This is a genomic window from Aureimonas phyllosphaerae (assembly GCF_900113065.1).
GTDB classification, from domain to species: domain Bacteria; phylum Pseudomonadota; class Alphaproteobacteria; order Rhizobiales; family Rhizobiaceae; genus Aureimonas; species Aureimonas phyllosphaerae.
In genome coordinates this window covers 1-53,381 of the sequence record NZ_FOOA01000001.1, presented here as the reverse complement: position 1 = coordinate 53,381, position 53,381 = coordinate 1, and the positions used below count along the sequence as shown (strand labels likewise).

Genomic DNA, 53,381 nt, shown 5'->3' with positions numbered 1-53,381 from the left:
GTCGGCCGTGATGTCGTCATGCGTCGGTCCGATGCCGCCGGAAGTGAAGACGAAGTCGTAGCGCGTGCGCAGCGCGTCGAGCGCGGCCACGATCTCCTCCTCGACGTCCGGAACGATGCGCACTTCGCGAAGGTCGAGCCCGGCCAGCGTCAGGACGCTGGCGAGATGGGCGATGTTGCGGTCCTTGGTGCGGCCGGACAGGAGCTCGTCCCCGATCGCCAGCATCGCCGCCGTGTGAACCTTCTGCGCGTCCGTCATTCGCTCTCTCCGCCAAAGCCGATGGTTTGGGGCGGAACACGGCGGAAGGAAAGGGGGCGCCCGACGCGGCCGATCGGTAAACGGTGCGTCACGTCGCCGAGGCCTCGTATTCTTGTAACGCGAACGCTCTAAGTGCGACACACGGCGAGGCCCGGACGCCGCACGGAGTTTCCGGCAATGGACGAGGATGCGATGGCGAAGGTACTGGTTCTCTATTATTCGAGCTACGGCCACATCGAGACCATGGCGAAAGCCGTGGCCGAGGGCGCACGCGACGGCGGCGCCGAGGTGGACATCAAGCGTGTGCCCGAAACCGCGCCGGCCGAGGTGGTCGCCGCCGCGCATTTCAAAACGAACCACGACTTCCCCGAAGCCCAGCCGGACGAGCTTGCCCAGTATGATGCGATCATCGTCGGCGTTCCCACGCGCTACGGCAACATGGCCTCGCAGATGGCCTCGTTCTGGGACCGCACCGGCGGCCTTTGGGCGCAAGGCAAGCTGATCGGCAAGGTCGGTGGCGTGTTTTCGTCCTCGGCCACCCAGCACGGCGGCAACGAGGCGACGATCCTTTCGGTGCATAAGACGCTGCTGCACCATGGCCTGGTGATCGTCGGCCTGCCGTATTCCTTCCAGGGCCAGATGGCCTCCGACCAGATCGTCGGTGGCTCGCCCTACGGCGCGACCACGATCGCCAACGGCGACGGTTCGCGCCAGCCGAGCGCGATCGAGCTCGACGGCGCCCGCTTCCAGGGCCGTCACATCGCTCAGATCGCCGCCAAGCTCACGGCCTGACGCCAAGGTCTCCGGCTTCTCTCACACGAGAGGGGCCGGACTGTCGGCCAATGACGGCAGGTCAAGAAAAGGCGTTCGCCGATCCGACCTGTTCGCCGTCGGCGACCAGAGCGTCGCGCAGCCGAGAGAGCGCCAGATTGTCGCTCTGGAGGTGCTGAAGAAGGTCGGACGCGGTTTCGTCCTCCGAATCCAGCCAGGGATCGGACGGTATCGAGGCGGACAATGGAATGCGCTTGATGTCGGGCATAGATCGATCCCTTCTCGAGCTGCTGCCGTTCCTCCGTTAACCGCCCGAGAAGAACACGTCCCCGCGGGGAAGACAAACAAATCTTCGATCAGTCGCTGCGACACTTCAGCAGGCGTAAGTCGGCTTATCATCTGTCCGACAATCGTTCGACAGCCCGTGTTCCGCCGACGTTTATTTAGTCTGATGATTACGTCGAAGACACGATGCAAGCTGAACATTTGATCCGGCCGACATCGTGATGACCCATCGTGTTACGGGGTGCAGGCGGCGGGACTCGAACCCGCATGCCACTCGGACAACGGATTTTAAGTCCGTCGCGTATACCATTTCGCCACGCCTGCCATGGGCCCCGGTCGCTTCTAATGCGGCCAACGCGTCAGCGGAAGGGGCTTCCGACTTTACAAGTCGGCGATGTTGGCCCATGGAACGCGCACAGGAAACGCAAGGAAAAAGGGAGCGCGCGATGCCATTTGTTGCTTCGATCGGCGGAGCCTTTCTCCTCATTATCGGCGCCGGCGTCCTTTCGCTGACCGCCGCCCGATAAGCACGGTCAACGGGGGCACGTCCGGCGGAGACGATCCGGCGCCGATCCGGCGCATCGTCCCGATCCGACCGCCGGGGACATCGCCCCGAACCCTTTCGGCGCACCGGTCCCGTGTCGCGCTTTTTCTGAAGTATCCTGGATCATCCATGACCAACGTCGATTTTCGTACCGGCGTCGAGGCCGCCCTCGGCGCGCTGCGCGACCTGTTTCCCGAGACGCCGCTCCAGCTCAACGAGCACTTGTCGAACCGCTACGGCGCGCGCGTCTTCCTCAAGCGGGAAGATCTGACGCCCGTTCGCTCCTACAAGATTCGCGGCGCCTTCAACTTCATGCGCAAGCGCATCGAGGCGGGCGAGACCGCCGCGAGCTTCACCTGCGCGTCCGCCGGCAATCATGCGCAAGGCTTCGCCTTCGCCTGCAAGCACTTCGGGCTGAAGGGCCGGGTCTTCATGCCCGTCACCACGCCTCAGCAGAAGATCGCCAAGACGCGCATGTTCGGCGGTGACGCGATCGAGATCGAACTCGTCGGCGACATTTTCGACGAAAGCTATGCCGCCGCCCGCCGCTACGCCGAGGAGACGGGGGCCGCCATGGTGCCGCCCTTCGACCACCCGGATATCGTCGAGGGACAGGCGACGGTCGGGCTCGAGGTGATGCAGCAACTGGGCCATGAACATCCCGAGATGCTGATCCTGCCGGTCGGCGGCGGCGGTCTCGCGTCGGGCATGACGCGCGTCTTCGAGGGGTTGTCGAGCCCTGACATCCGCCTCGTCGAGCCGCTCGGCGCGCCGAGCCTTCGCACTAGCCTGATCGAGCGTCGGAGGGTTCGGCTTGAGCAGGTCGACGGATTCGTCGACGGCGCGGCGGTCGCCGAGATCGGCGCGTTGCCGTTCGAGATCCTCAGCCGCTTCACGCCCGAGCACGTGCTGCTGTGCCCGGAAGGGCGGCTCTGTCAGACGATGATCGAGATGCTGAACGTCGAGGGCATCGTGCTGGAGCCGGCCGGCGCGCTTGCCATCGATGCCTTGCGCGCGCTCGGAAGCGAAGTGCGCGGGAAGACTGTCGTCCTCGTCGTCTCCGGCGGCAACTTCGACTTCGAGCGCCTGCCTGACGTGAAGGAGCGGGCGCTGCGCTTCGAGGGGCTGAAGAAGTACTTCATCCTGCGCCTCGCTCAGCGCCCCGGCGCCCTGCGCGACTTTCTCGACCTCCTCGGGCCCGAGGACGACGTGGCGCGCTTCGAGTACCTCAAGAAGTCGGCCCGCGACTTCGGCTCGATCCTCCTCGGCATCGAGACCCGGCATGCCGGCAACTTCGACACGCTGCTGCAGCGCTTTGCCGAAGCCGGCATCCGCTATCAGGACATCACCGACAACCAGATCATGTCGGATCTCCTGATCTGATTGTCAGCTGCCGAGCGTCCGGCGGATCCAGTCGCTGATCTGCCGGGCGAGCGGTGCGGTGGTGGCGGGCGAGCGAATGTCGCCGGCGATCATGTGCTGCGTCGGATCGGTGCTGTCGGTCACCTCGATCACCTCGTGCGGCCCACCCCAGCGCGCGGCGACCTCGCGGGTTCCCTGCGGGTCAACCGTGGCGTCGTTCGGCGAGAACAGGAACAGCGCTGGTGTCTTGATCGTCGCCGGATCGATCCGACGCGCCACCTCCACGAGCCGAGCCATCGGCAAGAGAGCCGCCGAGGGATAGTTCGTGGTCCAGACGCCGTTCGCTCCGTTGCCCGAGCCGTAGGTCGCCGGGCCGAGATAGGGAAGGAGGTCGCGAGCGAACGGCAGCGTCAGGATGAAGGAGCGCCATTCGCGAAGCGCGAAGTTCGGCGAGATTTCGACGAGCGCGGCAAGCCCTTGCGAAAGATCGGGCCGGCTGGCGCCGATCGTCGCCAGCGTTCCGCCGTTGGACGTGCCGATCACCACCACCCGCTCGCCGATCGCCCGGCCGATCGCCATCGCTTCGGCGAAGTCGTCGATCCAGTCGCCGACCTCGGCCTGCTCCATCGCGGCGGCATCGCGTCCGTGTCCGGCAAGGCGCGTGTAGAAGAGATTGGCGCCAAGTTCCTTGGCGACAGCGTCGGCCAGCGGGCGCGTCTCGCCCTTCGAAGCCGAGAAGCCGTGAATGTAGACGATCGCGAGCGGTGTCTTGGCGCGAGAGGCCGGGTAGGCCCAGACGATCTCCTTCTCCGCCTGTGGGCGAAGGTTCGGCACGTTGGCCTCTTCGCCCGCAAGGTAGCGGGCGGAATCGCTGCCGATCACGGCCGGATCGAACGACGTCGTCAGTCGGACGGGTTCGCGCGGTCCGAAGACGAAGGCGAGCGCGAGGCCGACGAGAACGAGACCGACGAGCACCAGCACGACGCGTCCGAGAAGGCCGCGGCCGCGAGCCGCAGGGGCCGGTTGCGATGAAGGGGGAGCCGTGTCAGTCGTCGTCATGAGCGGCCGTCGTGACTTCGCGCGTGGAGACAGGGCGGAAGCCGAGCTTCCGGTAGAGCGGCAGGGCGGCGGGGTGATCGAGCGTGTTGGTCTCGACGGTCAGTGCGCTCGGCATTTCCTCGAAGCCCGCGACGATCGCCTGGCCGAGAAGGTGACGCGCGAGGCCCTGGCCGCGAAACTCTGGCATGATGCCGAAATGCACGAGGCGCGTCTCGCGGGGCGCGCGGCCTGCGTCGAGCTCGAACCAGCCCGCCGGCGCGCCGTCGCAGTAGAGGATGCGCATACGCACGTTCGGTGCATGGATCTCGCGCGCCAAGGCCTCGTCGCCGAGATTGCGCGACGTCCAATGATGCCCGCGACCGACCGCCGCATAGAGGAAGCGGTAGTAGGCCAGCGGGATCTGGCGAACCTTCAGGACCTCGTAGGCCCGGCCGTTGCGCGGCGCAGGCGTCGGGTGCTCGGGAGGCTGGTGCATCACGAGCTGAGTGACAGTGGTCCTCAGAATGCGCATGTAGGTCGGTTCAAGTCCTTGGGCTGGCTGGTCCGCCTTCCACAGGCGTGTCGGGGCGCGAGCCCCATTCGGTCCAGGAGCCGTCATAGAGCTTCACGTCGCTCTTGTGGAGCGAGGCGAGCGCGAAATTGATCGTCGCGGCCGTTACGCCCGATCCGCACGAGGTCACGATCGGCGCATCGACGTCGACGCCAGCCTCGGCAAACAGGCGCGAGAGTTCCTCCGGCGACTTCAGGCGGCCGTCAACGGACAGGTCAGAGGCGGGCAGGGAACGCGCGCCGGGCATGTGTCCGCCCCGCACGCCGGGCCTCGGCTCCGGCGCTTCGGCCGTGAAGCGGGCGGCGGGCCGGGCATCCGCGATCTGCCTGGAGCCATGCTCGACGACCGCGCGCATCTCGTCGAACGTCGCCACCGCCGATGCGTCGAACGTCGCTTCGAAGGTGGCCGGCTCGATCACTGGCTCCCCGGTCTCGACCGGGCGGCTCTCCGCGATCCATGCGGGAAAGCCGCCGTCGAGGATGCGCACGTCCTTTGCGCCGAATGTGCGGAACATCCACCAGACGCGCGGCGCACTGAAGAGGCCGAGGCCGTCATAGACGACGATCGTATCGGTGTGACGGATGCCGAGCGCCTCGGCAGCCTTCGCGAAACTCTCCGCCGAGGGAAGGGTGTGAGGAAGGTCGGACGACGGCGCGACCACCGCGTCCTGATCGAAGAAGACCGCGCCGGGAACGTGCTCGGCGAGAAACTCCGGATGCGCGAAGCGCTTCTGTGCCGGCAGGTACCAGGAGGCGTCGACGATCGACAGGCCGGGGTGGCCGATCTCGCGGGCGAGGTGTTCGGTGGAGATCAGGAACGGATTGCTGGTCATGACAGGACCTCGGCGATCGTAGGGGGTCAGACGGCCGGATGACCGAAGCGCAGGCGGAAGCGGCGATTCGTGCGCCCCTTCTTCTCGATTTTGGCGACGTAGATCTCGCCAATCTCCTGCGTTTCGCCGACATGGGTGCCGCCGCAGGGCTGGGAGTCGATCGAGCCGTCCTCGCCGATGACCACGACACGGACGCGCCCCGTTCCGCGCGGCGGCCGGACGTTGGCCGACTTCACGAGCCCCGGATTGGCGTCGAGCTCCTCGTCGGTGATCCAGCGCGTGAACACCTTGTGGTTCTCGTCCACGAGCTTGGCGAGCGCCTTCGTCACCTCGTCCTTGTCGGTGTCGGCCTCCGGCATGTCGAAGTCGAGCCGGCCCTCGTCCTCGCCGACGGCGGCGCCCGTGACGGGGAAAGGGCAGACGACGGTCAGGAGATGGAGCGCGGTGTGCATGCGCATCATCTTGTAGCGCCGGGCCCAGTCGACATGCAGGACCATCCTGTCCCCGACAGCCGGCCTGTCGCTGTCGCCGAGATGCAGGACGATCTGCGAGCGATCCTCGCCGTATCGCGTGTCGACGACCGGGACCTGTCGCCCGTCGGCCAGCTCGATCGAACCGGTATCGCCGGGCTGGCCGCCGCCCGCCGGATAGAAGTTGCAGCGGTCGACGACGATGCCGCGATCGCCTTCGTGCGCGACGACTGTAGCTTCCAGCGTCGAGAGGTAGGCGTCGTCGAGGTAGGCGGCCTCGGTGCGCGCCATGATCAGACCGCCTCGTAGGGAACGGAGATGGTAGGCTTGCGCTCCAGCCATGCCGGCACGGGGAGGCTCTTCTCGCGCAGGAAGTCCGGGTTGAAGAGCTTGGACTGGTAGCGATTGCCGTAGTCGCAGAGGATGGTCACGATCGTATGGCCAGGTCCCATCTCCCGCGCCATGCGAATGGCGCCGGCGATGTTCACGCCGGACGATCCCCCGAGGCAGAGACCTTCGTCGCCGATCAGGTCGAAGACGATTGGCAGGGCTTCCTCGTCGGGAATCTGGTAGGCGAAGTCCGGCGTGAAGCCCTCGAGGTTCGCGGTGATGCGGCCCTGGCCGATGCCCTCGGTGATGGAGCTTCCCTCGGAAGCGAAGGTGCCGGACGTGTAGAAGCTGTGCAGCGCCGCGCCCATCGGGTCCGCGATACCGATCTTGATGTGGCCGGATCGGCGCTTCAGGCCCATCGCCGTACCGGCTAGCGTTCCGCCCGTACCGACTGCGCAGATGAAGCCGTCGACTTGGCCGTCGGTCTGGTGCCAGATCTCTTCGGCGGTGGTGACGACGTGCCCGTCGCGGTTGGCCGTGTTGTCGAACTGGTTGGCCCAAATCGCGCCGCCGGGAACGCTCGATGCCAGCTGTTCGGCAAGTCGCCCGGACAGCTTCACGTAGTTGTTCGGGTTCTTGTAGGGGACCGCCGGAACCTCGATCAGCTCGGCGCACCAGAGACGCAGCGCGTCCTTCTTTTCCTGGCTCTGGGTTTCCGGAATCACGATCACTGTCTTGTAGCCGAGCGCATCGGCCACCATCGCCAGCCCGATGCCGGTGTTGCCTGCGGTGCCCTCGACGATCGTTCCGCCTGGCTGCAGCAGGCCCTTGGCCTCCGCGTCGCGGATGATGAAGAGCGCCGCGCGGTCCTTCACCGACTGGCCCGGGTTCATGAACTCGGCCTTGCCGTAGATCTCGCAGCCCGTCAGCTCCGAAGCCTTGGCGAGGCGGATCAGCGGCGTGTTGCCGATGGCGTCGATGACGGAGTTATATCGGGGCATGATGTCCTGGCGACCGGATTCGTTTCGCAGGACGGTAAGGTGCGGCGCGGAGCGAGACAAGGAAGGGCTTGCTGCCGGAAAGCCATCCCGCGGAACGCGGTTTCCGATCAGAACCGGTGGATCGTCACGCGCGGCCCGCTGGCGTCATGGCGCGAAGGTCTCTCCCCACCGCTGCCGTGCGGTGCGAGCCCGAGCGAAGCGCTTCCGCAAGTCGGACGAGATCGTCTCCCGCAGGCACCCATCCGCATGGGCAGGCGGCGGGGCCGCGATGCGCCGAGGCGACGTCCTGGTAGAGGGCGCCGAGCGCCCGCGCGATGTGTTCCAGCGCCTTTAGCGGCGGCGTCCGGCCGTCGCGCATCGCGAGTTCGAACAGCCGCGCCAGACTTTGCGCCGTTTCGACGGACCGGCCCGCAGGATCGCTGCTCATGCACGAGGCTCCCCGGCTTCGACGCTGCTCAGGAGATCGACGACGCGGCGCGTGCGGCCATCGAGCTCCGCATAGGCCTCGAACTCATCCATTTCGCCATGCCGCAGGCGACGGAGCGCCTCGCGGAGTTCGGCCGCCGACACACGGCTGCGAACCATTTCATGGACCACCACGGCGCTGACCGGACCGAGAACGGCCAGCACTTCGACCGGTGTGACGACACTCATCCTCGACTCCCGCAATCTCGAACCGCAACGGTCGTATCACGTGAGAAAAGCTGCGCAAGTCACTGACGAAAGATGATAATTAGTCCAATTCCAGACTGCGTTCGCGAAGTGCCTCAGACGAGAGCCGCGCGTGCCGCCTCGACGATGCGGTCCTGCGTCGCCTCATCGAGATAGGCGTGCATCGGCAGGCTGACGACCTCGGTGCAGAGCTGATCCGTCACCGGCAGGCCGTTTCCGCCGACCGGCCAATGCCTGTAGGCGGTCTGCCGATGGAGCGGCTTTCCGTAATAGATTACGCTGGGAACGCCGGCTTCCTTCAACGACGACATGAAGGCGTCGCGGCGTCCGCCCGGCACACGGACCGTATACTGCGCCCAGGTCGAGACGATGTTCGGGGCAATGGTCTGCGGCGCGACGATGCCGTCCAGCATCTCCGAGTAGCGCGCGGCGATGCGCATGCGCGCTTCGATCTCTTCCGGGAAGAGCGCGAGTTTCTCGATCAGCACCGCGGCCTGGAACGTGTCGAGCCGGCCGGTCAGGCCGAGGCGCACGTTGTCGTACTTGTCGCTGCCGCTGCCGTGGACGCGGATGGATCGCAGGACGTCGGCGAGACCCACATCGTCCGTCTGGATCGCGCCGCCGTCGCCGTAGCAGCCGAGCGGCTTGGCCGGGTAGAAGCTCGTCGCGACGACGTCGGCCCAGGCGCCCGCCATCCGTCCGTCCAGCGTCGAGCCGAAGCCCTGGGCGGCGTCCGAGATGAGCTTGAGGCCGAACTCGTCGGCCACGGCGCGAATGGCCGGGTAGTCGGCGATCTGGCCGAAGAGATCGACGGCGATGATGGCGCGCGGCGTGAGGTCGCCCTTGGCTAGGGTCTCTTCGATCGTGCGGCGCAGGTGCGCCGGGTCCAAGTTGAACGTGTCCGGCAGCACCTCGACGAAGACGGGGGCGGCGCCGGCGAGGCCGACCACCTCGGCGGTCGCCGCGAAGGTAAAGCTCGGTACGAAGACCGCGTCGCCCGGGCCGATGTTCCAGGCCATCAGCGGCATCAGAAGCGCGTCGGTGCCGGAGGCGCAGGAAATGGTGTGCGCCATGCCGCCGAAGTCGGAAAGCTGCGCCTCCAACTCCATGACGTCCGGGCCCATGATGAAGGAGCCCTGGTCCATGATGCGCGAGAAGCGGGCCTCGATCCGGTCGCGAATACGGTCACGCTGGGTGGCGAGGTCGATGAAGGAGATGGCCTGGTTCATGGGGGATCCTGCGGTTCGCGCTCCCGGCGTCGCATCGCTAGATTGGCGAGCGGCCCGTCGCGGTGGGGAAAGACGTGAATTGCAGGGCTACCCGTTCGCGCGGGCAAATCAAGCGCCTTGCAGGGGTGAGGCATCACGTTTGGTGCGTCCGGTGGGCGCAGCGTGATGGAAACGGCGTATCCTCAGCGGAGGAGACCTCGGTAGAGGGCCTGCATTTCCTCACGCACGTCCGCCTCGGTGAACCCGTTGCGCACGCGCACCGCGGCCGAAGCGCCCATCCGCTCGACGAGGGTTCGATCCGCCGCGAGCTTGCCGATGGCGGTCGCCAGCGCGCCGGCGTCATCGACCGGCACGACGAAGCCGTCGATGCCGTCGCGCACGAAGCTGCGGCAGCCGGGAACGTCGGTGGTCAGCGCCGCCCGCCCACGGGCGGCGGATTCCAGAAGCGTGCGCGGCAGGCCCTCGCCACCGCGCGACGGCAGGCAGGCGGCATGATGCTCGCGCCAGACCGCGGCAGGCGACGTCGTCGGCCCATGCCAGATGATGCCCGGACGGTTCGACCACTCCTGCAGCGTTGCCAGCGGGATGGCCTTCGGGTTCGAGGCATCCGGTGCGCCGTAGAGCGAGAGCGTGACATCCGCCCCCGCTCTGCGGGCGCGCTCGACGGCCTCCACCGCAATGTCGACGCCCTTCGACCACAGCATGCGCGACACCACGGCGAGGCGGAGCGTGTCGCCCGATGGCAGCGCGGTCGCGGGATAGGCTTCAGGGTCGATACCCGCGCCTCCGAGAATCGTCACGTCGTCGGCCGCCGGATCGAGCCCGAGGAGGCGTGGGTCGTCCTCGTTCTCGAACACGAACCGGGTGCGGTCCGAGGCGAGGCCGCCGCGGATGATCCGGCGGAGTGCCCAGCGCGCGCTACGGCCCGTGCGGTCGGTCTTGGCGCCGAGAAAGCCGAGACCGGTCAGTGCGAACACGCGGCGGCGAATGCCGGCGAGACGACAGGCGGCACCGCCGACGAGAATGGGCTTCAGCGAAATGCAGTGCGCGATGTCCGGCTTCTCCTCGCGCAGGATGCGGGCGAGACGCAGCACCGTCGCGCCTGCCGCCAGCGGGTTGAGGCTGCGTCGCTCGGCCTCGAGCGATCGCACCCGCGCGCCCGTCGCCTCGATCGCGGCGGCATGGGCACGGACTCGTGCGATCACCACGACATCGAGCCCCATCGCGACCGCCGCCCGGGCCATCGGCAGGAAGTGCGATGCGAAGAACCAGTCCTCGGTGACAATGAATGCGAGCTTGGCCAAGGGGCGTCCGGTGCGGTGGTCGACGTCGCTGACCGGTTAGCCGCGGTTGCGGCGAATGGAAAGACCTGGGGAACGGCGCTACCTTCCGCCGAACGGCAAAGGGCATGATCCGCATGACGCTCGAAGACGGTCTCGTTCTCCTCGGTTTCGTGGCGCTGTCCGGACTGGTCGCCACGAGCGGCATCCTGTTCAAGCCGGGTCCATGGTACGTCGGCCTGCGCAAACCCGGTTGGACGCCGCCGAACCTCGCGTTCCCGATTGTCTGGTCGATCCTCTATCTGCTCATCGCCGTCTCCGGCTGGCTGGTCTGGCGGGCTGCCGGATGGCCGGCGGGCGCCTTCACGCTGTTCGGCATCCAGATGGTCCTGAACTTCCTGTGGTCGTGGCTCTTCTTCGGATTGCGCAAGCCGCTCTGGGCCCTCGCCGATATCGGGCTTCTTGTTTTGGCGGTCGCGGCCACCGCGTTCGCCTTCGCGCCCTACAGCCGAACGGCCGCAGGGCTTCTCCTGCCGTATCTCGCCTGGGTCTGCGTCGCCTTCGGTTTGAACTTCTCGGTCTGGCGCCTCAACCGCGATCGCGGCGTGTTCGCCTGAACGCAAACTTGTCTGCGTATTTCCATCGAGCGGCTTGACCCCGATCCTGCGCCCGGCGCAAAGCCGCGGCGACACGAGCGTTTCGCCGGGAGAGAGACCATGACCTTCGCCATCTATCCGAGCCTCAAGGGGCGCACGGCCTTCATCACCGGCGGCGCGTCCGGCATCGGTGCCGACATGGTGCGCGCCTTTGCCGAGCAGGGCACGCGGATCGGTTTCGTCGACATCGACGCGGAGCGGGGTTCGGCGCTGGCGGCCGAACTCGGATCCGACGTCGCTTTCGAGCCGTGCGACCTGCGCGACATTGAGGCGCTGAAGGCGGCCTTCGGGCGGCTGAAGGAGCGGGTCGGCGCCGCCAACATCCTCGTCAACAACGCCGCGCGCGACGACCGGCACGGCTGGGAGACGGTGACGCCGGACTACTATGATGAGCGGATCGCGGCCAACCTGCGCCATGCCTTCTTCGCGACGCAGACCGTCGCGCCGGACATGATCGCGGCCAAGAGCGGCTCGATCATCAATTTCGGCTCGAACTCCTGGATGCAGGCGAGCGGCGGCATGCCGGTCTATACGACGGCCAAGTCGGGCGTTCACGGCATGACGCGCTCCTTCGCACGCGACCTCGGCCCGCACGGGATTCGCGTCAACACGGTCGTGCCGGGCTGGATCATGACCGAGCGGCAGAAGCAGCTCTGGGTCACCGAGGAAAGCCTCAACGCCCAGCTCGAGCGCCAGTGCCTGCCGGTGCCGGTGGAGCCGGTCTATGTGGCGCGCATGGTGCTGTTCCTCGCCTCAGACGACGCCGCAATGTGCACGGCCAACAACTTCATGGTGGAGGGTGGCGCGCTCTGATCGCACCTCCCTTGTAGCCTGCCGCGACGGCCGCCCTTGGGGCGGCCGTTTTCGTTTCAGCGCCGACGCAAGGCTGGCGCGTGCTGCAGGAGTTAACCCTCGGTTAAGCCTGAGGCGCTTAGATCGGCTGGCAACGAAACGTTAATGAAGATGACCGAAGCCTTACCCACACGCAAAGCGGTCCGCCTTCGCGGCCGGTCCTTCCTGGCCCTGGTGCTGTCGCCCGAGCTTCCCTTCGGCGAATGGCTGACCCAGCTGGACGACCTCGCGCGCCGCTCGACCGGCTTCTTCCTCGGCCGGCCGATCGTGCTGGACGTGGCGGGTCTGCCGATCACGCGCGAGCAGCTCACCGACCTTCTGGCCGAGCTCACCAAGCGCAACGTGCGGGTGATGGGCATCGAGGGCGCGCTGCCCTCCATTCTTTCGCCCGGCATGCCGCCGGAGATGAAGGGCGGCCGCAACGCCGCCGATATCGAGGCGCCGGAGACGCCGGAAGGCGGCGCGGCGGCCAAGGAAGCGAAGCCGACCCCTGCGGGCGCCGACGCGCCGAAGACGCCCGAACCGGTGCGCGCGACGCATGTCGCGACGACGCCCTCGCTCTTGATCGATGAGCCGGTCCGTTCCGGCCAGTCGATCATCTTCCCCGAAGGCGACGTGACCGTGCTCGGCTCCGTCTCCTCGGGCGCCGAAGTGATCGCCGGCGGCTCGATCCACGTCTACGGCGCGCTGCGCGGCCGGGCGCTGGCGGGTTCGGCCGGAAACGCCAATGCGCGCATCTTCTGCCGCAAGCTGGAAGCGGAACTCATCGCGATCGACGGTCTCTACAAGACCGCCGAGGACATCGACCCCAAGATGCGTGGTCAGGCGGTTCACGTCTGGCTCGACGATACCGTGCTGAGGACGGTCGCCCTCGCGAACTGATCGCCATGACGGCGACGGCAGGACGACCGGATAGACAACCATGAAGAGGACGGGCCCCAATGGCTGAAGTGATGGTGGTGACATCGGGCAAGGGAGGCGTCGGAAAGACGACCTCGACAGCCGCGCTCGGCGCCGCGCTGGCACAGAACGGCCAGAAGGTGGTGGTCGTCGATTTCGACGTCGGCCTGCGCAACCTCGACCTCGTGATGGGCGCCGAGCGCCGCGTTGTCTACGATCTGATCAACGTCGTCCAGGGCGACGCCAATCTCAACCAGGCGCTGATCCGCGACAAGCGCGTCGATTCGCTCTGCCTGCTGCCGGCCTCGCAGACCCGCGACAAGGACAACCTGACCCAGGACGGCGTCGATCGTGTGATGGATCAGCTCCGGTCGATGTTCGACTGGGTGATCTGCGACAGCCCGGCCGGCATCGAGCGCGGCGCGACGCTGGCGATGCGCCACGCGAACGTCGCCGTGGTCGTCACCAACCCGGAAGTCTCGTCGGTGCGCGATTCCGATCGCATCATCGGCCTCCTCGACTCCAAGACGCTGCGCGCCGAGAGCGGCGGCCGCATCGACAAGCATCTGCTTCTCACCCGCTACGACACGGCCCGCGCCGAGCGCGGCGACATGCTGAAGGTCGACGACGTCCTCGAGATCCTGTCGATCCCGCTTCTCGGCATCGTGCCGGAGAGCCCGGAAGTCCTGCGCGCCTCGAACCTCGGCACACCGGTCACGCTCTCGGATGCCGCGAGCGCCCCGGCCCGCGCCTACATGGACGCCGCCAAGCGTCTGATGGGTCAGACCATTCCGATGAACGTGCCCTCCGACAAGAAGGGTCTCTTCGGCAAGTTCTTCAACCGGAGGGCCGCATGAGCCTGTTCGGTTTCTTCCAGAAGCGATCGACCACGACGGCGCCCGCCGCGCGTGAGCGGTTGCAGGTCCTTCTGGCGCACGAGCGCGCCGAGATCGGCCAGAACGACCTCGTCGCCGTGCTGCGCGAGGAGATCCTTGCTGTGATCGCCAAGCATATGCCGGTCAACCGCGACAAGGTGAAGGTGAAGATGGACCGGGGCGAGCAAATCTCGACCCTCGAAGTCGACATCGAGCTGCCGCAGCTCGCGACAGCCGCCACGCACTGATCGACCGGCGGCATCACGCCGCCGGCCGACCTCCGCCATCGCGAAAAAGGAGATAGCGATGAACCGAGCCGAACTCCTCGTCCGCCTGCAGCGCGTGCAGCAGCTGCCGCAGATGCAGGGACGCAACATCCGCAGCATTGCGGCCGTGCTCTCGACCGAGGCACTGCTCAAGCATGTCGAGGTCTGCGAAGCGCAGGCCGAGAAGGCGGCGATCCGCCAGTGACGAAAAGGGCCCGGCAGCGACGCTGTCGGGCCCTTTCTTTTACGAGGCAACGCCTTGGCGGCGTTACTTCATCAGGTTCTTCGAGCGGAGATAGGCTTCGGCCACCGCCTTCGCCGGTTCGCCGCCGACCTGGACGCGTCCGTTGAGTTCCTGCAGCGTCACGAGGTCGAGACCCTCGAACACGGGCTTCAGGAGGTCGGCGATCTGCGGATTGGCCTTCAGCACGTCCTCGCGCACGATCGGCGCCGGCTGGTAGACCGGCTGGACGCTCTTGTCGTCTTCCAGAACGACGAGGCCGGACGGGGCGATGCCGCCATCGGTGCCGTAGACCATCGCGACGTTGACGCCGTTGGTCCCTTGCGCCGCCGCGGCGATTGTGGCCGCCGTGTCGCCGCCGGACAGCGTCAGCAGCTGGTCCGGCTTTAGCTGGAAGCCGTAGGCGGTCTGAAACGAGGGCAGCGCCGACGCCGAATTGACGAACTCGGCCGAGGCCGCGAGCTTGGCCGCACCGCCGCCCGCAATCCATTTGCCGAAGTCCGACAGAGTGACGAGCTTGTTCTCGTCCGCCACGTCCTTTCGCGCCGCCATGCCCCAGGTGTTGTTCGCGGGCGAGGGCGTCAGCCAGACGATCTTGTTGGCGTCGTAGTCGAGCTTCTTGGCTTCTTCGTAAGCCTTCGCCGCGTCCTTCCAGAGCGCGTCGTCGGCCTTGTTGAAGAAGAAGGCCGCGTTCCCGGTGTATTCCGGATAGATGTCGATCTCGCCGGCTGTGATCGCGTTGCGCACGACCGGCGTTCCGCCGAGCTGGATACGGTCCGTCGTCTCAATGCCGGCGTTCTGGAGCACCAGAAGGATCATGTTGCCGAGGACGCCGCCTTCGGTGTCGATCTTCGAGGACACGACGACCGGCGCGGCAAGTGCCGTCTGCGACAGCAACACTGCCGCCGTCAGGGCGAGCGCAAAAGACTTCAGACGCATGACCGTTACATTCCCCTCGCGCTTCGCGCCGGGGATCGGCTGCGCGCCCTTCGGATTCTGTCGCCGAAGCGGGCGTTCTCAAGGGGCGAGGCGCAAGGAAGTTCCCATGCGACGACAGGGTGCGCCGCTTTGCCGCCTCAAAATCTTAACAGACTCGGAACCGAACCCTGATCCGCGGATTCCGCGAACTGGACAAAGGAAGGGTGGGACACATGAGCACGACCGATATCATCGAGGCCTACGAGGCCGGTCTGATCACGCGTAACGAGGCGATCGAGCAGGGGCTCGTCGACGATCTGAACCAGCTCTACAAGCGCGACGCCCAGCCCGCCGGATGGTCGCCCCGCGACCGTCAGGCGACGGCGCGGATCCACGCGGGTCGCTGACCCCGGCCGCTGTCCAAGCCGACCGGCACGCCGTATGAAGCTCTCGCAGAACCGAACGATTCGGAGAGTTTCATGAGCATTCGTCGCATCGAGCCCGGCCGTCGCATGAGCGCCGCCGTGGTCCACGGCAACACGGTCTACCTCGCCGGTCAGGTCGGCAATCCCGGCGAGGACGTCTCCAAGCAGACCGAGACCGTGCTCGCCGAGATCGACCGCCTGCTGGCCGAGGCTGGTTCGGACAAGTCGAAGATCCTGCAGGCGACCATCTGGCTCGCCGACATGAAGGACTTCGCCGCCATGAACGCCGTGTGGGACGCGTGGGTCGATCCTGCCAATCCCCCGGCGCGCGCGACGGGCGAGTCGGCTCTGGCCGCACCGGAATACCGCGTCGAGATCATTGTCGTCGCGGCGATCTGATCCTGCAGGGCGGAGGCTTCGGGCCTCCGCCTTGCTTCGTCCTTACGAGATCAGGCCGTACTGGTGCGCCTTGTTGCGCAGAAACGGAAGGCCTTCGCCCAGCACGATCTCGCGCGCGGGCGCCACGGGCCGCCACACCGACAGCGCGGCGGCGAGCGCCGGCGGAACGGTGATGAAGCTTTCCATCGCCATGCCGCCCTTGAAGCCGATGGCCGCGAGGGCGCCGAAGACCTCGTCCCAGGCTACGGTGTCGGCACCCGGCGTGCCGCGGTCGCTGGCCGACAGGTGGATGTATTTCAGGTGCTCGCGCGCGGTCAGGATGCCGTTCGCGATGCCCTTCTCCTCGATGTTCATGTGATACGTGTCGAGGTGGACGAAGAGGTTGGGCGCGCCCACCCGCTCCACCATGTCCACCGCCTGCCGCGCGGTGTTGAGGATGTGGTTCTCGTAGCGGTTCACGGCCTCGAGGCCGTAGAGCATGCCGAGATCGTTGGCGTAGTTCGCCGCCTTCTCGACGATGCGTGCGGTCGCGTCGATTTCGTCCTGCGTCGGCGGGAAGCCCGTGCGCTGTCCGATGCCGCCATAGACGACGCCGCTCAGCGCCTTGGCGCCGATCGCCTTCGACTGGTCGAGCGCGATCTTCAGGTACTCCCAGGCGCCCTCGGGATTGTTGGTCGGCAGGCGGTCGAGCGGCATGCCCAGCGAGCAGACGCAGTCGACCTCGTGCCGCTCGAGAAGCGCGCGCGTGTGCGCGGCATCGATGACGCGCGGGTCGGGAATGGTGATCTCGAGGAAGTCGATCCCGTACTTCACCGCTTCCGGGATCGCGAACTCCGCCGCCGCGTGGTCCCACTCCATCGACCACATGGCCGTGTGGACGCCAAATCCCTGTACGCTCATCGCTGAAATCCTCCTCGTCGACGATCGCTTCGTATCGCACGGACGAGGAGGCGGAAGAACGCGTGATTTGGCAGGAGCCTGCGCTTTTTTGGCCGCCGTCAGTACGCGCCCTTGGGGTTGAGAAGGCTGTAGGGCGTGGCGAACAAGATGTAGAGGTCGAGGAGCAGCGACCAGTTCTCGATGTAGAAGAGATCGTGTTCGAAGCGCTTCTGCAGCTTCACGTCGTCGTCGATCTCGCCCCGCCATCCCTTCAGCTGCGCGTAGCCGGTAATGCCGGGCTTCACCTTGTGGCGACCAAAGTAGCCGTCGACGATCTCGGTGAAGGTGACCTGCGTGCTGGATTGGGCATGCACGGCATGCGGGCGCGGGCCGACCAGCGACAGATTGCCGATCAGGACGTTGAAGAGCTGCGGCAGTTCGTCGATCGACGAGCGGCGGATGAAGCGGCCGACGCGGGTGACACGCGGGTCTCCCTTGGTCACCAGCTTGCGCGCGGTCGGATCGGCCATGTCGTGCCGCAGCGAGCGGAACTTCCAGACGAGGATTTCCTCGTTGTTGAAGCCGTGCCGCTTCTGCCGGAAGAAGACGGGGCCGGGCGTGTCGAGCTTGATGGCGATGGCTGTGACGACCATGATCGGCGCGACCGCGATCAGAGCGGCAATGCCGAAGACGAGATCGAAGCCGCGCTTGGCGACCTGGTTCCAGTCGGCGATCGGACGATCCATCACGTCCAGCATCGGCACGTCGCCCATGTAGGAATAGGAGCGCGAGCGGAAGCGCAGGTTCTGCGACAGCGCCGAGATCCGGATGTCGAGAGGCAGGACCCAGAGCGACTTGAGGATCGTCAGGATGCGCTTCTCGGCCGACAGCGGCAGGGTGACGACCAGCATGTCGATCTTGGCGATGCGCGCGAACTCGGTGAGCTCGGCGATCGTGCCGAGCTTCGGATAGCCCGCGACGAGCGGTGGCGAACGGTCGCCGTCGCGGTCGTCGAAGATGCCGCAGATGCGGATATCGCTGTCAGGGACGGCGTCGAGCTGCCGGATGAACTGCTCGGCCGCGCCGCCGCCGCCGACGAGTACCACGCGGCGCTCCAGCCGACCCGTGCGGCTCCAGTGCCGGATGCGGCGGGCCAGAATGCGCCGTCCGAGCGTCAGCGCGCCGATCGAAACTGCGGCGTAGGTCAGGAGGCAGGCGCCGAGCGGCGCGTCGAGGCTGCCGGTCCAGGCTGCGCAGGGAACCGTCGCGGCGATCCCGGCCACCATCGCGAGCGCGACGCGCACCGGCTGGCGTCGCTGCGATCGAAGCTGCGAGGGTTCGTAGCCGTGGAGAAGCGCGAGCGTCGCGATCGCCAGCCCGGAGAGAGGCAGTGCGAGGGGGGCGTCTGCAAGACGGCCGTAGGCGGAAAATATTGTGATCGCGATGATCAGCAGCACCGCGAACTCGCCAAGGCCGAACAGGCCGGAGAGGAGTCGCGGCGACAGGACGTTCTTGTTGAACTGCTCGGCGATGCGTCGAGCATGCGGATTAAGAACGCTTACCTCGACGAGGCGCGGCGGGTGATCGGGTTGAAACGTTCGAATCGCTTCACGCGCGAAAAGAGCCTGTTCGCTCCGCTTCAAAGCCATGATCGAGAGTCCCCGTCGTATGGCGCGATCCTGGATCGTGCTCGACTGGCACACTCTCATCGATAGGCTAATGAAGGCTCACAACAATAGACATCATTCGAAGGAGTTGGCGAATTCTTGGCCGGCTGACTAGAACAGACGCTCTCGGATCGTCACCGTATCGCCTGGCAGCACGGGGTCGGACAGGACGACGCGACCCGTGATCACCTGGCCGTTGACCTGACGCGTGATGTCGACGGTGCGCTTTTCGGCCCGCGGCGAGAAGCCGCCGGCGATCGCCACCGCGTTCTGAACCGTCATGCCTGGAACGTAGGAATACTGCCCACCCGTCGCGACCTCGCCCATGACGAAGAACGGACGATACTGCTCGACCTGCACCGAGACGTCGGGATCGCGCAGGAAGCCGTTGCGCAGGGCCGCCGTGATGGCGCTGCGCACCTCGTCGGGTGTCTTTCCGCGCGCCGGCACGGAGCCGATCAGCGGAAGCGACAGGTAGCCGGCCTTGTCGACGGCATAGATCGCGCTGAGGCTGTCCTGCTCGAAAACGGTGACGCGCAGGCGATCGCCCGCGTCCAGGCGATATTCCTGATTCAACGCGGCATGAAAGGCTTCCGGCGGTGGAGGGGTCGTCACGCAGCCGCCCAGAAGGCTGGCCGATAGCGCCACGAGGGCTGCGCGTGCGACTCGCATGGTGGTCTCCGGGAGCGTGGCGGGCGGGGAGGCCGACGCCTCGTTTCAGGCTCAAACCTATGAGCAACGTGGTTAATTAACCGTAAAAACGATGCTGCATTGCTTGGAGAAGCGGTGACCTTATCCTGTGGACGTAGCGGAAGGCCGACCAAGAGGAGTCGTTCTGGACCGAAGGGGAAGCCGAATGGCCAGTGCGGACGAGCGGATCGATGAGGAGCGAGGCATCGCCCACGCCCTTTGGTCGAACCGCAACCGTATCCTGGCTTCGACCGCTGCGCTGGGCTTTGCGGCGTTCGCGGCTGGATCGCTCGTGCCGCCGGTCCAGCAGGCCACGGTGCGCCTGTCCGCCCCCCCGGAAGTGTCGGCGCGCTGGGATGATGCCACGTTGCAGCGCGTTGTCTCCGAAGCGCCGCGTCGACCGGAGCCGTCTCGATCGGCGGTCCTGTCGGCGTGGCTTGAACTGCTGAATCAGACCGAGGGCGACCGTGCTGAAACGGGTGCTGAACGTCGGCCGGACGGGTCGGTCGAGGTCTGGGCGCGGGACCGGCAGGCGGAGATCGCGCGAGCGCACGCCGAGGCGCTGGCGGAGCAGTTGATCGCCGACCTCGACCCGGTCGTTGCCGATGTCTCGACGCCTGCGGGAAAGCCGGTTCCGCTGCCGGCCCCGCCGCCGGAGACGTCGCAGCGGAATGGTGCGATCGAAGCCTTGGACGCGTCCATCGCGTCGGCGCGCGCGACCCTGGCCAGTGCCGAAGACCGCCAGGCTGCGCTGCCGCCTCCGCGGCCGTCCGATCAGGCGAAGACGTCGAGCCGTTCGTCGCAGGATGCGGCCAACCGCAACGCGCTGAGTCTTCGCCGGGACCTCGAAGGACTGGTGCGCTTCGCACGCTCGTTGCCCTCGGCGGCCCCGAGCGACGCGCCTGCCAGCCTTCGTGAAAGCGAGGAGTGGCGGACCTGGCGCAACGCGCGCGTGCAGCGCGACACGGTCGCCACCCAGATCACGGAGCTCTCGCGCACGCTTCTCGACGGGCATCCGCGCATGGCGACGTTGCGCCTTCGCCTCGACGATCTGAATTCCGAACTCGACGAGGCGCGTGATCGACTGGCGACGGCGATCCAGCGGAGAATCGGCGGGCTTCGCCGAAATCTGGTGAACACCGAGCAGGCGATTGCGCAAGACGCGGCTGCCTCGAAGGCAGACCAACAGGCGACTGCCGCGCGTGCCGAGGTCGAAGCCGAGGTCGCGGCCGCCCGGCAGACGCTCGACGCCTTATTGTCGGCGCGCGCCGCCGCGGTCGCCGCCACTCCCGTCGCGCCGACACCGGAGCCTGTCGTCCCGCCCGTGGTGAACCAGCCTGCGGTACCTCAGCAAAAGCCGGCTGTTTCGATGGACGTGACAGTCCGGGAGCTTCGACCGAACATCTGGCCCATCGTCGCCGGGTCGGCAGCATTCGGCTTCATCGCCGCCTCGCTTCTTGCCATCTTCGCGTCCCCTCGCGGCGTCTTCGCTCCGGCGGCTTTCCCGCAGAACGCGCCGGCCCGCACACGGCGGGGTGCTACGGCCTCCGCCGGGAGCGCTGCGATCCCGCACCCGCAAGCGCTGGGGATCGACATCACGCCGGCCGACGAATTGATCGCCGGGATTCTCGCCAGCGAAGTCAGCCGCGTGGTGATCGTTCCGGTCGCGGAAGACGAGCGGCCGGTTGCCGTCGAGATCGTGCGCCGGCTCTCGCTCCGCGGATCGCAGGCAGCGCTTCTCGACCTCAGCGAACGACAGCTCGCGGCCCGGGCGATGGGTGTAGAGGACGGCTCGCTCGGCGTTTCCGACATGATCGCCGGGGAGGCGACGTTCGCCGAGATTGCCCGCCGGGACGTCCCCACGCAGGCCGAGGTCTTCGGTCGCGGTCAGGCGGTGATCGGGGAGGCGGCATTCCTCGCGATGGAACGACGCAACGTTCTCGACTTCATCGAGCGAAACTTCGAGGTGCTGCTCGTCGTCTGCGGCGGCGTCGCGCCGGAGACTGTGAAGTCCCTGCTGACGCCGGATGCGGCCTTGGTGGTCACGGTCGACGGTGAGGACGAAGCGATCGTCACGGCCGGGATCAGGCGCCTGCGCGAAGCCGGATTGTCCGACATGATCCTTGCCAACGGGCGGCAGTTCGCCCTCTGAGCGACGATGAGCTTAAGCCTTCGGCTCCCGCTGCATCCAACTGATGACGAACATCGCGGGGACGATCCAGAACAGGCCGGTGATCAGGAAGTACAGGAGATGCACCCAGCCCGGTGCATCGGCGAGGCGCAGCGAGGCAAACGCGGTGGCGACGACGGCGTAGATCACGACGAGCGCCAGTAGAATAACGACGCCGATGAGCTTCTTCAGACGGACGGGCATGCGGGTCTCGCTCGGGATGGTTCGCCGGTGTCCTCGCAAGTTCCGGCGGCAGCGGCAAGCGGGTAGGACAATATGATCCTTGCCATTGCGCTCGCTTCGTAACACATCACGTCGCAAGAAGCTCGGCGCCGACGCTCGGATCGGTGCGCGTCGCCGAGCCGTCATTCCAGAAGGGACGGTTCCGCGCCGTGGCGCCGGAGGCCGTCAGCGAGTTCCATGACGACCCTGACCGACGCAACCTTCGTTCCGCCCCGCATCGCCGACAATCGGCGCCTGATCCGCATCTGGCTCTATGTCATCGCCGCCATGGTCATGGCGCTGGTCGTGGTCGGCGGGGCGACGCGGCTGACGGAATCGGGGCTTTCCATCACCGAATGGAAGCCGATCCACGGTGTGGTGCCGCCGCTGTCGGACACGGAATGGCAGGAGGAGTTCGACCTCTACCGTCAGATCCCGCAGTACCAGCAGATCAACCGCGGCATGGCGCTGTCGGAGTTCAAGGTGATCTACTGGTGGGAATGGTCTCACCGGTTTCTGGCGCGGTCCGTCGGCATCGCCTTCGCACTGCCGCTCCTGTTCTTCTGGGTTACCGGGCGGATCGAGCCCTGGCTGAAGCCGCGCCTCGTCGGCCTTCTGGCGCTCGGCGGCCTCCAGGGCGGCATCGGCTGGTGGATGGTGGCCTCTGGCCTTGTCGAGCGCACCGACGTCAGCCAGTACCGGCTGGCCGTCCACCTGACCATGGCCTGCATCATCCTGACGGCGACGCTCTGGATCGCGCGCGGCCTCGTCAACCGACCGACGGAACGGGCGCCGACGGACCACTCCTATCTCGTCGGCTTCCTCCTGGTCGCGATGGTGCTGTTCCAGATCTATCTCGGCGGCCTCGTCGCAGGGCTCAACGCCGGCCTCAGCTACAACACGTGGCCGCTGATGGATGGGCAGGTGATCCCGTCCAATCTCCTTGCGATGACGCCCACTTGGCGCAACTTCTTCGAGAACCCGATGACGGTCCAGTTCGTCCATCGCCTTGGAGCCTACGCGCTGCTGACGGTCGCGATCCTCCATGCGATCGCGGCGCGCCGGATGGCGCCGGGGTCGCACCACGCGCGGGGCGCGACATGGCTGGCGGTGGCGGTTCTGGCCCAGGCGATGATCGGCATCACCACGCTTCTGATGCACGTGCCGATCGATGCGGCCTTGATGCATCAGGCCGGTGCCCTCGTGGTGCTCGCGGGCGCGGTCTTCCACGCCCGCGGTCTCTTCGGCCGCTATCCGGTGCCGGCTGCGGCCTGATCGTCGTCAGGCCGACAGCATCAGGTCCATGTTCTGGACCGCGGCGCCCGAAGCGCCCTTGCCAAGGTTGTCTAGAACCGCGACGAGGTTGGCGCGCTCGCCGTCCTTCGAGCCGAACACATGAAGCACCATGCGATCGGTGCCCGCGAGTTCCGTCGCGTCGATGCGCTTCAACGCAGCGCTTTCCGCCAGCGAGGATACGGTCACGACCTCGCTGCCGGCATAGTGCGCCGCCAAAGCCTCGTGCAGCCGCTCGGCCGTGACCGTGCCGTTGAGCAGCAGCGGCACCTGAACGATCATCCCCTGCGGAAACTTGCCGACGGAGGGTGAGAACAGCGGATCGCGCGGAAGCCGTCCGTAGACCCGCATTTCCGGCAGATGCTTGTGGTTGAGGTCGAGCCCGTAGAGGAAGTGCGGCGCGGTGATCGCATCCTCGCGCGAGGGATCCTCCATCTGCGCGATCATCTGCTTGCCGCCGCCCGTGTAGCCCGACACCGCGTTCACGGTGATGGTCTCGCCGTCGGGCAGGAGGCCCGCATCGCGCAAGGGACGCACGAGCGCGATCGCGCCGGTCGGATAGCAGCCGGGATTGGCGACCAGACGCGCCGTGCGGATCGCCTCCGGCTGGCCGCGCGAAAGCTCGGCGAAGCCATAGGCCCAACCCTCGGCCGTGCGGTGCGCGGTCGACGTGTCGATGACGCGGGCCCGATTGTTGCCGCTAAGGAGCGCGACGGCCTGCCGCGCCGCGTCGTCGGGAAGGCAGAGGATCGCGATATCGGCCGAGTTCAGGAGATCTTCGCGCATCGCCTCGTTGCGCCGCTCCGCTTCCGGAATCGACAGGAGTTCGACGTCGTTGCGCCCCTCCATGCGCGAGCGGATCTGAAGGCCCGTCGTGCCGTGCTCGCCGTCGATGAAAATGCGGGGCTTCATGCTGCGCTCCGTCCTGAGAGGTGAAACTGCGGGCGCCGGGATCAGCGCGTCTTCTTTTCGGCGAGAAGGCCGAGGACGTACATCGCGATCGTCGCGCCGGCCACGGCTGTCATGTCGGCGTGGTCGTAGGGCGGCGAGACCTCAACGAGATCGGCGCCGACGATGTCGAGCTTTCCGAGCTGACGCAGGACGGCCAGCATCTTGGCGCTGCTCGGGCCACCCGCGACCGGCGTGCCGGTGCCCGGCGCAAAGGCGACGTCGAGGCAGTCGATGTCGAAGGTGAGGTAGCAGCGGCGGCCGCCGACACGCGCGGCGATACGCTCGGCGATGGCGGACGAGGAAAGGTCCTCGACCTCGTAGCCGTGCAGGATCTCGATGCCCCCGGTTTCCGGCGCGTGGGTGCGGATGCCGATCTGGATCGAGCTTTCGGGGTCGATCAGGCTCTCGCGTAGGGCGGCCGAGACGAAGGAACCGTGGTCGACGCGGGGGCGACCGTGCGTGTCGGTCGCGAGCGGCCACGTGTCCTGGTGCGCGTCGAAGTGGACGAGGCTGAGCGGTCCATGCTTGGCGGCATGCGCCTGCAGCAGGGGGAACGTGATCGAATGGTCGCCGCCCAGCGTCAGGAGGAAGCCGGTCTTTGCCAGAAGCGCCTCAGCCTCCGTCCGCATGGCGAGATGGGCGCGCTCGGGCAGTCGGTAATCCAATAGGCAATCGCCGTAGTCGACGACACCGAGCGCCTCGAAGAGGTCGGCGTGAAACGGATATTGCGGATCGTTGTCGAAGATCGCGGAGGCGCGTCGAAGCGCCTGCGGGCCAAAGCGCGTGCCGGGACGGTTGGAGACCGAGGCGTCGAACGGGATGCCCCATACCGTTACGTCCGAGCCCGCGACATCCTTCGTGAGCCGCCGGCGCATGAAGGACAAGGCACCGGCATAGGTCGGATCGCTCGCCGCGCCGATGGCTTGCGTCGCGGTGAAGGCGTGGTCGATCGTTTGTCCGGCCATGAAACAGTCTCCGTCGTCGGCGCCACAGATAGGGGAGAAGCGCGACGGCTTGAAGAACGAAAAAGGGCCCCGGTTTCCCAGGGCCCTTCGATCGGCGATCCAGCAGTGGAAGCGATTAGCGCTTCGAGAACTGGAACGAACGACGGGCCTTGGCGCGGCCGTACTTCTTGCGCTCGACGGTGCGCGAGTCGCGGGTCAGGAAGCCGCCCTTCTTGAGGACCGAGCGCAGGCCCGGCTCATAGTAGGTGAGGGCGCGCGAGATGCCGTGGCGAACCGCACCGGCCTGACCGGACAGACCGCCACCGGCGACCGTCACGACGATATCGAACTGGCCGTCGCGCGAAGCGGCGACGATCGGCTGCTGCAGCACCATCTGGAGAACCGGACGGGCGAAGTAGTCGACGTAGTTCTTGTCGTTGACCGTGATCTTGCCGGAGCCCGGCTTGACCCAGACGCGGGCGACCGCGTCCTTGCGCTTACCGGTCGCGTAGGCGCGGCCGTGAGCGTCGAGCTTCTGGACGCGCACCGGGGCGGACGAGGTCTCGGCGACGTTCGCGGAGCCCAGATCCTGCAGCGAATTCAGGTCGGCCATTATGCAGCCCTCGCGTTCTTGGAGTTCAGCGCCTTGACGTCGAACGCCTCGGGCGACTGGGCGGTGTGCGGGTGCTCGGCACCGGCATAGACGCGCAGGTTCTTGAGCTGGCGACGGCCGAGCGGACCGCGCGGCAGCATGCGCTCGACGGCCTTCTCGAGCACGCGCTCGGGGAAGCGACCCTCGAGGATCTCGCGCGCCTTGCGCTCCTTGATGCCGCCGGCATAGCCGGTGTGCCAGTAGTAGGTCTTGTCCTGGTACTTCTTGCCCGTGAACACGACCTTGTCGGCGTTCACGATGATGACGTTGTCGCCATCATCGACATGCGGGGTGAAGGAGGGCTTGTGCTTGCCGCGGAGGCGAAGCGCAACGAGGGAGGCGAGGCGACCGACAACGAGCCCTTCGGCGTCGATGACGATCCACTTCTTCTCCACCGTCTCGGACTTCTGCGAGAAGGTCTTCATGGGGGTATCCTTGGGTCGTTCATGGCGCGGGGCGGAACGAAACCTGCCCGCGGCGGAAAAAGCGCAGACCGGGCCGCGCTCCTTGACGGTCTCCATACACACGGGTTGAAACCGATGCAAGCGCTGAGAGTCGCCGAACGGCCGGTCTGAAAATCAAAATATCTAACAAAAACAACGTCATAGATTTGTGGTTATAAGATACCGTAAATTTGGTAACGGAATACCGCATAGACGCGACGTGGCTGCGAAGCGTAGACCAGCTGCTATCAGCCACAGGAGTTGCCGGTGAGCCATGCCATCCGCGTTGCAATCGACGGCCATGAACCCGAGATCTCGCGACCCTCATCGGAAAAGATCGTCGCGGGGGACCCCGTCCATCGGACCTGGAATCTCGAGGAACAGGAGGGCGGACTCTATGCGGGAATCTGGGAGTCGACGCCGGGCGAGTGGCGTGTGTCCTACGACGAGTGGGAGTTCTGCCAGATCCTGGAGGGCCATTCGGTCCTGACCGAAGAGGGCGGGGACGCGCGCGACCTTCGACCCGGCGACGCGGTGGTGATCCGGCCGGGCTTCAAGGGAACGTGGCGCGTGCTGGAGACGACCCGCAAGACCTACGTGATCCGCCTCTGATACGCCCAAACGAATAGGGCGCCCGCCGAAGCGGACGCCCATGTCTCAGGCAGAGCTGAGGAAGCTCAGCGCTCGACTTCGATCATGATCTCGTTGCGCTTCAGAAAGCCCGGCGTCCAGGGCGCGTCGTAGAAGGCGTAGATCGGGTCGCCCTTCTGCTTCAGGTTCTCATCGGAGATGTAGTTGTAGAGGGTCATCAGCTTCTTCGACGCCGTGGTGGCGGTGAAGTTGCCGCTGAAGCGGATCGCGACGACACGCTTGGCCGGCACCTCATGGATCGCCACGTCGTTGTTGTTCGGCGTCGGAAGGCTCGACTTGGTGTACTTCTTCGGCATGATGAAACGGATGGCCCAGCCCTTGGTGCGGCCCTCGCCCTCGGAGAGCTGCTGGAGCACCGGCACGGTCATCGCGATCTTCTTGCCCGAACGGTTGTTCGAGGCGATGTAGTCGTAGAGGCTCTCGAAGCCGCGACGACGGGCCTTCTCATGGTAACCGGTCTTAATCGTCTCAGCGACCACCAGTGCGTCGTAATCGCGGATCTCGATGTCGCCGTCCTTGCGAACGGTATCGAAGTCGGGCTCCTCGGCGTGGTCCGCGATCTTCTTCGTCACGTAGATCGCGCCGGCCACGGCAAGGATCGCGCCGCCCGCGATCAGCGCGGTCGAAACGTTCGGATTCTCGCGCAGATAGTCCTTGCTGCGCTGGTATCCGCGGCCCGTACGGAAGCTCGCCTGGTGACCCCAGGACGGCAACAGCGAGGATCTGGACGGCAGGTAGCGGCTGAGACCCGAAGCATGATCGGCAAGATCATGGGCGCCGTCGGATAGCGAACGGCGGGCGCTGTGGATCCCGGAGCGTGCGTCTTCGGTGGAGGGAAGGGACCAACCCGTCAGGAAGCTCGGGAGGTAGCGGGCATAGGACGGCTCGGCGGAAGCGTAGAGACGGTTGACCTCGCGCTCGACGGCGCGGCGCAGCTTCTCGGCCTTGGACGGGCGGGGGTGAAGCCTCTCGACGATCCGCGCCTCGACGTCCGAAAGCCGCTCGCCGATGTCGCCGATCGCGTCGCTGATCCGATCGTAGGCCGAAGGCTTATCGCGGAACATCTCGTTCTCCTTACTTCCACAAACAAGGTGCCGCGGCGGTCACGCAGGATGCGAGCGTGCGGCGCCGTTGTAACGTGGCGGGAGAAGCTTGGTTGCGACGCGAGGTGAAATCCGAACGGCAGCGAGAGGCTTAAATTTCCGTAAGCTTCGTCGCAACCATCGACCCCCGTAACCAATTAAAGGGCATCGGGTTTTTCATGGACCTGATACTCCAGCCAAACTGGGCGGCCTCTGTGCCGCCCCTTTTTTTGCCTTCATGAAGCGGGGGCGTCGATCGTCTCCAGCAGAATCCTGGCCGCAACGAAACGCTCGGCAACGGTGTCTCCTCCCTTCGGGGAGACAAGCTTCATGTCGCCCCACTTCCATCCCGCCGAAAGCTTCACCGCCGTGTGGCGTGCGGCATCGTCCTTGGTCCGGAAGGTCGCCGCTGTCCCTTTCGGGCCAGACGCCAGCTTGCTGACGCCCAGCTCGCGGCACCGGAGGCGGAGTTCGGCGGTCTTCAGGAGGATCTTGGTTTCCGGCGGGATCGGGCCGAAGCGGTCGTCGATCTCTTCCACGAGAAGCTCCAGCGAGGCCCGCTCGCGCAGCCGGTCGATGCGGCTGTAGAGATTGATGCGCGCCGCGGGATCCGGCACGTAGTCGGCCGGAACGGATCCGCTCGCGCCGAGCACGATATCGGGTGTCCAGTCGTCGTCGACAGGCTTGCCCTCAGCCACCGCAAGCGCGCGTTCGATGAGGTGGCGATAGAGGCTGAGGCCGACGAGCTGGAGATGTCCCGCCTGTTCTTCGCCGAGAAGTTCGCCCGCGCCCCGAAGGTCAAGGTCGCGGGTCGAGATCGTGAAGCCGGCGCCGAGGCCCGAGAGAGATTCCAGCGTACGCAGGCGCGACAGGGTTGTCTCGCCGAGATCGGATTTCGGGTCGGTCAGGAGGAAGGCCGCACCGCGACGCGATCCGCGGCCCACCCGGCCGCGCAGCTGATGCAGCTGGGCAAGACCGAAGCGGTCCGGGCGCCAAACGATCATGGTATTGGCGGCAGGCACATCGAGGCCGCTTTCGATGATGTTGGTGGCCAGAAGAACGTCGCCGCCGCCTTCGCCGAAGCGCAGCATCACCTCGTCGATCGTCTCCACCGGCAGCTTGCCGTGGACGACCGCGACCTCGAGTTCCGGCACGAGCGACTTCAGGCGCTCCGCCATCGGCGCGATGTCCTCGACGCGCGGACAGACGACGAAGCTCTGTCCCTGCCGCCGCTTTTCCCGCAGCAGGGCGTCGCGCACCAGATCGTCGTCGAAGTCTTTCAGGATCGTGCGGATGGGCCGTCGCAGGATCGGCGGTGTCGCGATGACACTGATCTCGTTCAGTCCGACGAAGCTGGCCTGCAGGGTCCGCGGAATGGGCGTCGCCGTCATGGTCAGGACGTGACCGCCCGGCGCAAGTTCCCTCAGGCGCGCCTTGTGGCGTGCGCCGAAGCGCTGCTCCTCGTCGATCACGACGAGCGCGAGATCCCTGAAGGCGACGTCGGCTGCACAGAGCGCATGGGTGCCGACGACGATGCGGATCTCGCCGCTCTTCAGGCCCTCCTTGACGCGCCGAACCTCATCGGGGGCGGACAGGCGGGAGAGATGAGCAACCTCGATCCCGAGGGCGCGGAAACGCCGGGCGGCCGAGCGCGTATGCTGCTGTGCGAGAACCGTCGTCGGCGCCACGATCGCCACCTGCCGGCCCGCGGAGACCGCTACGGCAGCTGCGCGAAGGCCGACTTCGGTCTTGCCGAACCCGACGTCGCCGCACACCAGCCGGTCCATCGGACGGCCGGATGCGAGATCCGCCAGAACCGCGTCCACTGCGGACGACTGATCCGGCGAAAGGGCATGCGGGAAGCCGGCGCAGAAGCGCTCGAAGGCTCGCCGCTCGGGTTTTAGGGCACGCGCCTTGGACCTGCGGCGGGCGCTCATCAAATCGACCATTCCCCGCGCGGTGTCCTGCACGCGCTGCAGTAGGTCGTTGCGCCGGTTGATCCAGCCCTCGCCCTTCAGGCGGTCGAGCTTCAGGTCTCCGGGATCGGCGCCGTAGCGCCAGAGCGCACCGATTTCCTCCATCGGAACCAGGAGCGAGGCGTCGTCGGCATAGGAAAGCCGCAATGCGTCCATGGTGCGGCCGTCGCGCTCGATCGTCTCCAGTCCGCGCAGGATGCCGACACCATGGTCGATATGCACCACGGCGTCGCCGATCTCGTAATCGTCGAGATGGCCAAGCAGCGCGGCGTGACCCTGGCTATGCGCGTTCGCGGCGTTGCGTCCACCGAGATCCTGAGGGGTGACGACGACCACGCCGCGGTCGCGCAGCACGAAGCCTTCGTTGAGCGGAAGCAGCATCGACCAGTTGCTGCCCGGCGGAGAGGCTTCGACGGTCGACCATCCGGTCGCACGCTCCCATTCGCCGCCGAGGTTCCGCCGGGCGCGTCGATGCCAGTCGTTGAGAAGGGGCCGCGAACCGGCGGCGATCACGACGCGCAATGGCGACTTGCCCTTGCCGACGAACGCGCGCAGGGCCGCCCAGGGCGCGCTCTCCGCAGCGAAGTTCGGAAGGCGCGCGACCGCTTCGACATCGTCTTCGGCCGGGTCGTCGATCACGGCCGCCAGACTGCCGGACACCTGCTCGCGCCATTCGGCCGGCGTGAGAAGAATCTTCTCCGACGTTGGTAACGTGGAGCGTGACCTCGAACCGGCCGCATCATGAGCTTCCTCGAAGGCCGCCTTCGCAGCCTCGAGAAAGGCCTCCGCGCGACGATCCGACCCTTCTTCGAGAAGAAGCTCGGTCGCGCCGAGATAGTCGAAGACCGTCTCGAGCTTCCGGCGACCCTTCGCCAGCCGAGCGTCGGTCACCGGCTCGGGCGCGGTCTCGTCCCCGATGATCTCGCTGGCGGGATCGACGATCAGGCACTCGATCTCGTCGATAGTCCGCTGGGTGACCGGATCATAGGACCGGATGGAAACGATCCGGCCTTCCTCGTGTTCGATGCGGCAGGGAAGCTCTCCGCCAGCGGGGAAGAAGTCCACGACCCGGCCGCGGATCGCCGCTTCGCCGGGTTCGTCGACGCGGTCGTCGAACAGGTAGCCAAGGCTTTGGAGGAACGGACGCATCGCCTTGACGTCGAACACGTCGCCGGCCCGAAACTCTTGGTGCAGCGTCTTCCAGATGGAGCGGGGCGGCACGCGCCTCAACAAGGCTTCCGCGGTGGTGACGACGATTTCCGGCAGGTTCCCGCGGTTGGTCAGCCAGCGCAGGACGCCCATGCGCTGTCCCATCACGGCGCGGGCCGGGGACAGGCCGTCATAGGGCAGGCAGTCCCAGGGCGGGAAGTAGGCGATCTTGGCGCCGGGCTCGAGCGCCCGCAGGATCGATGCGATGTCGCTGGCGCGACGCGCGGTCTGGGCAACGAAGACGAGAGGGGACTGAGGCGAGCGGCCCTTGCGATCGATCAGCCGGACAGCGGTCGCACCCACGGGATGCAGCGGCGAGATCGTCTCGGCGGCCGAAATGCGGGTGTCGAGGTCGACGGACTGGAGCATATTACGCATCACTCTTGGCGGCGAAAGCCGGATCGCGTGGGAAACGCGCGATGGGGGACTCCGATCCTCGCCGCCGGAAGCTGGTTCAATGTGTCGCCAACGATCGTGCGCCCGGTGCCGCGAGGCCGGGCGGCAGGGGAGCGACGAATGACCCATCACACGACCGACGCAGCTGGCTCGCATCGTCCGCTCGGGCGCCTCGACATGTCGAAGACGATCGAGAAGGACGAGTACGAGGACCGCCTGAAGGCGGTGCAGGTCCGATTCATGGAGATTCACCAGGCGTATCTCCATACTGGCGATGCGGCCGTCTGCGTCTTCGAAGGCTGGGATGCCGCGGGCAAGGGCGGGACGATCCGTCGGATGGCAGCCGTCATGGACCCACGGGGCTTCAAGGTCTGGCCGATCGCGGCACCCTCGCCAGAGGATTTGCGCCACCATTACCTCGCCCGCTTCTGGCAGCGCCTGCCGGGCAAGGGGGAAATCTGCGTCTTCGACCGCTCGTGGTATGGTCGCGTTCTCGTCGAGCGTGTCGAGGGCTTCGCCAAGCCGGCCGAATGGGGGCGGGCCTTTGACGAGATCAACGGGTTCGAGAAGCTGCTGACGGATGCGGGAACCCGCATCACCAAGGTCTTTCTCTACATCACGCCGGATGAACAGCTTCAGCGGTTCAAGGACCGGATGGAAGATCCGCTGAAGCGCTGGAAACTGTCCTACGAGGACTTTCGCAATCGGGAACGCTGGTCGGAATACGAGAATGCGGCCAACGAGATGCTGGAGCGCACATCGACCACCAACGCGCCCTGGCTCGTCGTCCCCGCCAATGACAAGCGCTACGCCCGCATCACGGTGCTGGAGCACATCGCCCACAAGCTCGCGGAGGGTGTCGACCTCAAGCCCGAGCCTGTCGGCAAGGAGATCGAGAAGCAGTTCGAGAAACTGCAAAAGCTGCACGAAAAGGAGACGCGCTGACGCGCTCCATCAGCGATCGAGCCCGGCACGCCGCATCGGCATGGCATCGACGACGGCATTGATTTCGTCGAGCGATGCGGGCGTGGGGGACGTCCATTTGACGCCGCCGTCAAGGCCGATCAGGACGGCGACGAAGGGGGCGTCGCCGAGGCCGGCGTCTCGGCGGAGCGCAGCTGCGGACAAACCCGTCGGCGACCTGCCCGCCAGCGTGCGAACCTCATCGCCGCGAACCGCGATCACGGTCATCTGCCGTTCCGAGAGGTCCCGGTCGCGCCCGCGCAGGAACGCCTCCTGCCGTTCGGCCTCCGCCGCGCCGGACTCGCTGGACACGATCAGCAGCACGCGGCTTTCCCAGCGCAGGGCATCCAGCGATGCCGCTGACGCCGCGATGCTGGAGGCCATCAGGATCGGGGCCACGAGGTGAAAGTCCATCGGTTCGCCTCCTCGAATGCTGCGAACAACGAGGCGACGACGCCGGTGTTCCTTGGCAGACGCGACGCGCACCCGTAAGCCTGTTCCAGGGATCGCGCTGGACGGAGAAGATCGTATGCCGGAGGCAGTGGGACGGCGAGACGCGCTGGTGGTCGTCGACGTGCAGAACGATTTCTGTCCGGGCGGAGCGCTCGCCGTGGCGGACGGCGACGCGGTGGTCCCGCTGGTCAACGCGCTGGCCCCGCGCTTTGCGATCGTCGCGCTGACGCAGGACTGGCATCCCGCCGGGCATATCTCGTTCGCCAGTACGCACGGACGCGATGCGTTCACGACGATCGAGGTCGCTTACGGAACGCAAGTCCTCTGGCCCGATCATTGCGTGCAGGGGACGCGCGGGGCCGAATTTCATCCCGAACTCGACGTGCCGAACGCTCACGCCATCGTGCGCAAGGGGCATCAGCTGGGAATCGACAGCTACTCGGGGCTCCGCGAAGCGGACCGCATCACGGTGACGGGTCTTGCCGGCTATTTGCGGGAGCGTGGCGCCGAACGGGTGTTCGTGTGCGGACTAGCCACCGATTTCTGCGTTGCCTGGACTGCCTTCGATGCGGCGGAAGCGGGCTGGCCGGTCTTCGTCATCGTGGACGCCTGCCGCGCGATCGACCTCGGTGGTTCGCTGGAGCGCGCGTTTGCCGAGTTCGACAAGCGCGGCATCCGTAGAATCGAGGCCTCCGACCTCGTGTGAGGCGGAAGCCTCGACGGGTCAGTTCGTCCCGTTGGCGTCGGCCTGCGCCGAGGTCTTCGGCTCCGAGGTGCGCTCGATCCACTTCACGAAGCGGTCGATGTAGCGCTGAAGGAACTCGCGAGTGTGGTCGTTGCGGATCGTGCCGTCCTCGGTGAAGTCCTCGGCCTTCCAGACGAGGTAGACCTCCGGCTGACCCATCAAGACGACGTCCACCACGTTAAGGACGCTCTTCAGGTGGTTCTGCCCGGCCGCCGCTCCCGTACCACCGGGAGAGGTCCCGACGAGACCGCCGGGCTTGGCGCTGAAGGCGTTCTGGCCGTAAGGGCGCGTGCCCCAGTCGATGGCATTCTTCAGGACGGCGGGGAAGGACCGATTGTACTCGGGCGTGACGAACAGAACCGCGTCCGCCGTCTCGATCTCCCGCTTCATGCGCAGAACGGCCTCCGGGACGTTCGGGAACAGATCGTCGTTGTACATCGGCACGTCGCCGAGTTCGACGATGCGAAAGTTCAGGCGCGGCGCGGCGAGCTTGCCGAGGGCCAGCGCCAGCTTGCGGTTGATCGATTCGCGGCGCAGCGAGCCGACAAGGACGGCGACGTCAGTCATGGGGACCTCCTGAAAAGTTGATCCCTATGTGCCGCTTCCGATTGTGCGCTGCAACCACCGTTGGCGGTCGCGTGTCGTGAACGGATCGTCGCCGATCCGTTAGGTGGCGACGAGTTCGCGCGTCTCGTCGAAGCGCAGGTCGGGATTGCGCTCCCGAGCGTAGCGCAGCTCCCAGTCACCCTTCGGCAGGAAGACGGGACGACCGTCCCGGTCCTCGGCCACCGACATCTTGTTCTCGTCGATGAAGGTCTTCAGCTTCTTCTCGTCGGGCGACGAGATCCAGCGCGCCGTGGAGAACGGCACGGGCTCGAAGCCGATGTCGGTCTTGTATTCCTGCTTGATGCGCGAGGCGAGGACGTCGAGCTGGAGAGGGCCGACGACGCCGACGATCCAATTCGAGCCGATGACCGGCTTGAAGACCTGCACAAGACCTTCTTCAGCCAGATCCTCAAGAGCCCGGCGCAACTGCTTCATGCGCATCGTATCTTCGAGCCGGACGCGGCGCATCACCTCCGGCGCGAAGGAGGGCAGGCCGGTGAATCGGAAGGTCTCGCCTTCGGTCAGCGTGTCGCCGACGCGCAACGTCCCGTGGTTCGGAATGCCGATCACGTCGCCTGCGAAGGCTTCCTCGGCGAGGTCGCGTTCCTGTGCGAAGAAGTAGATCGGGTTGTTGACCGCGAGGGGCTTTCCCGAACGCACGTGGTTCAGCTTCATGCCGCGCTTGAAGTGGCCGGAGCAGAAGCGGACGAAGGCGACGCGGTCGCGGTGGTTCGGGTCCATGTTGGCCTGAACCTTGAAGACGAAGGCCGAAACCGCGTTCGTGCGTGGATCGACCGGACCCTTGTCCGAGGGCTGCGAGCGCGGCGGCGGTGCGAAGCGCGCGACGATGCGCAGGAGCTGGTCGACCGAGAAGTCCCGCAGCGCGCTGCCGAAGACGACGGGCGTCAGGTGTCCCTGGCGATAGGCGTCGGCGTCGAAGGGCGCGTAGCCCTCGCGCGCGAGTTCCGCCTCTTCGCGAAAGCGGGTCAGGACGTGTTCCGGCACCATCGCGTCGAGTGCCGGATCGTCGATGCCGGTCATCTGCTTGACGCTGTCGCACGGTCCGCCAGCTCGCAGCGACGAATAGAGGTATTCGTTGGTGAAGAGGTCGTAGCAGCCATGGAAGTCGGAGCCCATGCCGACCGGCCAGACCTGCGGCGAGACGCTGAGCTGCAGCGCCTCCTCGACCTCGTCCATAACCTCGAACGCGTTGCGGCCCTCGCGGTCCACCTTGTTAGCGAAGGTGATGATCGGGATGTCGCGCAGCCGGCAGATCTCGAAGAGCTTGCGCGTCTGGCTCTCGATGCCCTTGGCGACGTCGACGACCATGATGGCGCTGTCGACCGCAGTGAGCGTTCGGTAGGTGTCTTCGGAAAAGTCGCTGTGGCCGGGCGTATCGAGCAGATTGAAGGTGATACCCTCGCGCTCGAACGTCATCACCGAGGACGTGACCGAGATGCCGCGCGACTGCTCGATTTCCATCCAGTCCGACCGGGCGCGCCGGTTCTCACCGCGCGCCTTGACGGCGCCGGCCATGTTGATGGCGCCACCGGCGAGCAAGAGCTTTTCGGTCAGCGTGGTCTTGCCGGCGTCCGGGTGCGAGATGATGGCGAAGGTCCGCCGCGCGGCGAAGCCCTTGGGTGCTGGCGAATCGCCTTGGCGGGCGCCTGTCGTGATGTCCGTTGCGGCGCTCATGGTCGCCCTTTCCCGATCGTCTGGGCACCGGCTCGGGCCGATGCCGAATTCTTTGCCCCTCCAATGACGGCTTACCTGAGCGATCGCAAGGGTTTCGCCGCTTCCTCTCTATCGAGGCCGAGCGCCACCGCAGCGCAGCACATGCGACCAATTGACAGACAAAACGACGCCTGAAAGGCTCAACTGGTCCGCTGGTCGTGCCAGTGGCCAGAGGTGGATCGCATGTCGCTGTCGGAATTCGTCCTGGAGAACACGCCCGAGCTGCGCGAGGCCATCGTGCGCCGGAACGTGCGGGACGTTGTGGCGGAAAAGATCGCGATGCTGATCGCGTCCGGCATCTTCAAGGTGGGCGACGATCTGCCGAGCGAGCGCGATCTCGCGGCCGCGCTGCAGGTGAGCCGCGAGTCGGTTCGCGGCGGTGTGCAAATCCTGGCGGCCAAGGGTCTGCTGGCCGTTCTGCATGGCGCCCGCACGCGTGTTCGCTCGGATGACGTCGGACCCGAGTTCCACCGATCGCGTGAACCGCGGCTGATCAACAGCTACGGTCTCGACGACGTTCATCAGGCTCGGCTCCTGAACGAACTCGTGGTGGTCGGCGACGCTGCCGGGCGGATGGACGAGGAAACGCTCCGCCTCCTCAACCAGTCCCTGAAAATGCAGGAGACCGCTCTCGAGGACCCTGTGCGGTTCCTCGTGCTCGACCGCGAGTTCCATCTGGCGATCTATCGCCGCTGCGCGAACCCGGTGCTGGCCGAATTCGTCGGCGACCTGTTCGGATACATGATGCAGCAGCGGCATCGCGCGGTCTCGGAGCCCGGTGCGATCGCTCGGAGCCATGCCGACCATACGAACATCGTGCGGGCGTTGGAGGGGCGGGATCGCGACGCGACGATGAGCGCCTTCGAGGTGCACATCCAAAGGATCTACGAAACGACGTTGCGTGTGATGGGCATGTCGCTCTCGCGCGGCGACGAGACTTACGCCGCATGACGGAATAGGCGCCGGCTGACCGCGGGGAGGCGGCATCCGGCGTAAAGGGGGAGGAAGAGGCATGAAGGTTCTGATCGTCGGCGCGGCCGGAATGATCGGGCGCAAGCTCGCCGAGCGGATCGCGGCCGACGGCGGGCTCGGCGGCCAGCCTGTCGAGCAATTGGTGATGGTGGACGTCGTCGAGCCGAAGGCGCCCGGCGGCAAGATTGCCGACATCGTCTGCAAGGCGATCGACGTTTCCGCGTCGGGAGCCACCGAGCCTCTGATCGCCGAGCGGCCGGACGTCGTCTTCCATCTTGCCGCGATCGTTTCGGGGGAGGCGGAAGCCGACTTCGAGAAGGGCTATCGCATCAACCTCGGCGGGACGCGTGACCTGTTCGACGCGATCCGGCACGAGCACGGGCGCTCCGGCTACAAGCCGCGCGTGGTGTTCGCCTCGTCGATCGCCGTGTTCGGCGCACCCTTCGACGCGCGAGTGCCGGAGGATTTCGCACTGACGCCGCTGACGAGCTACGGTACGCAGAAGGCGATCGGCGAGCTGCTCCTCGCCGACTACACCCGTCGCGGCTTCTTCGACGGCGTGGGGCTTCGTCTGCCCACGATCTGCGTGCGCCCCGGCGCTCCCAACAAGGCCGCGTCCGGCTTCTTCTCCAACATCCTGCGCGAGCCGATGTCGGGCAAGGAAGCCGTGCTGCCGGTGGCCGACACAGTGCGCCACTACTTCGCCAGCCCGCGCGCGGCGGTCGGCTTCTTCCTCCATGCCGCGACGATGGACACCAGCGCGATCGGGCCCCGGCGCAACCTCAACATGCCCGGTCTCTCCGCGACGGTCGGCGACGAACTGGACGCGCTGCGCACCGTGGCTGGAGACGCAGCCCTGTCGCTGGTGAAGCAAGTGCCGGACGAGACGATTATCCGCATCGTCGACGGCTGGGCGCCGGATATCGAGGCGAAGCGTGCGCGAGACCTCGGCTTCACCGTCGAGGATTCCTTCGAGGAAATCGTGCGTGCGCATATCGAGGATGAACTCGGCGGCTCCGTTCGGGCCCCGGCCTGACGAATGACGACGACGGCAACGGAAGGATTGGACGGCATGGCGGACGAGACGGCAAACTCCGGGACGGCAAGCCGCATAGCGCTGGTGACGGGTGGCGGCACCGGTGTCGGCAAGGCCATCTCGAAGGCGCTGGCGGCGGCCGGATGGACCGTCGTGATCTGCGGTCGGCGCCAGGATGTTCTGGAAGCGGCGGCGGGCGAGATCGGCCACGGCGCAGTGGCGATGGTGGCTGATATCGGCGATCCCGCGTCCGTCGCAGCGCTGTTCAAGGGGATTGCCGGGCGGTTCGGGCGTCTCGACCTTCTCGTCAACAACGCGGGCTCGGTCGCGCCGCCGATCCCGCTCGAAGACCTCTCGTTCGAGCAGTGGAGCACGGTCGTCTCGGCCAACCTGACGGGCGCCTTTCTCTGCACCCAGCAGGCGTTCCGCCTGATGAAGTCGCAGCAACCGCATGGCGGGCGGATCATCAACAACGGCTCGATCTCGGCGACGACGCCGCGGCCGAACTCGGCACCCTACACCGCGACGAAGCACGCGATCGCCGGTCTCACCAAGTCGACCGCGCTGGACGGCCGCCCGTTCGACATCGCCTGCGGCCAGATCGACATCGGCAACGCGGCCAGCGACATGACCGCCGCGATGTCGGCCGGCGTCTTGCAGGCCGACGGTCGCACGGCTTCCGAGCCGACGATGGACCCGGCCCATGTGGGGGCGGCGGTCGTTCACATGGCCGCGTTGCCGCTGGAGGCCAACGTTCTGACCATGACCATCATGGCCACCAAGATGCCCTTCGTCGGGCGAGGCTAACCAGTCAGCGCGGCCCCAAAGGGTCGCCGACCAAACGCGGGGGCGCCGCCCCCAGGAGACAGACACGGCCGCGGAGGCGAGGCAACCGGCAGCATAAGCCGGGCTCGCGCGTCCCGGCCTTCGGGAGGATAGTGATGGCGTCAGTCGATATCGTCGACGTTCGCAAGTCGTTCGGCTCGCACCCCGTGATCAAGGGGGTCGACATTCAGATCGAGGATGGCGAGTTCGTCATCCTCGTTGGCCCGTCGGGCTGTGGCAAGTCCACGCTGCTGCGCATGCTGGCAGGACTGGAGCATGTGACGAGCGGGCAGATCCGCATCGGTAGCCGCGTCGTCAACGACGTACCGCCGAAGGACAGGGACATCGCGATGGTGTTCCAGAACTATGCGCTCTACCCGCACATGACGGTGGCCGACAACATGGCCTTCTCGCTGGCGCTGAAGAAGGCATCGCGCCAGGAGATCGAGCGTCGCGTCAAGCCGGCGGCCGACATTCTCGGCCTGTCGCATCTTCTCGACCGCTACCCCCGCCAGCTTTCCGGCGGCCAGCGCCAGCGCGTCGCGATGGGGCGCGCCATCGTGCGCGATCCTCAGGTGTTCCTGTTCGACGAGCCGCTGTCGAACCTCGACGCCAAGCTGCGCGTCTCGATGCGCACCGAGATCAAGAACCTCCACCAGCGCCTGACGACGACCACGGTCTACGTCACGCACGACCAGATCGAGGCCATGACCATGGCCGACAAGATCGTCGTTATGCACGACGGCATCGTCGAGCAGGTCGGCGCGCCGCTCGAACTCTACGACCGGCCGAACAACCTCTTCGTTGCCGGCTTCATCGGCTCGCCGGCCATGAACATGCTGCATGGCCGCCTCGACGCGAATGATCCGACGCGCTTCATCACCTCGGACGGCGTGGTGCTGCCGGTGAGCGGCCGGCACGCGGCGGCGAGGGGGCGCGATCTCGTCTATGGCGCGCGTCCGGAAGCCATCAGCCTCGGCGGCTCCATTCCGATCAAGGTCGTCGTGATCGAGCCGACCGGCTTTGAGAGCCAGGTGATGGGCGAACTCGGCAAAACGGCGGTCACCTGCGTGTTCCGCGAGCGTGTGACGCTGAAGCCGGGCGAGACGCTGAACGTCTCGATCGATCCGGAAGCCGTGCACCTGTTCGACGCAGCCACGGGCCAGCGCATCTAGCGTCTGAGCGTATCGGCGCCGGCGGCAAGGGGCACGACCGGCGCGAAAATCTCAAAAGAACGCCCCGATCCTTGAGGAGGAACATCGTGATCAACCGTAGACAGATCCTCGCCGGCACGGCCGGCATCGTGGCCGGTGCAGCCCTTAGCGGTCGGCTCGGCATGGGGCAGGCCTTCGCACAAACGGCCGCGCCGACCTTCACGCCGGAAGCCGGCGCGAGCCTGCGCCTCCTGCGCTGGGTGCCCTTCGTGCCGGCCGAGGAAGAGGCGTTCCTCGCCAACACCAAGAAGTTCACCGACGCGACGGGCGTGCAGGTGCGCGTCGATAAGGAAAGCTGGGAGGACGTGCGTCCGAAGGCGGCCGTTGCGGCCAATGTCGGCTCCGGGCCGGACATGGTGATGAGCTGGTTCGACGATCCGCAGCAGTACCCGGACAAGCTCGTCGACGTGACCGACCTCGGCACCTCGATCGGCGCGGCGGGCGGCGGCTGGTATCCCGGCCTCGAAAGCTATGCGCGCCGCGGCGACAGCTTCATCGCCCTGCCGCTCTGCGCGATCGGCAACGCGGTCGTCTATCGCGACAGCCACATGAAGGCTGCCGGCTTCCAGGAGTTTCCGAAGGACACGGCCGGCTTCCTCGAGCTGTGCAAGGCGATGAAGGCGAAGGGCACTCCGGCCGGCTTCCCGCACGGCAAGGCCGTCGGCGACGGCAACAACTATGCCCACTGGCTCCTGTGGAGCCACGGTGGCCGCATGGTGGACGAGAACGGCACCGTCACCATCAACAGCCCGGAGACGCTGGAGTCCGTCAAGTATGCGATGGAACTCTACAAGACCTTCATCCCGGGCACCGAGAGCTGGCAGGACGTCAACAACAACCGCGCATTCCTCGCCGGCCAGGTGTCGCTGACCGCCAATGGCGTGTCGGTTTACTACGCCGCGCTGAAGGACCCGGCGCTGAAGGAGATCGCCGACGACATGCGCTCGGTGAACCTGCCGATCGGCCCGGTCGGCCAGTCCGTGGAACTCCACCAGGCGTCCACGATCTCGATCTTCAAGCACACGAAGTTCCCCGAGGCGGCCAAGGCCTATCTCCAGTTCCTGTACCAGCCGGACAACATGAGCGCCTGGATTCAGGGCGCCAGCGCCTACTGCTGCCAGCCGCTCAAGGCCTATGAGAGCAATCCGGTCTGGACGGCAAAGCCGATCCACGCAGCCTATGCGAAGGCATCGGCCAGCTTGCGGCCGAACGGCTACGCGGGACCGCTCGGCGCGGCGTCCGCCGGCGTGATGGCGGACTACGTTCTCGTCGACATGTATGCCGAGGCCGTGACCGGACAGTCCTCGCCGGAGGACGCGATCAAGAACGCCGAGCGTCGCGCCAACCGCTACTACCGGGTCTAGCCCCGTCATCGCCGATGCCGCGCCTGCCCTCGGGGGCGGGCGCGGTTCCATCCCTCACGCGCGATCGGGACTTGCCATGTCCAGCATCACGGCGGGCGACCAGCCACCCAAACCGTCCTTCTTCGAGCGGCTGTCGCAGAGCCGGAACGGGCTCGGCCTCCTGTTCATGCTGCCGGCGGCCGTCTTCCTTCTGTGCTTCCTGACCTATCCGCTCGGCCTCGGCGTCTGGCTGGGTTTCACCGACACGCGGATCGGGCGCCCCGGCATCTTCATCGGACTGGAAAACTACCAGTACCTGATGGAGGACAAGGTCTTCTGGCTCTCGGTGTTCAACACGATCGTCTACACCGCGGTCGCTTCGATCCTGAAGTTCGCGCTCGGCCTGTGGCTGGCGATCATCCTGAACGAGAGCCTGCCGTTCAAGACGTTCTTCCGCGCCATCATCCTTCTGCCGTGGGTGGTGCCGACGGTGCTCTCGGCGCTGGCGTTCTGGTGGATCTTCGACTCGCAGTTCTCGATCATCTCCTGGGTGCTGATGCAGTGGGGTGTGATCGACGCGCCGATCAACTTCCTCGGCGACGCCACGAATGCACGCCTGTCGGTCATCGCCGCCAATGTCTGGCGCGGCATCCCGTTCGTCGCGATCTCGCTGCTCGCCGGCCTCCAGACCATTCCCGTCTCGCTGCACGAGGCGGCAGCGCTCGACGGCGCGACGTCCTGGCAGCGGTTCCGGCGCATCACGCTGCCGCTGCTGACCCCGATCATCGCCGTCGTCATGACCTTCTCGGTGTTGTTCACCTTCACCGACTTCCAGCTGATCTACGTCCTGACCAAGGGCGGGCCGGTGAACGCCACGCATCTGATGGCGACCCTGTCGTTCCAGCGCGGCATCCCCGGCGGCGCGTTGGGCGAGGGGGCGGCGATCGCCGTCGCCATGGTGCCGTTCCTGCTGGCGGCGATCCTGTTCAGCTTCTTCGGCCTGCAGCGCCGCAAGTGGCAGCAGGGCGGAAACGATTGAGGAGACCTGCGATGACCGCCAACACGACCGAAACCGCAGGCCACCTCACCGATGACGTGGTCGGCATGTCCCATCACGACACACTGGCGCGCAAGATCCTGGTGATCTACCTGCCGCTCGCTGTCTTCATCTTCGTGCTGCTCTTCCCGTTCTACTGGATGGCCATCACGGCGGTGAAGCCCAACGACCAGCTGACGAACTACTCGGTCTACAGCCCGTTCTGGGTGGTCGGGCCGACACTCGACCACATCAAGTATCTTCTGTTCGAGACCTCCTATCCCGGCTGGCTCTGGAACACGGTGATCGTCGCCGTCTGCTCGACGATCATCGCGCTGGCCGCCTCGGTCTTCGCGGCCTACGCGATCGAGCGCGTGCGCTTTACCGGGGCACGAGTGACGGGACTCATGGTGTTCCTCGCCTACCTCATCCCGCCGTCGATCCTGTTCATTCCGTTGGCCTTCATCGTGTTCCAGCTCGGCATGTTCGACTCGCGGCTGGCGCTGATCCTCACCTATCCGACCTTCCTCATTCCCTTCTGCACGTGGCTGCTGATGGGCTACTTCCGCTCGATCCCCTTCGAGCTTGAGGAAAGCGCGCTGGTGGACGGGGCGACACGCTGGCAGATCCTGACCAAGGTGGTGCTGCCGCTGGCGGTGCCGGGGCTGATCTCCGCCGGCATCTTCGCCTTCACGCTCGCCTGGAACGAGTTCATCTACGCGCTGACGTTCATCCAGTCGTCGGAGAACAAGACCGTGCCGGTGGGCGTCCTCACCGAACTCGTGCGCGGCGACGTCTACGAGTGGGGCTCGCTGATGGCCGGCGCACTGATCGGCTCGCTGCCGGTCGTGATCCTCTACTCCTTCTTCGTCGACTACTACGTCTCGTCGATGACGGGCGCCGTGAAGGAATAGTGCTTCTCGCTGACGACCCGACCTCGCGGGCCGCCAGCCCTTGTCGGACCGATCATTCGGGGCAGTTCCCCGGCGGAGTGTCGTGCGGGATCATGTTGCATGCGTGCGTTCGATTTGTTCACGAGGGCTGCCTTCGGTCTGGCCAGCCTCATCTTGATGATCCTGGCCTGCGGCCTCATCGTCTATGCCGTCGCCGGCGTCTGGACGAGCTACAACGCGGCCGATCTCGACGTCGGCTCCTCGCTGTTGGAAGCCGTCGGCTACACAGTCATCGCCATCGCGGTCTTCGATGTCGGCAAGTACCTTCTCGAGGAAGAGGCCATCCGCGGCCGCGAGATGCGCAGCGCCGGCGAGGCACGGCGCAGCCTGACCAAGTTCATCTCGACCATCGTGATCGCCGTTCTTCTGGAAGGGGTCGTCACCGTGTTCCAGGCCGGCAAGCAGTCGATGCCGCTGATGCTCTATCCGACGCTCCTGCTGGTATCCGGCATCCTTCTGATGGTCGGACTCGGCGTCTACCAGCGGCTGTCCGTCAGCGTCGAGAACGAGGCGAAGGATCCGCCCGAGGACGAGGATCAGGACGCCGTATCGAAGGCGTGATCATCACGGGAGACGAGATGGCGAAGGTCTTTGCGGATCGATGCCACGCTCCACGCGGTCGAGCGACAACTGGTTCTCTGAGAAACCGCGCAGACTGCGACAACGCCATCCAGCCGGCGGTGAACCACCTTGCGCACATGCTCGTTGGAGACGCGGGACGCTGGGAAAAACTTGCCATGATCGATCGGCTCGAACGTAACGCGCGTATCGTCCGCAGATGTGTCGCAGCGCTTGCCTTGGGTTCGGCTTTGCTGATTCCAGGCATCGCGGATGCCTACACCTATACGAACCCGAACTTCGGCACGTCCGCGACCTTCCCCGCCCGCGCGTTTCCCAACATCGAACCCTCGACGCCCGAGGGCCAGATCTGGCGCTCCGACGCCGGGGCCGAACTCGTCGTCTATGCGATCGAGGACCCTGAATGGTCCACGCCCCGCGATCTCGTTCGCTGGCGGAGGTCCCTCGATGACGTGACCTACCAACGCACGGGCTCGGACTGGGCGGTGGTTTCGGGCTTCCTAAAGGATGGCCGCATCTTCTACGAGCGGTACATCTTCCGCGGTCGGCTGACGCATTCCGTGTCCGTCCGCTATCCGGAAGCGCTGCGCGACCGCTACGACGGCCTCCTGAAGGAGATCACCGAAAGCCTGCGCGGACCCTCGCGCTAGTTCCCGTCGAGGCTTCGCAAGACGCCGGGCGCCGGACTGGCAAAGCCTAGCCAGCGCGTCTAGAACGCCTGCACGAACCAATGGGGACCAAAGCCACATGCCCTTGGCCGAGAACATCGCCCGCCTCAGGGTGACGGACGGCAAGACGATCGAGGATGTGGCACGCGGCACGGGACTTCCCGTCGCGCTCATCACCGCCGTCGAAGGCGGCCGCCGCCAGCCGCCGCCGAAGTCACTGCGATCGCTTGCGAGCTACTTCGGTGTGAGCGTCGATACCCTTCTTCGCTGAAGGCCGGTCTGGACGAAAATCTGGTGCCGGCTGAGGGGATTGAACCCCCGACCTTCGGTTTACAAAACCGCTGCTCTACCGCTGAGCTAAGCCGGCCCTGCGGTCGATCTAGCACAGCGATATCACGATGGCATCCGCAAATTTTTGGAGGATGCGGACCGTTCGCGAAGGCGTGACAAAAACGCCCGCAAGTCCTTTCACGGCACGCGTTTTACGGGCATACGGTTCGGGTCCGCAGTGTGGGAGGAACCCGATGGATCGTCGTCAATTCATTCGTCAGGCCGGGGTCGTCGCCGGTGGTGCCGTGGCTGGAACCGGGCTTGCGGCACCCGCGATCGCGCAGGAGGCGCCGACGCTGCGCTGGCGCATGACGTCGAGCTTCCCGAACACGCTCGACACGCTGTTCGGCTCCTCGCGCCTCTTCTCGGAGATCGTCTCCAAGCTGACGGACGGCAAGTTCACGATCGACGTCTTCCCCGCCGGCGAACTGGTGCCGGGCCTGCAGGCGCTCGACGCGACGCAGGACGGCACGGTCGAGGCGGCGCACACGGTCCTCTACTATTATGTCGGCAAGGACCCGACCTTCGCGATCGGCAGCTCGATCCCCTTCGGCCTGAACGCGCGCCAGCAGAACGCCTGGCTCTACAACGGCGGTGGCAACGAGGCGATCAACGAGTTCCTGACCTCCTACGGCGTGCGCGCCTATCCCGGCGGCAACACCGGTACCCAGATGGGCGGCTGGTTCCGCAAGGAGATCAACTCGCTGAACGACCTGCAGGGGCTCAAGATGCGCATCGCAGGCATTGCGGGGCAGGTGCTCGCGCCGCTCGGCGTCGTGGCGCAGCAGCTTGCGGGCGGCGACGTCTATCCGGCGCTCGAGCGGGGCACGCTGGACGCGACCGAGTTCGTCGGTCCCTACGACGACGAGAAGCTCGGCTTCTACCAGGTCGCGCCGTACTACTACTATCCGGCCTTCTGGGAGGCCGGCCCGACGGTCCACTACATGTTCAACCAGGCGAAGTACGACGAGCTGCCCGACAGCTACAAGGCGGCGCTGGAGAACGCGGCGGCCGTCTGCAACACGCGCATGCTCGCCGACTACGACGTGAAGAACATGCGCGCGATCCGCTCGCTGGTGGGCAAGGGCGTCCAGCTTCGTCCGCTGCCGCGCGACGTGCTCGACGCGGCGCTCGCGTCCTCGCAGGATTTGTATGCCAAGCTCTCGGCGTCGAACCCGAAGTGGAAGGCGATGTACGATCCGTGGAGCCAGTTCCGCACCCAGATCTACGAGTGGTTCCGCGTGGCCGAGTACACCAACGACACGTACAACTACAGCCAGCAGGCCGCCGGGAAGTGACGGTCAAATTGATGTGATGACGAAAGGCCGGCTTTCTCGAAGCCGGCCTTTTTGTTTGCCCTCCCGCCTTATTGCGCAGGGTCGCGGCGTGGTCTCCTATGTCGGCGTTTCGCTTCGCAGCGATTGGGAGGACAACGCGTGGATCGCAGAAAATTCATTCTAAAGGCGGGAGCCGTAACCGGTGGTGCCGCCGCCAGCACGGTGCTCGCCGCGCCCGCCATCGCGCAGGAGATGCCGAGCATCCGCTGGCGCCTGACGTCGAGCTTTCCGAACACGCTCGACACGATCTTCGGCGGCGCCAAGACGCTGTCGTCCGCGATCTCCGAGATCACCGGCGGCAAGTTCCAGATCGACGTGTTTCCCGCGGGCGAACTCGTCCCGGGTCTTCAGGCACTCGACGCCGTACAGGATGGCACGGTCGAGGCGGCGCACACCGCGGCTTACTACTACGTCGGCAAGGACCCGACGTTTGCGATCGGCGCGACCATTCCCTTCGGCCTGAATGCGCGCCAGCAGAACGCGTGGCTCTACCACGGCGGCGGCAACGAAGCCTATGACGAGTTTCTGGCCGGCTACAACGTGAAGGGTCTGCCGGGCGGAAACACCGGCGTCCAGATGGGCGGCTGGTTCCGCAAGGAGATCAATTCGGTCGCCGATCTCCAGGGCCTCAAGATGCGCATCGCCGGTCTTGCCGGACGCGTGCTCGAGCCGCTCGGCGTCGTGCCCCAGCAGTTGGCCGGCGGCGACATCTATCCGGCGCTGGAGCGCGGCACGATCGACGCCACCGAGTGGATCGGTCCCTACGACGACGAGAAGCTCGGCTTCTATCAGGTCGCGCCGTACTACTATTACCCGGCCTTCTGGGAAGGCGGCCTGACGCTCCACTTCCTCTTCAACAAGGCGAAGTACGAAGAGCTTCCGGCCGCCTACAAGGCGGCGCTCGACACCGCGGCGAAGGCCGTGAACGTGAACATGATGGCGCTCTACGACGCCAAGAACATGCAGGCCATCCGCTCGCTGGTCGGCAAGGGCGTCCAGCTGCGGCCGCTGCCGCGCGACATCCTTGATGCGTCCTACGATTCCGCGATGAAGCTGTACGCTTCGCTGTCGGAAAGCAATCCGAAGTGGAAGGCGATCTACGACCCCTGGGCGAAGTTCCGCGCAGAGAGCTACGAGTGGTTCCGCGTCGCGGAATACTCCTACGACACCTACGTCTACACGCAGCAGGCCGCCGGAAAGTAGGCGTGACGGCGTCCTGAACGAACAAGGCCGGCGGAGCGATCCGCCGGCCTTTCTTTTGAGCTGCACCTACTGCTGCGGTGCCGGAGATCCAAAGCTCGGCGGTGCCGGTGACCCGAAGCTGGGCGCAGCGGGTGCCGAGGCGGGGTTGGCAGGTTGCGTGCCGAAGGACGGAGCGGCCGGTGCGCCGAAGCTCGGCGGCGGCGGAGAGCCGAACGATGGCGCTGGAGGCGCACCGAAGGAGGGCGGTGCCACGCCGCCGGGCGTCGGCGTCACGGAGCCCGGCATCGGCACGTTGAGCTGGATGGTCGAGGGATCGATCACCCGCTCCTCCTTGAGGAAGTATGTCACCGACTGCGGCCACACGATTAGGATCGCGACAAGGATCAGCTGCAGGCCGAGCCAGGGAATCGCGCCGAGATAGATGTCGGAGCTCTTCACGTTCGCCGGTGCGATGCCGCGCAGGTAGAACAGCGCGAAGCCGAACGGCGGGTGCATGAAGGCCGTCTGCATGTTCACGCACAGAAGCACGCCGAACCATACGAGATCGATGCCCAGCGCATGCGCGGCGGGCGCCAGCAGCGGCACGATGATGAAGGCGATCTCGAAGAAGTCGAGGAAGAACGCGACGAAGAAGATGAAGATGTTGACGAAGAGCAGGAAGCCGACGACGCCGCCCGGGATGTGGGAGAGGAGGTACTGGATCCAGTGGCCGCCATCCATGCCCTGGAATACGAGGCTGAAGACGGTCGAGCCGATGAGGATGAACACCACCATGGCGGTGAGGCGCATCGTCGTCGCCATCGCCTGACGCGTCAGCGTCCAGCTGAGGCGACGGTGGAGTGCGGCCAGCAGGATCGCGCCGACCGAGCCCATCGCGCCGGCTTCCGTCGGCGTCGCGAGGCCCATGAACATGGTCCCGAGCACGAGGAAGATCAGGGCGAGCGAGGGCACCATGCCCTTGGCGACCTGCCACCAGAGTTCGCGGCCGCTCTTGGTGCGCGCTTCCGGCGGCAGCGGCGGCATCTTGTGCGGCTGCAGCTTCGACATGACGAAGATGAAGCCGAGGAAGAGGAGAATCTGCAGCAGCGACGGGCCGATGGCGCCGGCATACATGTCGCCGACCGACCGACCGAGCTGATCGGCCAGAATAATGAGGACGAGCGAGGGGGGGATGACCTGCGTGATCGTGCCGGAGGCCGCGATGACGCCGGTCGCGAGCCGCATGTCGTAGCCGTAGCGCATCATCACCGGCAGGGACACGACGCCCATGGCGATCACGGAGGCTGCGACCGTGCCCGTGATGGCACCCAGCACGGCGCCGACGAGGATGACCGCGTAGGCGAGGCCGCCCGGCGTCGGGCCGAAAAGCTGGCCGGACCCTTCGAGGAGATCCTCGGCAAGGCCGCAGCGCTCCAGGATCGCACCCATGAAGGTGAAGAACGGGATCGCCAGCAGGAGATCGTTGGAAATCACGCCATAGAAGCGCAGCGGCAGCGCGTTGAGGAGCGCCGGGCTGAAATGCTCGAAGTAGACACCGAGCGCGCCGAAGAGGAGGCCGACTGCCGCCAGCGAGAAGGCGACCGGAAAGCCCATGAGCAGGAAGACGATCATGCCGCCGAACATCAGCGGCGGCATCGGCCCGTATTCAAACATTCGCGTGTTTCCCCCGCGCGGCCGCTTACTGCAGCGGCTTCTCGTACTTCGTTTCGATCGTGATGAGCCCGGCCAGAGCGGCGAACCGCTTGATGAGTTCGGACAGGCCCTGGAGGAAGAGCAGCGCAAACCCGAGCGGCAGCGTCGCCTTGGCGGGCCACAGGATCAGCCCCCCGGCATTCATCGAGACTTCGCCGCTCGTGAAGGAGCGCCAGAAGAACGGGAACGTCAGGGCGAAGAGGTAGCCGATGACGGGCAGGAAGAGGACAATGAACCCGAAGATGTCGACGAAGAGCCGGCCCTTGGTGCTCAACGCCGAATAGACGAGGTCGACGCGAACGTGCTCGTTGAGCCTCAGCGTATAGGACGCGCCGAGGAGTACCATGCCGGCGAACATGTACCACTGGATCTCGAGAAGACCATTGGAACTCATGTTCAGCGTGTAGCGGATGAGGGCGTTGCCGGCGCTGATCAGCACCGCGATCAGGACGAGATAGTCCGCGATCACCGCGAAGCCCGCGCTGAGCCTGTCGACGCCTCGGCTGAAAGCCAGAAGAACTCCCATCATCCCTCCCTGGATCGGGTCGCGGACCGTGCCAATCAAGGCAAATCTGCGACACGTTCTGGCCTACGACAGCAAATGCTGGCAAGGCCAGCGTTTTCTCGGCGATCGGTCGCGGTCGCGGCGTTCCGTGAAGATGTCGGAACGATGGACGGCAAAGAGGAGCATGTCTTGGACGAGGCGCGGATCGATCGTCAGGTGGAGACCGTCGCTCGGCTGGCGCGCGAGTTGCGCTTCGAACTCCTGCTCCTGAAGCGCATGCGCGGCCGCGGCGCCGTCCGGACCGAACGGACGGAGGTCGCCCCGATGCGATCTCTGGCCGAGGTCTATGCGGCCGCGCTTCTCCGCCGGGCCGAGGCGGAGGGGAAGGCGGGTTGAGGGATCAGCCCTTCAGATGCCGTCGCGCCGCGTAGAGCGATACAGCGGCCGCGTTCGACACATTTAGGGAACGGATTGCACCGGGCACTTCAAGGCGAGCGAGGACGTCCACGGTCTCGCGGGTTTTCTGGCGCAGGCCCTTGCCTTCGGAGCCCAGCACCAGCGCGAGCTTGCCGCCGTCCAATGCGGGTTCAAGTTCGTCGGCCCCTGCCGAATCGAGCCCGATCGTCCGGTAGCCGCGATCCTTCAATTCGCCGAGGGCGTCGGCAAGGTTGGTCACCTGCACATAGGCGATGAGCTCAAGCGCCCCCGAAGCGGACTTGGCGAGAACGCCGGACTCCTGAGGAGAATGGCGCGAGGTCGTCACCACGGCACCCGCTCCGAAGGCGACGGCCGAACGGAGAATCGCTCCGACATTGTGCGGATCGGTCACCTGGTCGAGCACGAGCACCAGATCGGTCTCGCCGAGATCGCCGAGCCGCGCCGGGTTCAGCGGCGCCGTTTCGAGGAGCACGCCTTGATGAACGGCGTCCGACCCGAGTTCCTGATCGAGGAAGCGGGGCTCGACGATTTCGATCGGGCAGGGCGCCGCATTCTCGTCGAGCTCGAGACGGTTCAGCGCGTTGCGCGTCACGTAAATCTGCATGAAGCGACGGCGCGGGTTCGCGAGCGCCGCCTGCACCGTGTGGATGCCGTAGAGCCGAACGCGGTCGGCCGGGGCAGGCCGGCCCGCATGCTGTGGCTTGGGCGGCCGGGCGGACGGAGCGGCCGGTCCGCCGGCGGCCTGATCGCGATGCGCCCGCCGCAACCGGGCGTAGTGCGAATCCTTCGGAGTGTGGCTCTTGGGATGATCTGTCATGACGACGCTTTATCGGAGTTCGGCAGGCGAGCAAAGGCGAGCGTTCGAGCTCCCGTCATATCGGTGCCGTCGGCATGTTGACACGGGCCCGGCCTGTCGCCATAACGCCGCTCGAAGCGAACGGGCACCGCCCGCTGCTTTCGGCGGCCCGCGAGGGGCGCAGGGTGACCTGGAGGGATGCCCGAGTGGTTAAAGGGGACGGACTGTAAATCCGTTGGCTTAGCCTACGTTGGTTCAAATCCAACTCCCTCCACCATTCACCCATCCGGCGCGGGTATAGCTCAATGGTAGAGCAGCAGCCTTCCAAGCTGAATACGAGGGTTCGATTCCCTCTACCCGCTCCAACCCATCGATCATTGTCGTCGATCATCCGAGCCAGATCGTCAGTCCGATGACCGCGGTCAGAATCGTCAGCGCGTAGGCGAGAATCATCAGGGCGCCGTCGCGAACCATCATCGCCAACCCGAAGGCTGCAATGGCGGCCATCGGTGCCGTGCTGGCGAAGGGCACGAGTTCCAGCGGTGGAACCGTGAGCGTCAATGCCAGACAGGCCAGTGCGGCTCCCTTGAGGAAAACACCCTCTGTCAGCCATGCCAGACGACCGTGGAACCATCGGTCCAGGAAGCGCGCGATCGGCCGGAGCTTGTCGGTGGCAATCCTCAATTTTCGCGACGACAACGTCTGCCTGGCGAGGAAGCCCGGCAGCCACATCGTCTGACGTCCCGCCAGAATCTGCATCGCGAAGAGCGCAATGATGATGGCGATGACGGTCGGCACGCCCGGTATGCCCCCGATCGGTGAAATTTCCAGCAGCGCCGGCAGAAGCAGAAAGGGTCCGTAGCTTCGGGTATCGAACGCCCTGACGATGCTTCGCAGATTGAGGGACGGTTTTCCCTCCGCCGCGTCGTTCAACTCGTCCAGCGTCTTTCCGACGCTGGCCTCATCATGGGGTTCGATCACCTGACCCGACCGAACCTCTCCCGTGACGTCCGACATCTATTGCGAGCTTTCGCGCTTCTCGGTTTCAGCTGCGCCATCGGCGGCGGCGCCATCGTGTTTCTGTTCCCGCAGATGGCGTTTGGCGTCCTCGACGCTGATGTTGTGCTTGGCAGCCATCTCCTCCGCCTCGGGGTCCGGGCGGGACGGATCGGCGTTTTCGAGTGGGATGTTCGACATGCAAATCTCCTTCGCGTTCCCTGCCGAAACGCGCGGTCGTCTCGAAAGTGCCCGTCGCCACCCGTCGAAACACTGAGTCGCGATCACGCCTTCATGAGCCATCTGCCGGGGGACGCTTGTGTTTCGCTTTCCCACTCGCTATGTCGCGGCCCTGTCGTGCTAGGCCCAAGGTAGAGATCATGGCGAAGAGCAAATTCGAGCGTAACAAGCCGCATGTGAACATCGGGACGATTGGTCACGTTGATCACGGGAAGACGTCGCTGACGGCGGCGATCACGAAGTACTTCGGCGAGTTCCGCGCGTACGACCAGATCGACGCGGCGCCGGAGGAGAAGGCGCGCGGCATCACGATCTCGACGGCGCACGTCGAGTACGAGACGGAGAACCGTCACTACGCGCACGTCGACTGCCCGGGGCACGCCGACTACGTGAAGAACATGATCACGGGCGCGGCGCAGATGGACGGCGCGATCCTGGTCTGCTCGGCGGCCGACGGCCCGATGCCGCAGACGCGCGAGCACATCCTCCTGGCGCGCCAGGTCGGCGTTCCCGCGCTGGTGGTGTTCCTGAACAAGGTGGACCAGGTCGACGACGCCGAGCTTCTGGAGCTCGTCGAGCTCGAGGTCCGCGAGCTCCTGTCGTCCTACGACTTCCCGGGCGACGACGTTCCGATCGTCAAGGGCTCGGCGCTGGCCGCTCTCGAGGACTCCAACAAGGAGATCGGCGAGGACGCGGTTCGCGAGCTGATGAAGCAGGTCGACGCCTACATCCCGACGCCCGAGCGTCCGATCAACATGCCGTTCCTGATGCCGATCGAGGACGTGTTCTCGATCTCGGGCCGCGGCACGGTGGTGACGGGTCGCGTCGAGCGCGGCATCGTGAAGGTTGGCGAGGAAGTCGAGATCGTCGGCATCCGCGACAACAAGAAGACGACGGTGACGGGCGTCGAGATGTTCCGCAAGCTTCTGGACCAGGGCCAGGCGGGCGACAACATCGGCGCGCTGATCCGCGGCGTGGACCGTGAGGGCGTCGAGCGCGGGCAGGTCCTGTGCAAGCCGGGTTCGGTGAAGCCGCACACGCGCTTCATGGCCGAGGCGTACATCCTGACGAAGGAGGAGGGCGGCCGCCACACGCCGTTCTTCACGAACTACCGCCCGCAGTTCTACTTCCGCACGACGGACGTGACGGGCGTGGTGACGCTGCCGGAGGGCACCGAGATGGTGATGCCGGGCGACAACGTGACGATGGACGTCAAGCTGATCGTTCCGATCGCGATGGAAGAGAAGCTGCGCTTCGCCATCCGCGAGGGCGGCCGCACCGTCGGCGCCGGTATCGTCGCATCGATCGTCGAGTAAG

60 protein-coding genes and 4 tRNA genes (1 of these 64 running past the window's edge) are annotated in these 53,381 nt (G+C 66.0%); 32 read left to right on the top strand and 32 right to left on the bottom strand.

Annotation, left to right across the window (positions count from 1 at the left end):
- Positions 1 to 258 carry the beginning of a competence/damage-inducible protein A gene (locus BM175_RS00305; protein WP_244545807.1) on the bottom strand. It extends 489 nt beyond the left edge of the window, so the window shows 258 of its 747 coding nt (coding positions 1-258); it begins with the start codon at positions 256 to 258; its stop codon lies beyond the left edge, outside the window.
- A gap of 192 nt (positions 259 to 450) precedes the next feature.
- Here BM175_RS00305 and wrbA point away from each other — a divergent pair, with 192 nt between their 5' ends.
- On the top strand, positions 451 to 1,050 hold the full coding sequence (gene wrbA / locus BM175_RS00300; RefSeq protein WP_090959017.1) for an NAD(P)H:quinone oxidoreductase: 600 nt from the start codon (positions 451 to 453) through the stop codon (positions 1,048 to 1,050).
- A gap of 61 nt (positions 1,051 to 1,111) precedes the next feature.
- Here wrbA and BM175_RS00295 read toward each other — a convergent pair whose 3' ends face one another.
- A complete protein-coding gene (locus BM175_RS00295) occupies positions 1,112 to 1,297 on the bottom strand; it encodes a hypothetical protein (RefSeq protein ID WP_090958001.1) in 186 nt (61 codons plus the stop codon).
- A 259-nt stretch (positions 1,298 to 1,556) separates the two neighbouring features.
- A tRNA-Leu gene (locus tag BM175_RS00290) sits at positions 1,557 to 1,638 on the bottom strand.
- 80 nt (positions 1,639 to 1,718) lie between these two features.
- Between BM175_RS00290 and BM175_RS23190 the strand changes: the two genes are divergently transcribed.
- Both BM175_RS23190 and ilvA read left to right on the top strand, forming a co-directional pair.
- Positions 1,719 to 1,841, top strand: coding sequence for a hypothetical protein (locus BM175_RS23190; RefSeq protein WP_280141062.1), 123 nt, complete (start codon positions 1,719 to 1,721; stop codon positions 1,839 to 1,841).
- A 146-nt stretch (positions 1,842 to 1,987) separates the two neighbouring features.
- On the top strand, positions 1,988 to 3,241 hold the full coding sequence (gene ilvA, locus BM175_RS00285) for a threonine ammonia-lyase IlvA (RefSeq protein WP_090957999.1): 1,254 nt from the start codon (positions 1,988 to 1,990) through the stop codon (positions 3,239 to 3,241).
- A gap of 3 nt (positions 3,242 to 3,244) precedes the next feature.
- Here the strand turns inward: ilvA and BM175_RS00280 are convergent, their stop codons facing one another.
- The 9 genes from BM175_RS00280 to BM175_RS00240 all read right to left on the bottom strand — a co-directional run bounded on the left by BM175_RS00280 (position 3,245) and on the right by BM175_RS00240 (position 10,667).
- A complete protein-coding gene (locus BM175_RS00280) occupies positions 3,245 to 4,279 on the bottom strand; it encodes an alpha/beta hydrolase (protein ID WP_139224542.1) in 1,035 nt (344 codons plus the stop codon).
- Complete coding sequence (locus BM175_RS00275; protein ID WP_055887592.1) at positions 4,266 to 4,790, bottom strand: GNAT family N-acetyltransferase; 525 nt, start codon at positions 4,788 to 4,790, stop codon at positions 4,266 to 4,268. Before BM175_RS00275 ends, BM175_RS00280 begins: the two co-directional genes overlap by 14 nt.
- Before the next feature lie 10 nt (positions 4,791 to 4,800).
- Positions 4,801 to 5,661, bottom strand: a complete 861-nt coding sequence (gene sseA, locus BM175_RS00270) for a 3-mercaptopyruvate sulfurtransferase (RefSeq protein WP_090957996.1) — start codon at positions 5,659 to 5,661, stop codon at positions 4,801 to 4,803.
- A gap of 26 nt (positions 5,662 to 5,687) precedes the next feature.
- A complete protein-coding gene (locus tag BM175_RS00265) occupies positions 5,688 to 6,425 on the bottom strand; it encodes an alanyl-tRNA editing protein (RefSeq protein ID WP_425285252.1) in 738 nt (245 codons plus the stop codon).
- Positions 6,425 to 7,462 carry a cysteine synthase A gene (locus BM175_RS00260; RefSeq protein ID WP_090957992.1) on the bottom strand — a complete coding sequence of 346 codons (1,038 nt, stop codon included), beginning with the start codon at positions 7,460 to 7,462 and terminating at the stop codon, positions 6,425 to 6,427. Before BM175_RS00260 ends, BM175_RS00265 begins: the two co-directional genes overlap by 1 nt.
- A gap of 124 nt (positions 7,463 to 7,586) precedes the next feature.
- Positions 7,587 to 7,889 (bottom strand): hypothetical protein, encoded by a 303-nt coding sequence (locus BM175_RS00255; protein ID WP_090957990.1) that lies wholly within the window; start codon positions 7,887 to 7,889, stop codon positions 7,587 to 7,589.
- Positions 7,886 to 8,116: a hypothetical protein gene (locus tag BM175_RS00250; protein WP_090957988.1), complete on the bottom strand. Its 231-nt coding sequence runs from the start codon at positions 8,114 to 8,116 to the stop codon at positions 7,886 to 7,888. The genes BM175_RS00255 and BM175_RS00250 overlap by 4 nt, the downstream gene beginning before the upstream one ends.
- A 113-nt stretch (positions 8,117 to 8,229) precedes the next feature.
- Positions 8,230 to 9,363, bottom strand: a complete 1,134-nt coding sequence (locus BM175_RS00245; protein WP_090957986.1) for a DegT/DnrJ/EryC1/StrS family aminotransferase — start codon at positions 9,361 to 9,363, stop codon at positions 8,230 to 8,232.
- A gap of 182 nt (positions 9,364 to 9,545) precedes the next feature.
- Complete coding sequence (locus BM175_RS00240; RefSeq protein ID WP_090957984.1) at positions 9,546 to 10,667, bottom strand: glycosyltransferase family 4 protein; 1,122 nt, start codon at positions 10,665 to 10,667, stop codon at positions 9,546 to 9,548.
- Between the two features lie 113 nt (positions 10,668 to 10,780).
- Between BM175_RS00240 and BM175_RS00235 the strand changes: the two genes are divergently transcribed.
- From BM175_RS00235 to BM175_RS22595, 6 genes are all read left to right on the top strand, one after another.
- On the top strand, positions 10,781 to 11,260 hold the full coding sequence (locus BM175_RS00235) for a TspO/MBR family protein (protein WP_090959014.1): 480 nt from the start codon (positions 10,781 to 10,783) through the stop codon (positions 11,258 to 11,260).
- 99 nt (positions 11,261 to 11,359) lie between these two features.
- Positions 11,360 to 12,112 (top strand): SDR family NAD(P)-dependent oxidoreductase, encoded by a 753-nt coding sequence (locus BM175_RS00230; RefSeq protein WP_090957982.1) that lies wholly within the window; start codon positions 11,360 to 11,362, stop codon positions 12,110 to 12,112.
- 150 nt (positions 12,113 to 12,262) lie between these two features.
- Positions 12,263 to 13,033, top strand: a complete 771-nt coding sequence (gene minC / locus BM175_RS00225) for a septum site-determining protein MinC (RefSeq protein WP_090959011.1) — start codon at positions 12,263 to 12,265, stop codon at positions 13,031 to 13,033.
- A gap of 59 nt (positions 13,034 to 13,092) precedes the next feature.
- Positions 13,093 to 13,908 carry a septum site-determining protein MinD gene (gene minD / locus BM175_RS00220; protein WP_090957980.1) on the top strand — a complete coding sequence of 272 codons (816 nt, stop codon included), beginning with the start codon at positions 13,093 to 13,095 and terminating at the stop codon, positions 13,906 to 13,908.
- The gene (minE, locus tag BM175_RS00215) at positions 13,905 to 14,174 is read left to right on the top strand and encodes a cell division topological specificity factor MinE (protein WP_055887568.1); all 270 of its coding nucleotides are present in this window, start codon (positions 13,905 to 13,907) and stop codon (positions 14,172 to 14,174) included. The genes minD and minE overlap by 4 nt, the downstream gene beginning before the upstream one ends.
- Before the next feature lie 58 nt (positions 14,175 to 14,232).
- Complete coding sequence (locus BM175_RS22595) at positions 14,233 to 14,397, top strand: hypothetical protein (RefSeq protein ID WP_175526713.1); 165 nt, start codon at positions 14,233 to 14,235, stop codon at positions 14,395 to 14,397.
- Positions 14,398 to 14,460: 63 nt separating this feature from the next.
- On the opposite strand, the gene osmF is transcribed toward BM175_RS22595, so the two are convergent.
- A complete protein-coding gene (gene osmF / locus BM175_RS00210) occupies positions 14,461 to 15,372 on the bottom strand; it encodes a glycine betaine ABC transporter substrate-binding protein OsmF (protein WP_090957978.1) in 912 nt (303 codons plus the stop codon).
- Between the two features lie 212 nt (positions 15,373 to 15,584).
- Here osmF and BM175_RS22590 point away from each other — a divergent pair, with 212 nt between their 5' ends.
- On the top strand, positions 15,585 to 15,758 hold the full coding sequence (locus BM175_RS22590; protein WP_175526712.1) for a hypothetical protein: 174 nt from the start codon (positions 15,585 to 15,587) through the stop codon (positions 15,756 to 15,758).
- 72 nt (positions 15,759 to 15,830) lie between these two features.
- On the top strand, positions 15,831 to 16,175 hold the full coding sequence (locus tag BM175_RS00205; protein ID WP_090957975.1) for a RidA family protein: 345 nt from the start codon (positions 15,831 to 15,833) through the stop codon (positions 16,173 to 16,175).
- Between the two features lie 42 nt (positions 16,176 to 16,217).
- Here BM175_RS00205 and BM175_RS00200 read toward each other — a convergent pair whose 3' ends face one another.
- The 3 genes from BM175_RS00200 to BM175_RS00190 form a co-directional block, all read right to left on the bottom strand.
- A complete protein-coding gene (locus tag BM175_RS00200; protein WP_090957973.1) occupies positions 16,218 to 17,075 on the bottom strand; it encodes a sugar phosphate isomerase/epimerase family protein in 858 nt (285 codons plus the stop codon).
- A 98-nt stretch (positions 17,076 to 17,173) separates the two neighbouring features.
- Positions 17,174 to 18,703 (bottom strand): undecaprenyl-phosphate glucose phosphotransferase, encoded by a 1,530-nt coding sequence (locus tag BM175_RS00195; RefSeq protein ID WP_090957971.1) that lies wholly within the window; start codon positions 18,701 to 18,703, stop codon positions 17,174 to 17,176.
- A 129-nt stretch (positions 18,704 to 18,832) separates the two neighbouring features.
- On the bottom strand, positions 18,833 to 19,393 hold the full coding sequence (locus BM175_RS00190; RefSeq protein WP_090957969.1) for a polysaccharide biosynthesis/export family protein: 561 nt from the start codon (positions 19,391 to 19,393) through the stop codon (positions 18,833 to 18,835).
- A gap of 184 nt (positions 19,394 to 19,577) precedes the next feature.
- Here BM175_RS00190 and BM175_RS22585 point away from each other — a divergent pair, with 184 nt between their 5' ends.
- Positions 19,578 to 21,563: a GumC domain-containing protein gene (locus BM175_RS22585; RefSeq protein WP_090957967.1), complete on the top strand. Its 1,986-nt coding sequence runs from the start codon at positions 19,578 to 19,580 to the stop codon at positions 21,561 to 21,563.
- A 12-nt stretch (positions 21,564 to 21,575) separates the two neighbouring features.
- Here BM175_RS22585 and BM175_RS00180 read toward each other — a convergent pair whose 3' ends face one another.
- The gene (locus BM175_RS00180) at positions 21,576 to 21,785 is read right to left on the bottom strand and encodes a DUF2842 domain-containing protein (RefSeq protein ID WP_090957965.1); all 210 of its coding nucleotides are present in this window, start codon (positions 21,783 to 21,785) and stop codon (positions 21,576 to 21,578) included.
- Positions 21,786 to 22,001: 216 nt separating this feature from the next.
- Here BM175_RS00180 and BM175_RS00175 point away from each other — a divergent pair, with 216 nt between their 5' ends.
- A complete protein-coding gene (locus BM175_RS00175; RefSeq protein WP_090957963.1) occupies positions 22,002 to 23,078 on the top strand; it encodes a COX15/CtaA family protein in 1,077 nt (358 codons plus the stop codon).
- Positions 23,079 to 23,084: 6 nt separating this feature from the next.
- Here BM175_RS00175 and argC read toward each other — a convergent pair whose 3' ends face one another.
- The 4 genes from argC to rplM form a co-directional block, all read right to left on the bottom strand.
- Positions 23,085 to 24,008, bottom strand: a complete 924-nt coding sequence (argC, locus tag BM175_RS00170; protein WP_090957961.1) for an N-acetyl-gamma-glutamyl-phosphate reductase — start codon at positions 24,006 to 24,008, stop codon at positions 23,085 to 23,087.
- 41 nt (positions 24,009 to 24,049) lie between these two features.
- Positions 24,050 to 25,012: an agmatinase gene (gene speB / locus BM175_RS00165; RefSeq protein ID WP_090957959.1), complete on the bottom strand. Its 963-nt coding sequence runs from the start codon at positions 25,010 to 25,012 to the stop codon at positions 24,050 to 24,052.
- A 115-nt stretch (positions 25,013 to 25,127) separates the two neighbouring features.
- Positions 25,128 to 25,604, bottom strand: a complete 477-nt coding sequence (rpsI, locus tag BM175_RS00160; RefSeq protein ID WP_055887538.1) for a 30S ribosomal protein S9 — start codon at positions 25,602 to 25,604, stop codon at positions 25,128 to 25,130.
- Positions 25,604 to 26,068 carry a 50S ribosomal protein L13 gene (rplM, locus tag BM175_RS00155; RefSeq protein ID WP_061934558.1) on the bottom strand — a complete coding sequence of 155 codons (465 nt, stop codon included), beginning with the start codon at positions 26,066 to 26,068 and terminating at the stop codon, positions 25,604 to 25,606. Before rplM ends, rpsI begins: the two co-directional genes overlap by 1 nt.
- A 285-nt stretch (positions 26,069 to 26,353) precedes the next feature.
- Here rplM and BM175_RS00150 point away from each other — a divergent pair, with 285 nt between their 5' ends.
- Positions 26,354 to 26,698 carry a cupin domain-containing protein gene (locus BM175_RS00150; RefSeq protein WP_090959008.1) on the top strand — a complete coding sequence of 115 codons (345 nt, stop codon included), beginning with the start codon at positions 26,354 to 26,356 and terminating at the stop codon, positions 26,696 to 26,698.
- Between the two features lie 65 nt (positions 26,699 to 26,763).
- Here BM175_RS00150 and BM175_RS00145 read toward each other — a convergent pair whose 3' ends face one another.
- Together BM175_RS00145 and BM175_RS00140 are read right to left on the bottom strand one after the other, a co-directional pair.
- Positions 26,764 to 27,801 (bottom strand): SOUL family heme-binding protein, encoded by a 1,038-nt coding sequence (locus tag BM175_RS00145; protein WP_090957957.1) that lies wholly within the window; start codon positions 27,799 to 27,801, stop codon positions 26,764 to 26,766.
- A 254-nt stretch (positions 27,802 to 28,055) separates the two neighbouring features.
- Complete coding sequence (locus tag BM175_RS00140) at positions 28,056 to 31,373, bottom strand: DEAD/DEAH box helicase (RefSeq protein WP_090957955.1); 3,318 nt, start codon at positions 31,371 to 31,373, stop codon at positions 28,056 to 28,058.
- 147 nt (positions 31,374 to 31,520) lie between these two features.
- Between BM175_RS00140 and BM175_RS00135 the strand changes: the two genes are divergently transcribed.
- On the top strand, positions 31,521 to 32,345 hold the full coding sequence (locus tag BM175_RS00135) for a polyphosphate kinase 2 family protein (protein ID WP_090957953.1): 825 nt from the start codon (positions 31,521 to 31,523) through the stop codon (positions 32,343 to 32,345).
- 9 nt (positions 32,346 to 32,354) lie between these two features.
- Here the strand turns inward: BM175_RS00135 and BM175_RS00130 are convergent, their stop codons facing one another.
- Complete coding sequence (locus BM175_RS00130; RefSeq protein ID WP_175526711.1) at positions 32,355 to 32,762, bottom strand: DUF4174 domain-containing protein; 408 nt, start codon at positions 32,760 to 32,762, stop codon at positions 32,355 to 32,357.
- A 130-nt stretch (positions 32,763 to 32,892) separates the two neighbouring features.
- Between BM175_RS00130 and pncA the strand changes: the two genes are divergently transcribed.
- Positions 32,893 to 33,522 (top strand): bifunctional nicotinamidase/pyrazinamidase, encoded by a 630-nt coding sequence (gene pncA, locus BM175_RS00125; RefSeq protein ID WP_090957949.1) that lies wholly within the window; start codon positions 32,893 to 32,895, stop codon positions 33,520 to 33,522.
- An 18-nt stretch (positions 33,523 to 33,540) separates the two neighbouring features.
- Here the strand turns inward: pncA and BM175_RS00120 are convergent, their stop codons facing one another.
- Both BM175_RS00120 and BM175_RS00115 read right to left on the bottom strand, forming a co-directional pair.
- The gene (locus BM175_RS00120) at positions 33,541 to 34,128 is read right to left on the bottom strand and encodes an NADPH-dependent FMN reductase (protein WP_090957947.1); all 588 of its coding nucleotides are present in this window, start codon (positions 34,126 to 34,128) and stop codon (positions 33,541 to 33,543) included.
- Between the two features lie 99 nt (positions 34,129 to 34,227).
- Entirely contained in the window at positions 34,228 to 35,862 is a 1,635-nt protein-coding gene (locus BM175_RS00115; RefSeq protein ID WP_090957946.1) for a peptide chain release factor 3, read from the bottom strand.
- Positions 35,863 to 36,084: 222 nt separating this feature from the next.
- On the opposite strand from BM175_RS00115, the gene BM175_RS00110 reads away from it, so the two are divergent.
- The 10 genes from BM175_RS00110 (at position 36,085) to BM175_RS00065 (ending at position 44,798) form a co-directional block, all read left to right on the top strand.
- Positions 36,085 to 36,852 (top strand): FadR/GntR family transcriptional regulator, encoded by a 768-nt coding sequence (locus tag BM175_RS00110; RefSeq protein WP_090957944.1) that lies wholly within the window; start codon positions 36,085 to 36,087, stop codon positions 36,850 to 36,852.
- Between the two features lie 61 nt (positions 36,853 to 36,913).
- Positions 36,914 to 37,909: a D-erythronate dehydrogenase gene (gene denD, locus BM175_RS00105; RefSeq protein WP_090957942.1), complete on the top strand. Its 996-nt coding sequence runs from the start codon at positions 36,914 to 36,916 to the stop codon at positions 37,907 to 37,909.
- Between the two features lie 36 nt (positions 37,910 to 37,945).
- Entirely contained in the window at positions 37,946 to 38,716 is a 771-nt protein-coding gene (locus BM175_RS00100; RefSeq protein WP_090959006.1) for an SDR family oxidoreductase, read from the top strand.
- Between the two features lie 134 nt (positions 38,717 to 38,850).
- Entirely contained in the window at positions 38,851 to 39,909 is a 1,059-nt protein-coding gene (locus BM175_RS00095) for an ABC transporter ATP-binding protein (protein ID WP_090957940.1), read from the top strand.
- A gap of 83 nt (positions 39,910 to 39,992) precedes the next feature.
- Positions 39,993 to 41,312, top strand: coding sequence for an ABC transporter substrate-binding protein (locus BM175_RS00090; RefSeq protein WP_090959003.1), 1,320 nt, complete (start codon positions 39,993 to 39,995; stop codon positions 41,310 to 41,312).
- Positions 41,313 to 41,388: 76 nt separating this feature from the next.
- On the top strand, positions 41,389 to 42,330 hold the full coding sequence (locus BM175_RS00085; RefSeq protein ID WP_090957938.1) for a carbohydrate ABC transporter permease: 942 nt from the start codon (positions 41,389 to 41,391) through the stop codon (positions 42,328 to 42,330).
- An 11-nt stretch (positions 42,331 to 42,341) separates the two neighbouring features.
- Positions 42,342 to 43,241, top strand: a complete 900-nt coding sequence (locus tag BM175_RS00080; RefSeq protein ID WP_090957936.1) for a carbohydrate ABC transporter permease — start codon at positions 42,342 to 42,344, stop codon at positions 43,239 to 43,241.
- A gap of 99 nt (positions 43,242 to 43,340) precedes the next feature.
- Complete coding sequence (locus tag BM175_RS00075; protein ID WP_090957934.1) at positions 43,341 to 43,841, top strand: GNAT family acetyltransferase; 501 nt, start codon at positions 43,341 to 43,343, stop codon at positions 43,839 to 43,841.
- Positions 43,842 to 44,089: 248 nt separating this feature from the next.
- Complete coding sequence (locus tag BM175_RS00070) at positions 44,090 to 44,509, top strand: hypothetical protein (protein ID WP_244545806.1); 420 nt, start codon at positions 44,090 to 44,092, stop codon at positions 44,507 to 44,509.
- Between the two features lie 97 nt (positions 44,510 to 44,606).
- Entirely contained in the window at positions 44,607 to 44,798 is a 192-nt protein-coding gene (locus BM175_RS00065; RefSeq protein WP_090957931.1) for a helix-turn-helix domain-containing protein, read from the top strand.
- Between the two features lie 21 nt (positions 44,799 to 44,819).
- Here BM175_RS00065 and BM175_RS00060 read toward each other — a convergent pair.
- Positions 44,820 to 44,894, bottom strand: a tRNA-Thr gene (locus BM175_RS00060).
- 157 nt (positions 44,895 to 45,051) lie between these two features.
- On the opposite strand from BM175_RS00060, the gene BM175_RS00055 reads away from it, so the two are divergent.
- Together BM175_RS00055 and BM175_RS00050 are read left to right on the top strand one after the other, a co-directional pair.
- Entirely contained in the window at positions 45,052 to 46,155 is a 1,104-nt protein-coding gene (locus BM175_RS00055) for a TRAP transporter substrate-binding protein (RefSeq protein WP_090957929.1), read from the top strand.
- Between the two features lie 138 nt (positions 46,156 to 46,293).
- A complete protein-coding gene (locus BM175_RS00050; protein ID WP_090957927.1) occupies positions 46,294 to 47,397 on the top strand; it encodes a TRAP transporter substrate-binding protein in 1,104 nt (367 codons plus the stop codon).
- Positions 47,398 to 47,463: 66 nt separating this feature from the next.
- Here BM175_RS00050 and BM175_RS00045 read toward each other — a convergent pair whose 3' ends face one another.
- Positions 47,464 to 49,050 (bottom strand): TRAP transporter large permease, encoded by a 1,587-nt coding sequence (locus tag BM175_RS00045; protein ID WP_090957925.1) that lies wholly within the window; start codon positions 49,048 to 49,050, stop codon positions 47,464 to 47,466.
- 25 nt (positions 49,051 to 49,075) lie between these two features.
- Positions 49,076 to 49,615 (bottom strand): TRAP transporter small permease subunit, encoded by a 540-nt coding sequence (locus BM175_RS00040; protein ID WP_090959001.1) that lies wholly within the window; start codon positions 49,613 to 49,615, stop codon positions 49,076 to 49,078.
- A gap of 144 nt (positions 49,616 to 49,759) precedes the next feature.
- On the opposite strand from BM175_RS00040, the gene BM175_RS00035 reads away from it, so the two are divergent.
- Complete coding sequence (locus BM175_RS00035) at positions 49,760 to 49,990, top strand: hypothetical protein (protein ID WP_090957923.1); 231 nt, start codon at positions 49,760 to 49,762, stop codon at positions 49,988 to 49,990.
- 4 nt (positions 49,991 to 49,994) lie between these two features.
- Here the strand turns inward: BM175_RS00035 and rlmB are convergent, their stop codons facing one another.
- Positions 49,995 to 50,849, bottom strand: coding sequence for a 23S rRNA (guanosine(2251)-2'-O)-methyltransferase RlmB (gene rlmB, locus BM175_RS00030; RefSeq protein ID WP_090957921.1), 855 nt, complete (start codon positions 50,847 to 50,849; stop codon positions 49,995 to 49,997).
- 171 nt (positions 50,850 to 51,020) lie between these two features.
- On the opposite strand from rlmB, the gene BM175_RS00025 reads away from it, so the two are divergent.
- Positions 51,021 to 51,105: transfer RNA gene (locus BM175_RS00025), tRNA-Tyr, on the top strand.
- Positions 51,106 to 51,119: 14 nt separating this feature from the next.
- Positions 51,120 to 51,193, top strand: a tRNA-Gly gene (locus tag BM175_RS00020).
- Between the two features lie 22 nt (positions 51,194 to 51,215).
- On the opposite strand, the gene BM175_RS00015 is transcribed toward BM175_RS00020, so the two are convergent.
- Entirely contained in the window at positions 51,216 to 51,845 is a 630-nt protein-coding gene (locus tag BM175_RS00015; protein ID WP_090957920.1) for an exopolysaccharide biosynthesis protein, read from the bottom strand.
- On the bottom strand, positions 51,846 to 52,025 hold the full coding sequence (locus BM175_RS00010) for a hypothetical protein (RefSeq protein WP_090957919.1): 180 nt from the start codon (positions 52,023 to 52,025) through the stop codon (positions 51,846 to 51,848).
- A gap of 179 nt (positions 52,026 to 52,204) precedes the next feature.
- Here BM175_RS00010 and tuf point away from each other — a divergent pair, with 179 nt between their 5' ends.
- The gene (gene tuf, locus BM175_RS00005; protein ID WP_090957917.1) at positions 52,205 to 53,380 is read left to right on the top strand and encodes an elongation factor Tu; all 1,176 of its coding nucleotides are present in this window, start codon (positions 52,205 to 52,207) and stop codon (positions 53,378 to 53,380) included.
- The last annotated feature ends 1 nt before the right edge of the window (position 53,381 follow it).

Excerpts from the sequence above, each read along its gene's own strand:
- wrbA (WP_090959017.1), top strand. The coding sequence starts at position 451 with ATGGCGAAGGTACTGGTTCTCTATTATTCGAGCTACGGCCACATCGAG.
- BM175_RS00295 (WP_090958001.1), bottom strand. The coding sequence starts at position 1,297 with ATGCCCGACATCAAGCGCATTCCATTGTCCGCCTCGATACCGTCCGAT.
- BM175_RS23190 (WP_280141062.1), top strand. The coding sequence starts at position 1,719 with ATGGAACGCGCACAGGAAACGCAAGGAAAAAGGGAGCGCGCGATGCCA.
- ilvA (WP_090957999.1), top strand. The coding sequence starts at position 1,988 with ATGACCAACGTCGATTTTCGTACCGGCGTCGAGGCCGCCCTCGGCGCG.
- BM175_RS00280 (WP_139224542.1), bottom strand. The coding sequence starts at position 4,279 with ATGACGACGACTGACACGGCTCCCCCTTCATCGCAACCGGCCCCTGCG.
- BM175_RS00275 (WP_055887592.1), bottom strand. The coding sequence starts at position 4,790 with ATGCGCATTCTGAGGACCACTGTCACTCAGCTCGTGATGCACCAGCCT.
- sseA (WP_090957996.1), bottom strand. The coding sequence starts at position 5,661 with ATGACCAGCAATCCGTTCCTGATCTCCACCGAACACCTCGCCCGCGAG.
- BM175_RS00260 (WP_090957992.1), bottom strand. The coding sequence starts at position 7,462 with ATGCCCCGATATAACTCCGTCATCGACGCCATCGGCAACACGCCGCTG.
- BM175_RS00255 (WP_090957990.1), bottom strand. The coding sequence starts at position 7,889 with ATGAGCAGCGATCCTGCGGGCCGGTCCGTCGAAACGGCGCAAAGTCTG.
- BM175_RS00250 (WP_090957988.1), bottom strand. The coding sequence starts at position 8,116 with ATGAGTGTCGTCACACCGGTCGAAGTGCTGGCCGTTCTCGGTCCGGTC.
- BM175_RS00245 (WP_090957986.1), bottom strand. The coding sequence starts at position 9,363 with ATGAACCAGGCCATCTCCTTCATCGACCTCGCCACCCAGCGTGACCGT.
- BM175_RS00235 (WP_090959014.1), top strand. The coding sequence starts at position 10,781 with ATGACGCTCGAAGACGGTCTCGTTCTCCTCGGTTTCGTGGCGCTGTCC.
- BM175_RS00230 (WP_090957982.1), top strand. The coding sequence starts at position 11,360 with ATGACCTTCGCCATCTATCCGAGCCTCAAGGGGCGCACGGCCTTCATC.
- minC (WP_090959011.1), top strand. The coding sequence starts at position 12,263 with ATGACCGAAGCCTTACCCACACGCAAAGCGGTCCGCCTTCGCGGCCGG.
- minD (WP_090957980.1), top strand. The coding sequence starts at position 13,093 with ATGGCTGAAGTGATGGTGGTGACATCGGGCAAGGGAGGCGTCGGAAAG.
- minE (WP_055887568.1), top strand. The coding sequence starts at position 13,905 with ATGAGCCTGTTCGGTTTCTTCCAGAAGCGATCGACCACGACGGCGCCC.
- BM175_RS22595 (WP_175526713.1), top strand. The coding sequence starts at position 14,233 with ATGAACCGAGCCGAACTCCTCGTCCGCCTGCAGCGCGTGCAGCAGCTG.
- osmF (WP_090957978.1), bottom strand. The coding sequence starts at position 15,372 with ATGCGTCTGAAGTCTTTTGCGCTCGCCCTGACGGCGGCAGTGTTGCTG.
- BM175_RS22590 (WP_175526712.1), top strand. The coding sequence starts at position 15,585 with ATGAGCACGACCGATATCATCGAGGCCTACGAGGCCGGTCTGATCACG.
- BM175_RS00205 (WP_090957975.1), top strand. The coding sequence starts at position 15,831 with ATGAGCATTCGTCGCATCGAGCCCGGCCGTCGCATGAGCGCCGCCGTG.
- BM175_RS00200 (WP_090957973.1), bottom strand. The coding sequence starts at position 17,075 with ATGAGCGTACAGGGATTTGGCGTCCACACGGCCATGTGGTCGATGGAG.
- BM175_RS00195 (WP_090957971.1), bottom strand. The coding sequence starts at position 18,703 with ATGGCTTTGAAGCGGAGCGAACAGGCTCTTTTCGCGCGTGAAGCGATT.
- BM175_RS00190 (WP_090957969.1), bottom strand. The coding sequence starts at position 19,393 with ATGCGAGTCGCACGCGCAGCCCTCGTGGCGCTATCGGCCAGCCTTCTG.
- BM175_RS22585 (WP_090957967.1), top strand. The coding sequence starts at position 19,578 with ATGGCCAGTGCGGACGAGCGGATCGATGAGGAGCGAGGCATCGCCCAC.
- BM175_RS00180 (WP_090957965.1), bottom strand. The coding sequence starts at position 21,785 with ATGCCCGTCCGTCTGAAGAAGCTCATCGGCGTCGTTATTCTACTGGCG.
- BM175_RS00175 (WP_090957963.1), top strand. The coding sequence starts at position 22,002 with ATGACGACCCTGACCGACGCAACCTTCGTTCCGCCCCGCATCGCCGAC.
- argC (WP_090957961.1), bottom strand. The coding sequence starts at position 24,008 with ATGAAGCCCCGCATTTTCATCGACGGCGAGCACGGCACGACGGGCCTT.
- speB (WP_090957959.1), bottom strand. The coding sequence starts at position 25,012 with ATGGCCGGACAAACGATCGACCACGCCTTCACCGCGACGCAAGCCATC.
- rpsI (WP_055887538.1), bottom strand. The coding sequence starts at position 25,604 with ATGGCCGACCTGAATTCGCTGCAGGATCTGGGCTCCGCGAACGTCGCC.
- rplM (WP_061934558.1), bottom strand. The coding sequence starts at position 26,068 with ATGAAGACCTTCTCGCAGAAGTCCGAGACGGTGGAGAAGAAGTGGATC.
- BM175_RS00145 (WP_090957957.1), bottom strand. The coding sequence starts at position 27,801 with ATGTTCCGCGATAAGCCTTCGGCCTACGATCGGATCAGCGACGCGATC.
- BM175_RS00140 (WP_090957955.1), bottom strand. The coding sequence starts at position 31,373 with ATGCTCCAGTCCGTCGACCTCGACACCCGCATTTCGGCCGCCGAGACG.
- BM175_RS00135 (WP_090957953.1), top strand. The coding sequence starts at position 31,521 with ATGACCCATCACACGACCGACGCAGCTGGCTCGCATCGTCCGCTCGGG.
- pncA (WP_090957949.1), top strand. The coding sequence starts at position 32,893 with ATGCCGGAGGCAGTGGGACGGCGAGACGCGCTGGTGGTCGTCGACGTG.
- BM175_RS00120 (WP_090957947.1), bottom strand. The coding sequence starts at position 34,128 with ATGACTGACGTCGCCGTCCTTGTCGGCTCGCTGCGCCGCGAATCGATC.
- BM175_RS00115 (WP_090957946.1), bottom strand. The coding sequence starts at position 35,862 with ATGAGCGCCGCAACGGACATCACGACAGGCGCCCGCCAAGGCGATTCG.
- BM175_RS00110 (WP_090957944.1), top strand. The coding sequence starts at position 36,085 with ATGTCGCTGTCGGAATTCGTCCTGGAGAACACGCCCGAGCTGCGCGAG.
- denD (WP_090957942.1), top strand. The coding sequence starts at position 36,914 with ATGAAGGTTCTGATCGTCGGCGCGGCCGGAATGATCGGGCGCAAGCTC.
- BM175_RS00100 (WP_090959006.1), top strand. The coding sequence starts at position 37,946 with ATGGCGGACGAGACGGCAAACTCCGGGACGGCAAGCCGCATAGCGCTG.
- BM175_RS00095 (WP_090957940.1), top strand. The coding sequence starts at position 38,851 with ATGGCGTCAGTCGATATCGTCGACGTTCGCAAGTCGTTCGGCTCGCAC.
- BM175_RS00085 (WP_090957938.1), top strand. The coding sequence starts at position 41,389 with ATGTCCAGCATCACGGCGGGCGACCAGCCACCCAAACCGTCCTTCTTC.
- BM175_RS00080 (WP_090957936.1), top strand. The coding sequence starts at position 42,342 with ATGACCGCCAACACGACCGAAACCGCAGGCCACCTCACCGATGACGTG.
- BM175_RS00075 (WP_090957934.1), top strand. The coding sequence starts at position 43,341 with ATGCGTGCGTTCGATTTGTTCACGAGGGCTGCCTTCGGTCTGGCCAGC.
- BM175_RS00065 (WP_090957931.1), top strand. The coding sequence starts at position 44,607 with ATGCCCTTGGCCGAGAACATCGCCCGCCTCAGGGTGACGGACGGCAAG.
- BM175_RS00055 (WP_090957929.1), top strand. The coding sequence starts at position 45,052 with ATGGATCGTCGTCAATTCATTCGTCAGGCCGGGGTCGTCGCCGGTGGT.
- BM175_RS00045 (WP_090957925.1), bottom strand. The coding sequence starts at position 49,050 with ATGTTTGAATACGGGCCGATGCCGCCGCTGATGTTCGGCGGCATGATC.
- BM175_RS00040 (WP_090959001.1), bottom strand. The coding sequence starts at position 49,615 with ATGGGAGTTCTTCTGGCTTTCAGCCGAGGCGTCGACAGGCTCAGCGCG.
- BM175_RS00035 (WP_090957923.1), top strand. The coding sequence starts at position 49,760 with ATGGACGGCAAAGAGGAGCATGTCTTGGACGAGGCGCGGATCGATCGT.
- rlmB (WP_090957921.1), bottom strand. The coding sequence starts at position 50,849 with ATGACAGATCATCCCAAGAGCCACACTCCGAAGGATTCGCACTACGCC.
- BM175_RS00015 (WP_090957920.1), bottom strand. The coding sequence starts at position 51,845 with ATGTCGGACGTCACGGGAGAGGTTCGGTCGGGTCAGGTGATCGAACCC.
- BM175_RS00010 (WP_090957919.1), bottom strand. The coding sequence starts at position 52,025 with ATGTCGAACATCCCACTCGAAAACGCCGATCCGTCCCGCCCGGACCCC.
- tuf (WP_090957917.1), top strand. The coding sequence starts at position 52,205 with ATGGCGAAGAGCAAATTCGAGCGTAACAAGCCGCATGTGAACATCGGG.